At 72.6% G+C, this 57,671-nt stretch carries 44 protein-coding genes and 2 tRNA genes (1 of these 46 running past the window's edge); 21 read left to right on the top strand and 25 right to left on the bottom strand.

Features of this window, described 5'->3' with window-relative positions; translation table 11 throughout:
* From ACYU96_RS06870 to ACYU96_RS06855, 4 genes are all read right to left on the bottom strand, one after another.
* Positions 1-394, bottom strand: the 5' portion of a protein-coding gene (locus tag ACYU96_RS06870) for a hypothetical protein (RefSeq protein ID WP_460750726.1). The gene continues 368 nt to the left of window position 1, outside the view; 394 of the gene's 762 nt are visible here — the first part of the coding sequence; the start codon lies at positions 392-394; its stop codon lies off the left edge, out of view.
* Positions 395-635: 241 nt separating this feature from the next.
* Complete coding sequence (locus ACYU96_RS06865; protein ID WP_460750724.1) at positions 636-980, bottom strand: helix-turn-helix domain-containing protein; 345 nt, start codon at positions 978-980, stop codon at positions 636-638.
* A 255-nt stretch (positions 981-1,235) separates the two neighbouring features.
* Complete coding sequence (locus ACYU96_RS06860) at positions 1,236-2,168, bottom strand: aldo/keto reductase (protein ID WP_460750721.1); 933 nt, start codon at positions 2,166-2,168, stop codon at positions 1,236-1,238.
* A gap of 17 nt (positions 2,169-2,185) precedes the next feature.
* Entirely contained in the window at positions 2,186-3,058 is an 873-nt protein-coding gene (locus ACYU96_RS06855) for an aldo/keto reductase (RefSeq protein WP_460750719.1), read from the bottom strand.
* A gap of 154 nt (positions 3,059-3,212) precedes the next feature.
* Here ACYU96_RS06855 and ACYU96_RS06850 point away from each other — a divergent pair, with 154 nt between their 5' ends.
* Positions 3,213-4,130, top strand: a complete 918-nt coding sequence (locus ACYU96_RS06850) for a LysR family transcriptional regulator (protein WP_460750716.1) — start codon at positions 3,213-3,215, stop codon at positions 4,128-4,130.
* 60 nt (positions 4,131-4,190) lie between these two features.
* Here the strand turns inward: ACYU96_RS06850 and ACYU96_RS06845 are convergent, their stop codons facing one another.
* On the bottom strand, positions 4,191-4,733 hold the full coding sequence (locus ACYU96_RS06845) for a GNAT family N-acetyltransferase (RefSeq protein ID WP_460750712.1): 543 nt from the start codon (positions 4,731-4,733) through the stop codon (positions 4,191-4,193).
* A gap of 163 nt (positions 4,734-4,896) precedes the next feature.
* Between ACYU96_RS06845 and ACYU96_RS06840 the strand changes: the two genes are divergently transcribed.
* Positions 4,897-8,217 (top strand): LamG-like jellyroll fold domain-containing protein, encoded by a 3,321-nt coding sequence (locus tag ACYU96_RS06840; protein ID WP_460750709.1) that lies wholly within the window; start codon positions 4,897-4,899, stop codon positions 8,215-8,217.
* A 90-nt stretch (positions 8,218-8,307) separates the two neighbouring features.
* Here ACYU96_RS06840 and ACYU96_RS06835 read toward each other — a convergent pair whose 3' ends face one another.
* Positions 8,308-9,009 carry a hypothetical protein gene (locus ACYU96_RS06835; RefSeq protein WP_460750706.1) on the bottom strand — a complete coding sequence of 234 codons (702 nt, stop codon included), beginning with the start codon at positions 9,007-9,009 and terminating at the stop codon, positions 8,308-8,310.
* Between the two features lie 125 nt (positions 9,010-9,134).
* Between ACYU96_RS06835 and ACYU96_RS06830 the strand changes: the two genes are divergently transcribed.
* From ACYU96_RS06830 to ACYU96_RS06810, 5 genes are all read left to right on the top strand, one after another.
* Complete coding sequence (locus ACYU96_RS06830) at positions 9,135-10,355, top strand: PucR family transcriptional regulator (RefSeq protein WP_460750703.1); 1,221 nt, start codon at positions 9,135-9,137, stop codon at positions 10,353-10,355.
* 130 nt (positions 10,356-10,485) lie between these two features.
* On the top strand, positions 10,486-11,490 hold the full coding sequence (locus ACYU96_RS06825; RefSeq protein WP_460750700.1) for an ACP S-malonyltransferase: 1,005 nt from the start codon (positions 10,486-10,488) through the stop codon (positions 11,488-11,490).
* Complete coding sequence (locus ACYU96_RS06820) at positions 11,487-12,488, top strand: beta-ketoacyl-ACP synthase III (RefSeq protein ID WP_460750697.1); 1,002 nt, start codon at positions 11,487-11,489, stop codon at positions 12,486-12,488. The genes ACYU96_RS06825 and ACYU96_RS06820 overlap by 4 nt, the downstream gene beginning before the upstream one ends.
* 100 nt (positions 12,489-12,588) lie before the next feature.
* Positions 12,589-12,837 (top strand): acyl carrier protein, encoded by a 249-nt coding sequence (locus tag ACYU96_RS06815; RefSeq protein ID WP_460750695.1) that lies wholly within the window; start codon positions 12,589-12,591, stop codon positions 12,835-12,837.
* A 209-nt stretch (positions 12,838-13,046) separates the two neighbouring features.
* Entirely contained in the window at positions 13,047-14,288 is a 1,242-nt protein-coding gene (locus ACYU96_RS06810) for a beta-ketoacyl-[acyl-carrier-protein] synthase family protein (RefSeq protein ID WP_460750692.1), read from the top strand.
* Between the two features lie 124 nt (positions 14,289-14,412).
* Here ACYU96_RS06810 and ACYU96_RS06805 read toward each other — a convergent pair whose 3' ends face one another.
* A complete protein-coding gene (locus ACYU96_RS06805) occupies positions 14,413-14,910 on the bottom strand; it encodes a DUF3145 domain-containing protein (protein ID WP_460750690.1) in 498 nt (165 codons plus the stop codon).
* A gap of 273 nt (positions 14,911-15,183) precedes the next feature.
* Positions 15,184-15,669: a peptide deformylase gene (def, locus tag ACYU96_RS06800; protein ID WP_460750687.1), complete on the bottom strand. Its 486-nt coding sequence runs from the start codon at positions 15,667-15,669 to the stop codon at positions 15,184-15,186.
* Positions 15,670-15,900: 231 nt separating this feature from the next.
* On the opposite strand from def, the gene ACYU96_RS06795 reads away from it, so the two are divergent.
* A tRNA-Ile gene (locus ACYU96_RS06795) sits at positions 15,901-15,974 on the top strand.
* 74 nt (positions 15,975-16,048) lie between these two features.
* Here ACYU96_RS06795 and ACYU96_RS06790 read toward each other — a convergent pair.
* The 7 genes from ACYU96_RS06790 to ACYU96_RS06760 form a co-directional block, all read right to left on the bottom strand.
* A tRNA-Asn gene (locus ACYU96_RS06790) sits at positions 16,049-16,121 on the bottom strand.
* 101 nt (positions 16,122-16,222) lie between these two features.
* Positions 16,223-16,729: a hypothetical protein gene (locus ACYU96_RS06785; protein ID WP_460750684.1), complete on the bottom strand. Its 507-nt coding sequence runs from the start codon at positions 16,727-16,729 to the stop codon at positions 16,223-16,225.
* A gap of 10 nt (positions 16,730-16,739) precedes the next feature.
* Complete coding sequence (locus ACYU96_RS06780) at positions 16,740-17,978, bottom strand: AI-2E family transporter (protein ID WP_460750682.1); 1,239 nt, start codon at positions 17,976-17,978, stop codon at positions 16,740-16,742.
* A 199-nt stretch (positions 17,979-18,177) separates the two neighbouring features.
* The gene (locus ACYU96_RS06775; RefSeq protein ID WP_460750679.1) at positions 18,178-19,470 is read right to left on the bottom strand and encodes a deoxyguanosinetriphosphate triphosphohydrolase; all 1,293 of its coding nucleotides are present in this window, start codon (positions 19,468-19,470) and stop codon (positions 18,178-18,180) included.
* A 140-nt stretch (positions 19,471-19,610) separates the two neighbouring features.
* Entirely contained in the window at positions 19,611-21,992 is a 2,382-nt protein-coding gene (locus ACYU96_RS06770; protein WP_460750676.1) for a metallophosphoesterase, read from the bottom strand.
* A gap of 157 nt (positions 21,993-22,149) precedes the next feature.
* Positions 22,150-23,586, bottom strand: coding sequence for an MDR family MFS transporter (locus ACYU96_RS06765; protein ID WP_460750673.1), 1,437 nt, complete (start codon positions 23,584-23,586; stop codon positions 22,150-22,152).
* Between the two features lie 117 nt (positions 23,587-23,703).
* Positions 23,704-25,050 (bottom strand): FAD-binding oxidoreductase, encoded by a 1,347-nt coding sequence (locus ACYU96_RS06760; protein WP_460750670.1) that lies wholly within the window; start codon positions 25,048-25,050, stop codon positions 23,704-23,706.
* An 86-nt stretch (positions 25,051-25,136) separates the two neighbouring features.
* On the opposite strand from ACYU96_RS06760, the gene ACYU96_RS06755 reads away from it, so the two are divergent.
* The 4 genes from ACYU96_RS06755 (at position 25,137) to ACYU96_RS06740 (ending at position 28,775) form a co-directional block, all read left to right on the top strand.
* Positions 25,137-25,655, top strand: a complete 519-nt coding sequence (locus ACYU96_RS06755) for a MarR family winged helix-turn-helix transcriptional regulator (RefSeq protein WP_460750667.1) — start codon at positions 25,137-25,139, stop codon at positions 25,653-25,655.
* A 78-nt stretch (positions 25,656-25,733) separates the two neighbouring features.
* The gene (locus ACYU96_RS06750) at positions 25,734-26,819 is read left to right on the top strand and encodes a lytic polysaccharide monooxygenase (protein ID WP_460750665.1); all 1,086 of its coding nucleotides are present in this window, start codon (positions 25,734-25,736) and stop codon (positions 26,817-26,819) included.
* A 154-nt stretch (positions 26,820-26,973) separates the two neighbouring features.
* Entirely contained in the window at positions 26,974-27,612 is a 639-nt protein-coding gene (locus ACYU96_RS06745) for a TetR/AcrR family transcriptional regulator (protein WP_460750662.1), read from the top strand.
* A complete protein-coding gene (locus ACYU96_RS06740) occupies positions 27,609-28,775 on the top strand; it encodes an FAD-dependent monooxygenase (RefSeq protein WP_460750659.1) in 1,167 nt (388 codons plus the stop codon). The genes ACYU96_RS06745 and ACYU96_RS06740 overlap by 4 nt, the downstream gene beginning before the upstream one ends.
* Before the next feature lie 49 nt (positions 28,776-28,824).
* Here ACYU96_RS06740 and ACYU96_RS06735 read toward each other — a convergent pair whose 3' ends face one another.
* Positions 28,825-29,016, bottom strand: a complete 192-nt coding sequence (locus ACYU96_RS06735) for a DUF4236 domain-containing protein (protein ID WP_460750656.1) — start codon at positions 29,014-29,016, stop codon at positions 28,825-28,827.
* A 199-nt stretch (positions 29,017-29,215) separates the two neighbouring features.
* On the opposite strand from ACYU96_RS06735, the gene dnaG reads away from it, so the two are divergent.
* On the top strand, positions 29,216-31,180 hold the full coding sequence (gene dnaG, locus ACYU96_RS06730; RefSeq protein WP_460750653.1) for a DNA primase: 1,965 nt from the start codon (positions 29,216-29,218) through the stop codon (positions 31,178-31,180).
* Between the two features lie 93 nt (positions 31,181-31,273).
* Here the strand turns inward: dnaG and ACYU96_RS06725 are convergent, their stop codons facing one another.
* The 3 genes from ACYU96_RS06725 to ACYU96_RS06715 all read right to left on the bottom strand — a co-directional run bounded on the left by ACYU96_RS06725 (position 31,274) and on the right by ACYU96_RS06715 (position 35,090).
* The gene (locus tag ACYU96_RS06725) at positions 31,274-32,182 is read right to left on the bottom strand and encodes a sugar ABC transporter permease (protein ID WP_460750650.1); all 909 of its coding nucleotides are present in this window, start codon (positions 32,180-32,182) and stop codon (positions 31,274-31,276) included.
* Between the two features lie 5 nt (positions 32,183-32,187).
* Complete coding sequence (locus tag ACYU96_RS06720) at positions 32,188-33,774, bottom strand: ABC transporter permease subunit (protein ID WP_460750648.1); 1,587 nt, start codon at positions 33,772-33,774, stop codon at positions 32,188-32,190.
* Positions 33,775-33,863: 89 nt separating this feature from the next.
* A complete protein-coding gene (locus ACYU96_RS06715) occupies positions 33,864-35,090 on the bottom strand; it encodes a sugar ABC transporter substrate-binding protein (protein ID WP_460750645.1) in 1,227 nt (408 codons plus the stop codon).
* Between the two features lie 179 nt (positions 35,091-35,269).
* Here ACYU96_RS06715 and ACYU96_RS06710 point away from each other — a divergent pair, with 179 nt between their 5' ends.
* The 5 genes from ACYU96_RS06710 to ACYU96_RS06690 all read left to right on the top strand — a co-directional run bounded on the left by ACYU96_RS06710 (position 35,270) and on the right by ACYU96_RS06690 (position 41,043).
* Complete coding sequence (locus tag ACYU96_RS06710) at positions 35,270-36,316, top strand: LacI family DNA-binding transcriptional regulator (RefSeq protein WP_460750743.1); 1,047 nt, start codon at positions 35,270-35,272, stop codon at positions 36,314-36,316.
* A 214-nt stretch (positions 36,317-36,530) separates the two neighbouring features.
* Positions 36,531-38,342 carry a glycoside hydrolase family 13 protein gene (locus ACYU96_RS06705; RefSeq protein ID WP_460750642.1) on the top strand — a complete coding sequence of 604 codons (1,812 nt, stop codon included), beginning with the start codon at positions 36,531-36,533 and terminating at the stop codon, positions 38,340-38,342.
* Between the two features lie 162 nt (positions 38,343-38,504).
* Positions 38,505-39,140 (top strand): hypothetical protein, encoded by a 636-nt coding sequence (locus ACYU96_RS06700; protein ID WP_460750639.1) that lies wholly within the window; start codon positions 38,505-38,507, stop codon positions 39,138-39,140.
* Complete coding sequence (locus tag ACYU96_RS06695; RefSeq protein WP_460750636.1) at positions 39,137-40,615, top strand: alpha/beta hydrolase family protein; 1,479 nt, start codon at positions 39,137-39,139, stop codon at positions 40,613-40,615. Before ACYU96_RS06700 ends, ACYU96_RS06695 begins: the two co-directional genes overlap by 4 nt.
* Positions 40,616-40,617: 2 nt before the next feature.
* Positions 40,618-41,043, top strand: coding sequence for a hypothetical protein (locus tag ACYU96_RS06690; RefSeq protein ID WP_460750633.1), 426 nt, complete (start codon positions 40,618-40,620; stop codon positions 41,041-41,043).
* Between the two features lie 71 nt (positions 41,044-41,114).
* Here the strand turns inward: ACYU96_RS06690 and ACYU96_RS06685 are convergent, their stop codons facing one another.
* The gene (locus ACYU96_RS06685) at positions 41,115-42,842 is read right to left on the bottom strand and encodes a carbohydrate-binding module family 20 domain-containing protein (RefSeq protein ID WP_460750630.1); all 1,728 of its coding nucleotides are present in this window, start codon (positions 42,840-42,842) and stop codon (positions 41,115-41,117) included.
* A gap of 212 nt (positions 42,843-43,054) precedes the next feature.
* Between ACYU96_RS06685 and dusB the strand changes: the two genes are divergently transcribed.
* Positions 43,055-44,272, top strand: coding sequence for a tRNA dihydrouridine synthase DusB (dusB, locus tag ACYU96_RS06680; protein WP_460750628.1), 1,218 nt, complete (start codon positions 43,055-43,057; stop codon positions 44,270-44,272).
* 123 nt (positions 44,273-44,395) lie between these two features.
* The gene (locus ACYU96_RS06675; protein ID WP_460750740.1) at positions 44,396-47,782 is read left to right on the top strand and encodes a family 78 glycoside hydrolase catalytic domain; all 3,387 of its coding nucleotides are present in this window, start codon (positions 44,396-44,398) and stop codon (positions 47,780-47,782) included.
* A gap of 72 nt (positions 47,783-47,854) precedes the next feature.
* Here the strand turns inward: ACYU96_RS06675 and amaB are convergent, their stop codons facing one another.
* From amaB to ACYU96_RS06650, 5 genes are all read right to left on the bottom strand, one after another.
* The gene (gene amaB, locus ACYU96_RS06670; protein ID WP_460750625.1) at positions 47,855-49,468 is read right to left on the bottom strand and encodes an L-piperidine-6-carboxylate dehydrogenase; all 1,614 of its coding nucleotides are present in this window, start codon (positions 49,466-49,468) and stop codon (positions 47,855-47,857) included.
* Entirely contained in the window at positions 49,465-50,862 is a 1,398-nt protein-coding gene (gene hglS / locus ACYU96_RS06665; RefSeq protein ID WP_460750623.1) for a 2-oxoadipate dioxygenase/decarboxylase, read from the bottom strand. Before hglS ends, amaB begins: the two co-directional genes overlap by 4 nt.
* A gap of 40 nt (positions 50,863-50,902) precedes the next feature.
* Entirely contained in the window at positions 50,903-52,174 is a 1,272-nt protein-coding gene (locus ACYU96_RS06660; RefSeq protein WP_460750620.1) for an NAD(P)/FAD-dependent oxidoreductase, read from the bottom strand.
* A 134-nt stretch (positions 52,175-52,308) separates the two neighbouring features.
* Positions 52,309-53,952 carry a glycoside hydrolase family 53 protein gene (locus ACYU96_RS06655; RefSeq protein ID WP_460750618.1) on the bottom strand — a complete coding sequence of 548 codons (1,644 nt, stop codon included), beginning with the start codon at positions 53,950-53,952 and terminating at the stop codon, positions 52,309-52,311.
* A 77-nt stretch (positions 53,953-54,029) separates the two neighbouring features.
* On the bottom strand, positions 54,030-56,090 hold the full coding sequence (locus ACYU96_RS06650) for a beta-galactosidase (RefSeq protein WP_460750615.1): 2,061 nt from the start codon (positions 56,088-56,090) through the stop codon (positions 54,030-54,032).
* A gap of 180 nt (positions 56,091-56,270) precedes the next feature.
* On the opposite strand from ACYU96_RS06650, the gene ACYU96_RS06645 reads away from it, so the two are divergent.
* Complete coding sequence (locus ACYU96_RS06645) at positions 56,271-57,584, top strand: ABC transporter substrate-binding protein (protein WP_460750613.1); 1,314 nt, start codon at positions 56,271-56,273, stop codon at positions 57,582-57,584.
* The last annotated feature ends 87 nt before the right edge of the window (positions 57,585-57,671 follow it).

Raw genomic sequence — 57,671 nt, 5'->3', positions numbered from 1 at the left:
CCGTGCCATCTGGCCTGCGAAAGCTCTGTTCCCGACCGGGCGCCATGAGGCCGAGCTCTATCCTCGTCTCGCGTGTTTGCCCGACAGTGCCGACGCGTACTCCGCTGATCGCCAGATCGGAGTCATTGCGGACCGTCAGGATGGGCACGCCCCTGGGGCTTCGTTGACGCGTGAGGGTCACACGCTCTGCCTGGGCGCGGTTCCGCTCCTCCTGAAGCTCGCGCTGTTCCCGGACCGCGCGCAAGCCGAGCCAGAGAGCGATCACCGACGCCACGAAGGTGCCGATCGCGCCGAACCACGTGCCTGCCACGTCCCAGATGTAGTACCAGGACGGCTCGCTGGCCTGACCAGCGACGGCGACGGCTGACGGCGACGGGGAAGCGACGGTGGCCATGACCGCGTTGGCATGATCGGACCCGCTGCAGACGGGACCGAGCTCACTCAGGCCACACGGTTCGATCGACCTCACTGGGCCGACGCGCCGAGAGCGGAGCCCAGCTCGGCCTGGCCCTGACATGTCGCCCTGTGGTCGTCGAGAGACTTCATGTCCTTCATGGCCGTCAACAATAGCTGCGAATACCGACATCCCAGTGCTCGGGGTGCTCATCGCCTGCCACGTCCAACCCAGCGGGTCGCTACGACCTCGCTCGAGAACGGCGCCCCCGCGGACGAATCTTCCCGCCCTCGTCCAGCACTGCCTGACGCACGGCCTCGTCACCGATACCCATACAGCGAGCGACCTGCGTCAGCGTCATCCCGCCCTCGTACAGGGCCGCCGCACGAGCACGCCCCTCGGCGTCCAGGCCGATCACTCGAACGGCAATCCCCTCCCGCCGAGCAAGAACCGGAATCGTGCTCCGGTGCACGCCGTACTTCGCACAGATCGCCCGAACCGGCAACCCCGCCTCATAATCCGCGACCAGCTCGGCCCGCTCCGCCGCCCGCAACCGTGTTTGAGACTGCACCCGATTCTTCGCCATCGGACCGCGCGCATCACGCCGATCCGGCTCCCCCGAGCGCGTACCCCTCCCCTCTCTCCCCCGAAGACCACGGCGAACAAGCGTTGCCACCGCCGGCCGGATGTTTGAGAATCGCCCAGCAAGGTCCACCTGTGACGACGCGGGACATCCATGAACGATGTCCCGCGTCATCAGGATCCGACCGGTGACGCGCGGGAGCCGTCGGCGGCGATCACGCGACGCACCACCTGGCCGCACGCGGCCCCGCCGGCCCCGTCACGGCACGACGTGACCCGCCGCGCGGAACAGCTCGTACCACTCGGCGCGGGTGAGCGGCACGTCCGACCCCTGCGCCGCACCCGCCACCCGCTCCGGCGTCGTCGTCCCGAGCACCACCTGCATCGTGGCCGGGTGGCGTGTGATCCATGCCGTCGCGATCGCGATCGACGGCACGTCGTACCGCTCGGCGAGACGGTCGATGACGGCGTTGAGCTCGGAGTACTCCGGAGACCCGAGGAACGTCCCGGTGAAGAACCCCGCCTGGAAGGGCGACCACGCCTGGACCGTGATGCCGTTCAGCCGGCAGTAGTCGAGCACCCCGACGTCCCGGCTCGTCGACTGGTCGAGGCCCACCATGTTGGCGGCCACGCCCTGCGCGACGAGCGCCGCGTGCGGCAGCGACAGCTGTAGCTGGTTGGCCACGATGGGCTGGGTCACGTGGCGGCGCAGCAGCTCGATCTGACCGGGCGTGTGGTTGGAGACACCGAAGGCGCGCACCTTGCCGGCCGCCGAGAGGTCGTCGAACGCCCGCGCGACCTCCTCGGGCTCCAGCAGCGCGTCGGGCCGGTGCAGCAGGAGGATGTCCAGGTAGTCGGTGTCGAGCGCCGTCAGGGATCCCTCGACCGAGTCCACGATGTGCTCGTAGGAGAAGTCGAAGTACGGCCCCTCACGCACGATGCCGCACTTGGTCTGGATCACCAGCCGCTCGCGCTCCGACGGTGTCAGCCGCATCGCCTCGGCGAAGCGGCGCTCGCAGCCGTGCATCCCGGAGCCGTAGACGTCCGCGTGGTCGACGAACGTGATGCCGGCGTCGAGGGCGGTGCTCACGAGGGTACGGACCTCCTCGTCGGACTTCTCCTGGATTCGCATGAGGCCGAGCACGACGTTCGGCGCGACGATGTCCGTGCCGGGAAGGGTGAAGGTCTTCATTCGCTGCTCCTTTCTTCTCAGGCGCCGGCCGCGCCGAGGCGCGCGATCTCGCCGTCGGACAGGACGAGGTCCGCGGCCCGCACGGAGTCGGCGACGGACTCGGGCCGGGAGGCGCCGGGGATCGGCACGACGACCGGCGCGAGGGCCAGCTCCCACGCGAGCGCTACCTGGAACGGGCTCACCTCGCGCTCCCGGGCGACGTCGAGGAAGGCCGCGAAGTCCGCGCCCAGCTCGCCCGAGCGAGCCAGGGCGATGCCGCCCAGCGGGCTCCACGGGAGGAAGGCGATGCCGAGCTCCGCGCACAGCTCCAGCTCCGGCAGGGAGGAGCGGAAGCGCGGCGAGAACTGGTTCTGCACCGAGACCAGGCGGCCGCCGAGGATCTCGTTCGCCTCGCGGATCTGGTCCGGGTTGGCGTTCGAGATGCCGGCCATCTGGATGACACCCTCGTCGAGCAGGTCCGCGATCGCGCCGACCGAGTCGGCGTACGGGACGGCCGGGTCGGGCCGGTGGAACTGGTACAGGCCGATGGCCTCCACGCCGAGCCGCCGGGCCGAGTCCTTGGCTGCCCTCTTGAGGTAGGAGGGGTCGCCGTTCCGCGTCCAGGAACCGTCACCGGGGCGCAGGTGACCGCCCTTGGTGGCCACGAGGACGTCGTCGGCCGACGAACCGGCCGAGCGCAGCGCGGCGGCGATGAGCTCCTCGTTGTGGCCCACCTCGTCCGCGCCGACGTGGTAGGCGTCGGCGGTGTCGATGAGCGTGACGCCGGCGTCGAGCGCGGCGTGGATGGTGGTGATCGACCGGGCGGTGTCCGGGCGGCCCTCGATCGACATCGGCATACCGCCGAGGCCGATCGGGCCCACCTGCCGGCCGCCGATGCTGCGGGTCTGCATCGTGGTACGTCTCCTTCGTGGTGCGGGAGGTTCGGATCAAGCGTGGGCGGCGCCCGCGGTAGGAGCGGTGCGCGTGTCCCGGTTCGACAGTAGAGAGCGGTAACCTAGAAGTCCAACAACTTCAACTCATGACTCCCAGAAGAAAGGCTGATTAATGGAGCTGCGACAGCTCGAGTACCTCGTCGCACTGGCCGAGGAACGCCAGTTCACCCGGGCCGCCGACCTCACCGGCGTGTCGCAGTCGGGACTCTCCGCCGCCATCCGCAGCCTGGAGGACGAGCTGGGCACCAAGCTGTTCCACCGCACCACCCGCAAGGTGGAGCCCACGGAGGCCGGCTCGGCGCTCCTGCCCTTCGCCCGGTCCATGCTGGGCCAGGCCGCCGCGGCGCGCGACGCCGTCGTCCACCTCTCCCACGAGCTGTCGGGGCAGCTGCGCGTCGGCGCGGAGCAGTGCCTCGGCCTCGTGGACGTGCCCACGATGCTCGAACGGTTCCACCGGCGCCACCCTGGCGTGGAGGTCGAGTTCACCCAGGCCGGCTCGGAGGACCTGCTCACGGGGATCCGCGAGCGCCGGATCGACGTGGCGTTCGTCGCCGGGACGGACCACCTCGGCTCGCTGTCCAGCACACGCATCGGGCACGAGCCGCTGGTCGCGGTGCTGCCGCCGGGGCATCCGCTCGGGTCCCGCGCGTCCGTCGAGCACGGCGAGCTCGCTGCGGAGAGCTTCATCGACTTCCACTCGTCCTGGGGCGTCCGGCAGCTCAACGACGTCGCGTTCGAGACGCGGCGGGTCCACCGGCGGGTGCGGTTCGCGGTCAACGACGTCCACACGCTGCTCGATCTCGTCGCCCGTGGCCTCGGGGTGGCCGTCGTTCCCCGGCACGTGGCGGCGAAGCCGCAGGCGGCCGAGCTGACGACGGTGCCGCTGCGGGGCGACGTGGGCCCGGACTGGGTGGTCTCCCTCGTGACCGCGCCGTCGGCGGCAGACTCCCCCGCGCCGCATCTGGTCGAGCTCGTCCGCGACCTGCCGGCCTACCGCGAGGCCGACGCCGAGCCTGTCGGTGTCCGGTAGGGAGCGCCGCGAAACGGCGTGACGGCCGGGTAACGGCGTGACGCCGGCCCCGACCGACCGTCACTCGCGCAGGATCTGCTGGTACAGCACGTGGTCACGCCACTGGCCGCCGACGTGCAGGTAGCGGGGGGCGTAGCCGAAGCGTTCGAACCCCGCACGGGTCAGGACCGCCTGCGAGGCCTTGTTGTGCGGGAGAGTGCCCGCCTGGAGGCGGTGCAGACCCAGCTCGTCGCGGGCATGGTCGACGAGCACGGTCACCGCGCAGGTCATGAGGCCGCGGCCGGCGAGGCCCGTATCGATCCAGTAGCCGAGGTGCCCGTTCTGGAAGGCGCCGCGCACGATGTCGGCGAGGTTGAGCCGGCCCATGATCTCGTCGCCGGACACCAGCGCGAGGAACAGTCCGCGCCCCGCTGCGGCCTCCCCGAGCTGGTGGTCCAGGACGCGCTCCTGCGCGGTCTCGGTGAAGAAGTCGTCCGGCCGGACAGGCTCCCACGGCTCCAGGTGCGCACGGTTCCGCGTGTAGGCGGCGGCGAGCGCCGCGGCGTCGTCGATGGTCACGTCGCGGAGCACGACGTCGTCGGACAGAGACACGGCGAGCGGCATGCGCTCGATCCTAGGGAACGCCGGTGACAAAACTCATCACCACTTCACCCCCTACTTCACCCGATCCTGGCTTCTGTCAACATATGCCCGACCGTAATCTCGACAGAAGCAGACACGGGCACGACGAGCCCGGTCACGACCCTTTGAAGACGGCGGCCGAACCATGCGTTTCACCAGCAGCGACGTCCCTAGTTCCCGGCCGGGACGCTACCCGGCAGCCGCGGTGGTCGGCGTCATCACCACCGCGTTCCTCGTGGCGGGCCTGGCAACCGCCCCGGCCTCGGCCGCTCCGGCGACCACTCTCGGCGCCGCGTCCGCGGTGTCCGCACGGCCGGCCGCGGTCGTCACCCCCGCCGCGACGTCCACGGACCCCCCAGCGACCGTGAGCAGCGACCCGCTCCCCACGGTCCAGATCAACGGGGTCGCCTGGACCCAGGTGGTCGCCGGCGACACCGTGTACGTGGGCGGGAGCTTCAGCTCCGCACGCCCGGCCGGGGCCTCGCCGGGCACGAACGAGGTGCCGCGCGGCAACCTCCTCGCCTACGACCTGGCCACCGGAGAGCTCGACACCACGTGGTCCCCGACGGTGAACGGGGAGGTGAAGGGACTCACGCTGTCCCCGGACGGGAGCGTGCTGTACGCCGTCGGCTCGTTCACGTCGGTCGACGGCACCACCCGCTACCGGTCCGCCGCGTTCGACACGGCCACCGGAGCGCTGACCTCGTTCCGCCCCTCGGTCAACGGCCCGGTCTACGCCGTGGCGGTCTCCGGTGACGACGTCTTCCTCGGTGGCGCCTTCTCCAGCGTGAACAACACCGCGCGCTCCCGGGTCGCCGCCGTGGACGCGGCCACGGGCGCGACGACGCGCCCCTTCGCCGCGACGGTCGGCAACCGGTCGGTCCAGGCGATCACCGCCGCGCCCGACGGCAGCTCGGTGGTGATCAGCGGCAACTTCACCACGGTGAACGGATCCTCCGCCCCGGGCTACGGGCTGGCGCGGCTGGACGGCACCACGGGTGACCTCCTCCCGCTCCCCGTCAACGACGAGGTGCGCAACGCGGGCGACAAGGCGGCGATCCTCTCCCTGGCCGCGGACGACGACTACTTCTACGGCACCGGCTACCACTATGGCGGCAACGGCAACGTCGAGGGCTCGTTCGCGGCGTCCTGGGACACGGGCGAGCTGGTCTGGCTCGAGGACTGCCACGGCGACACCTACTCCATCGCCCCGTTCAAGGGAGTCGCCTACCAGGCCAGCCACAAGCACTACTGCGGGAACAGCGGCGGCTTCCCGGAGACGAGCCCCCGCTCGTACCAGCACGGGACCGCGGTCACCCTCACGGTCGAGGGCACGAACACGGCTGACATCTTCGGCTATCCCGACCACCCCGGCACGCCGCGCCCCGAGTTCCTCAACTGGTACCCGGACTTCACGGTCGGCACGTACACGGGGCTGGACCAGGGTCCGTGGCACGTGACCGCGGCCGACGACTACGTGCTGTACGGCGGCGAGTTCCTCCGCGTGAACAACGAGCCCCAGCAGGGACTCGTCCGGTTCGCGGTGCGGGAGGTGGCGCCAAACGCCGACGGCCCGCGCCTCGGCGGCAGTGCGTTCTCGCTGAACGCTGTGTCGCCGGCGGCCGGCGTCGTCCGGCTGACCTGGCCGGGGAACCACGACCGGGACGACAAGACCCTGACCTACACCGTCTACCGCGACACGTCCTCCGCGCCCCCGGTGGCCGAGCTGGACGTCACCGCGAGCTTCTGGGAGACCCAGCCCCTCGCGACCCTCGACGTGGAGGCCGTGCCGGGCTCGACACACCGCTACGCGGTCGTCGCACGTGACTCGTCGGGCAACTCGGCCTGGTCCGACTGGGTGGACGTCACCGTGGCCGAGGGCGAGCCCCTCGGCACCTACGCGCGGGACGTGCTGCAGGACGGCGCCACCCACTACTGGCGCATGGGCGGGACCTCGGACCCGGTGGTCGACCTCGCCGGCACCGACGACCTGACCTCCGGGACCCGGGTCACGTTCGGCGCGGCCGGGGCACTCGCCGACGACACCGACACGGCGGTCACCACCGACGGCACGATCGACTCCCGCTCCTGGACCAGCGGCACGGCACGGCCCGGGCCGCAGGAGCTCAGCATCGAGACGTGGTTCCGCACCACCACGGCGGGCGGCAAGCTCGTCGGCTTCGGCAACCGCGGGAGCCGGTCGACGTCGACCACCGCCGACCGGCACCTCTACGTCGACTCCACCGGCCGGCTCGTCCTCGGCGTCCGCCCCGGCGCGACCCGGACCGTCACCTCGCCGACCCCCGTGACCGACGGCGCATGGCACCACGCCGCCGGCACGCTCGGCCCCGACGGGCTGCGCCTCTACCTCGACGGGGAGCTCGTCGCCGTCGACACGGACGTCACGGGCGCGCAGTCGTACAACGGCTACTGGCGTGTCGGCGGGGACAACCTCGACGGCTGGTCACCCACGTCCCCGAACCGCAACTTCACCGGGGACATCGACGAGGTCGCCGTCTACGAGCACGTGCTCACGCCCGAGCAGGTCTCGCTGCACCACGTCGTCGGGCTGACGGGCGAGGGCCCGAACCAGCCGCCGGTCGCCGAGGCCGAGCTCACCATGGAGGACCTCACCCTCGCCGCCGACGCGAGCGCGAGCACCGACCCGGACGGCGAGATCGCGTCCTACGCCTGGGACCTCGGGGACGGCAGCACCGACACCGGAGCCACCATCGAGCACACGTACGCCGCGGCGGGGACCTACGAGGTCACCGTCACGGTCACCGACGACGACGGCGCCACCGACACCTTCACGCAGGAGGTCGCCGCGACCGAGCCGCCGCCGCCCGACACGGCGCTCGCGCGCGACGCCTTCGCCCGAACCGTCGCGGACGGCTGGGGAACGGCCGACACCGGCGGCGTCTGGGCCCTGGGGGGCTCCGCCTCCCGCTTCTCGGTCGACGGCACCGCGGGCACGCTCTCGATGGCCGGCGGGCTGACGCTGTCGGCCGAGCTCGACGACGTGTCCGCCACCGCCACCGACCTCACCCTGCGCACGTGGGCCGACGAGGCGCCGTCGGGCAACACCTACCTGACCGTGCAGGGGCGCCGCGTCGGGGGCGACCACCTGGGCGGCCGGCTCAAGATCTTCCCGGACGGCCGCGTCGACCTGCACACGGTCCGGAACGGCACGCCGCTGGCGGGCGGGACCGTCGACGGGCTGGCGTTCGCGGCCGGTGACCCGCTGCTCGTGCGGGTCGAGGTGTCGGGCACGTCGCCGACCACGGTCCGGGCGCGGGTGTGGGCCGAGGGCAGCCCGGAGCCGACGACGTGGCAGGTGACCTCCAGCGACACCACCGCGGCGCTGCAGGCCGCGGGGTCGGTGGGCGTCAACATCTACACGGGCGGCGCGACCGCGTCGTCCTGGGCGTTCGACGACCTGCTCGTCATGGAACCGGAGGACTGACGGGGCCTGCGCGACACGGCGCGCGCCGCCGGGCGAAGGCCCGGCGGCGCGCGCAAGCGCTCCCACGGCCGCCCGGCGCGCCGGGTCCCGTCAGGTGCCCGCCGCGTGCTGCTCGCTCGCCGCGATCTCCTTCTCGAGCTCGCCACGCAGCGCGGCCACAGCCTTCTTGTCGGGGTGCAGGTCCAGCGCCCGCAGGTGCTGCTTCGCCTCGAAGGGCCGGCCCGCCTCGAGCGCAGCGCGCACCAGGTGCGGCCCCACCTCGAGCGTGTGGTCCCGGACCCGCCAGTGCCCGACGCCGAGGCCCAGCGCCTCCACCGGCATCCCGGCCTCGCGCAGGACGGCGAGCCCCTCGGCGAGCGCCCGGCCCTCGGGGTCCCGCTCGGCGGCCGTGGTGAAGCGCCGCACGGCGGCCTCCGGGTCCTCCGCGAGCGACAGCCGCCCGAGCTCCACCAGGGCGTACCAGCCCCGCGGGTTCCCGGCGATCTCCTCCGCGAGCGCCCAGACGGCCAGGTCGGCGTCCTGGCGGCGGTGCTCGGCGGCGGTGGGCTCGTCCTCGGTGTCGCGCAGCGGGTCGAGCTCGCCGTGCCCGTCGCCTCCACGGCGTCGCACGATCTCCGCGAGCGCTCCGAACGCCTCGGCGTTGTTGGGGTCATCGGCGAGCTGTGCTCGCAACGCGTCCTCGTGGATGGCATCTCCTCGTCGTGGGGCCGACGGCGACCGGCGACGGGAACCGACGGTGGAGGCAGAGGTAGGCCGACGGATGAGCTGGCGGAGCCGTTGCATCAGGGCCATGCCTTTGACCCTACAGGGGACGGCAACGGCCGGCCGCTGAAGGTCGTGGCATGGTATCTCGTCCACGGCGGCGAGCAATTAGTCCGTTTGTGGACTCCGTACAACTGGCGCCGTATTCTCGCTCCGTGCCTGCTTCGCCCAAGACCTCACCGTCGAGCGCCGCCGCGGCCCGCCGCAAGGCCGGCCGTGAGGCGGCCAACGGCGAGAACCTGCAACGGGTCCGCGACGCGAGCGGCAAGCTGACCTCCGCGACGCTGAAGCGTCTCGACGAGAGCTTGTCCTGGTACCGCAACCTGCCCGCGGAGGACCGTTCGTACGTGGGCCTGGTCGCGCAGGCCGGTGTCAACGCGTTCATCACGTGGTTCGCCGACCCGGCCCACCCGCCGCACGGCGTGGACAAGATGTTCTCGGCCGCTCCCCCGGAGCTGACGCGCACGATCTCGCTGCAGCAGACGTTGCAGCTGGTGCGCTGCGGCGTCGACGTCGTGGAGGAGATGTCGGACCAGATCGCCGCACCGGGGGGCGAGCGGGAGCTTCGCGAGGCGGTGCTGCGCTACTCGCGCGAGGTCGCGTTCTCGGCCGCGGAGATCTATGCGCGCGCCGCGGAGGTGCGCGGGGCCTGGGACGCCCGCCTGGAGGCGCTGGTCGTGGACGCCCTGGTGCGCGGGGACGGGAACGACGCGCTGCGCAGCCGCATGTCGGCGCTGGGGTGGAGCGGGAAGGGCGGCACGCTCGTCGTCGTCGGCTCCACGAATCCCGGCCTGGACGAGGTGCGCGCCGCCGAGCTGCGGCGCGCGGCGCGGCGCAGCGCGGGTGACGCCTTGGTGGGGATCCACGGCGACCGCCTGGTCCTGGTGCTCGGCGGCGAGGGTGATCTCGTCGAGGCGGCGACCAACCTGCTGGGCCGGTTCGGGCCGGGTCCGGTGGTGATCGGGGCCGGTGTGTCGGGCCTGGACGACGCCGCGCGCTCGGCGCGCTCCGCGCTGGCCGGCATGGCCGCCGCGCCGGCGTGGCCCCAGGCCCCGCGCCCCGTCATGGCGGACGACCTGCTCCCGGAGCGGGTCCTGACGGGCGACGAGTCGGCCCGCCGCACGCTCGTGACCCAGGCGTACGCGCCGCTGGCGCAGGCTGGCGGGTCGGTCCTGGAGACCCTGTCGGCGTACCTGGGGACGGGACGGTCCCTGGAGGCCGCTGCCCGCCGCCTGTACGTGCACCCCAACACGGTGCGCTACCGGCTGCGCAAGGTCTCCGAGATCACCGGCTGGGACCCGCTCGACGCGCGCGAGTCGTTCGTGCTGCAGGTCGCGCTGGCGCTGGGGCAGCTGGGAGAGCCGGGCGAGCAGTGACCGTCGCCCGCGGACGCGAAAACTCCCGCCCGCGAGCGGTCCTGCCTTGTAGACATCCCACAAACGCCTTCCGGAAGGTTGGTACGCGTCGCGACGTCCCGGTTTGACTTCGCGTTGGCAGAGTGGACGAGTGCTCGCCGTCGTCTGCCCTGGACAGGGCTCTCAGACCCCCGGGATGCTCAGCCCTTGGCTGGAGCTGCCCGGCGTTCCCGACCTGCTCTCCGCCGCCTCCGAGGCCGCGGAGACGGACCTCGTGGCCCACGGCACGACGTCGGACGCGGACACGATCCGCGACACGGCGGTCGCCCAGCCCCTGATCGTCGCGTCCTCGCTCCTCGCGCTGCGCGTGATCCTGGAGGGCCGGGACGCGGCGGACGTCGTGGACGTCACGGCGGGGCACTCGGTCGGTGAGCTCGCCGCGGCGGGCGTGGCCGGCGTGGTGTCCGACGCCGGGGCGGCCGGGCTGGTCTCGGTGCGTGCCCGCGCGATGGCGAAGGCCGCCGCGGCGGCGCCGTCGGGCATGAGCGCCGTGGTGGGCGGCACCCCGCAGGACGTGCTCGCCGCGATCGAGGCCGCCGGGCTCTGGCCGGCGAACGTCAACGGGGGCGCCCAGGTCGTCGCCGCGGGCGGGACGGACGGCCTCGCCCGGCTCTCCGAGAACCCGCCCGAGCGCGCCCGCGTGATCCCGCTGCAGGTCGCCGGCGCGTTCCACACGCCGTTCATGGACGCCGCCCGCGCCGAGTTCGAGCCGGTCGCGACCGGCTTCCCCGGCACCGCGGACCCCGTCCTGCCGTTCCTCGCCGACCTCGACGGCGCGGCCTACGCCGGGGGCGGGCACGGGCACGGCACGGCCGCCGCCGTGCTGTCGAACCTCGCCCGGCAGGTGACCGCTCCGGTCCGCTGGGACCTGGTCATGGAGACCCTCTCGGCGCGCGGCGTGACCGGGATGCTGGAGCTCGCGCCGGGCGGCGTCCTGACCGGACTCGCCAAGCGCGGCCTCAAGGGCGTAGAAACTGTGGCAGTGAAGTCGCCCGACGACGTAGCCGCCGCCCGTGACCTCATCGCCCGCCACAGCGCCGCCGGCGGCGTGGGTGGCACCACGCCCGCCGGCACGACATCCGGAGCAGCACAGTGACACTCCTGCAGCAGTCCCAGACCACCCGGTACTCCCGCGTCCTCGCCATCGGCGCGGAGCGCGGCGAGAACGTCGTCACCAACGACGACATCGCCGGCCCCATCGACTCGTCCGACGAGTGGATCCAGCAGCGCACCGGCATCATCACCCGGCGCCGCGCGGGCGCCGACCGCGACGTGCTCGACATGTCCGAGGCCGCGTCCCGCAAGGCGCTCGACGCCGCGGGGCTCACCGGCGCCGACATCGACGCCGTGATCGTCTCCACCATCACCCACATGCACATGACGCCGTCGGCGGCCTCGATCCTGGCCGACCGGATCGGCGCCACCCCGGCGGCCGCCTTCGACATCTCGGCCGCGTGCGCCGGGTACACGTACGGCATCGGCCAGGCAGACGGCCTCGTGCGCTCCGGCCTCGCCCGGAACGTCCTCGTGATCGGCGCCGAGAAGCTCTCGGAGATCGTCGACCCGACCGACCGCTCCATCTCGTTCCTGCTGGGCGACGGCGCGGGGGCCGCGATCGTCGGCCCCTCGGACACCCCCGGGATCGGCCCGACGGTGTGGGGCTCGGACGGCTCCAAGCACACCGCCATCCGGCAGACGCACTCGTGGCAGGAGTGGCGCGAGGACTCCTCGCTCGGCTGGCCCACGCTCCGCCAGGACGGTCCCACCGTGTTCAAGTGGGCGTCCTTCCAGATGGCCCCCGTCGCCGCCAAGGCCATGGCCGACGCGGGCGTCACGCCCGAGGACGTCCAGGTGTTCGTGCCGCACCAGGCGAACATGCGCATCATCGACCAGCTCATCAAGCAGCTGAAGCTGCCCGAGTCGGTCGTCGTCGCACGCGACATCGCTGACACCGGCAACACGTCGGCCGCCTCCATCCCGCTCGCGACGGCGCGCCTCCTGGAGGAAGGCACCGCCAGGTCGGGCGACATCGCCCTGCAGATCGGCTTCGGGGCGGGCCTCGTGTACGCCGCACAAGTAATCGTCCTGCCGTAACCTTCGCTTCGGGCTTCTCGCCTCCGGAGCCACCGGGACGCGAGAGCCAGAGCTAGTCCCCCGGGGAGCCCAGCTCCCACCGAGAAGAAAAGGAAGTCCCATGGCCAACACCGAGCAGGAGATCCTCACGGGCCTCGCCGAGATCGTCGCCGAGGAGACCGGCCTCGAGGTCGGTGACGTCGAGCTGGAGAAGTCCTTCACCGACGACCTCGACATCGACTCCCTGTCGATGATGACCATCGTCACGCACGCCGAGGACAAGTTCGGTGTCCGTATCCCCGACGAAGAGGTCAAGAACCTCGCGACCGTCGGCGACGCCGTGAGCTACATCAAGGGCGCCCAGGACTGAGCCCGTGGTTCCGCGCAGGGCGGAGGCCGAGGAACGGCACCCGCCCGCGGCGGAACCGGCAGGCGCGGTCCTCGAAGGGTTCGGACCGAGGTAGTCGCTCGCCTTCTTTCGTCCGACGACGGTCTGGCCGCCTTCCGCTCGGAAGGTGCGCCGGGACCGTCGTCGGACCTCAACTCAGCACAGCACCACCTACCCAGGAGAGAGACCTCATGACCTCCGCACGCGACGTCGTCGTCACCGGCCTCGGCGCCACCACCCCGCTCGGCGGGGACGTGCCGTCCACCTGGGAGGCCGCGCTCGCCGGGGAGTCGGGCGCACATACCCTGGACAACGACTGGGCCGAACGCTACGAGATCCCCGTGTCCTTCGCGGCCACCGTCAAGGTGAAGCCGGACACGGTGCTCAAGCGGCCCGAGATCAAGCGCATGGACCCGTCGGCGCAGTACGCGATCATCGCCGCACGCGAGGCGTGGAAGGACGCCGGCGAGCCCGAGGTCGACGGCGAGCGGCTGGGTTCCGTCGTGTCGTCCGGGATCGGTGGCGTCTGGACGCTGCTCGACGGCTGGGACACGCTGCGGGAGCGCGGCGCCCGCCGCATGCTGCCCATGACGGTGCCGATGCTCATGCCGAACTCCCCCACCGCCTACGTGTCGCTCGAGCTGGGTGCCAAGGCCGGCGCGCACGCGCTGGTGTCGGCCTGCGCGTCGGGCGCCGAGGCCATCGGCTACGGCGCGGAGATGATCCGCACGGGCCGGGCCGACGTCGTCGTCGCCGGCGGCACCGAGGCCACCATCCACCCGATGCCGATCGCGGCGTTCGCCGCCTCGCGCACGCTGTCGCTGCGCAACGACGACCCCGAGGGCGCCTCGCGCCCGTACGACATCGACCGGGACGGCTTCGTCGTCGGTGAGGGCTCGGCCGTGGTCGTGCTGGAGAGCGCCGAGCACGCGGCCGCACGCGGCGCGCGGGTGTACGCGAAGGTCGCCGGCGTCGGGCTGTCGTCCGACGCCTACCACATCACCTCGCCCGACCCGGACGGCACGGGGCAGGTCACGGCGATGCGCGCGGCGCTGGAGGACGGCGGCGTGACCGCGGCCGACCTCGTGCACATCAACGCGCACGCCACCTCGACCAAGGTGGGCGACCTGACCGAGACCGCCTCGATCCGGCACCTGTTCGGAGCCGACGCCGACCACGTGCAGCTCTCCGCGACGAAGTCGATGACCGGGCACCTGCTCGGCGGCGCCGGGGCGCTCGAGACCGTGTTCACGGTGAAGGCCGTGGCGGAGCGCCTCGCGCCGCCGACCATCAACGTGGCGAACCCGGACCCGGACCTCCAGGTGCCGCTCGTGCGCGACGACCCGATGAAGCTGCCGGGCGGCGACATCGCGGCGATCAACAACTCGTTCGGCTTCGGTGGTCACAACGTGGCGTTGCTGATCACCAACTGAGGTGCTGAACTCCGGCCGAGGTCAGCAGACCTCGGCCGGAGTCAGCCGAGCAGCGGGTGAGGTCGGCCGGACAGTGGCTGAGGTCGGCCGACGTGGTGGAGAGCCGGCCGGCCGGCGGCCGGGCTCAGCCGACCTGGTGGAGCCACCGGACCGGGGCGCCCGCCCCGGCGTGACGGAAGGGCTCGAGCTCGTCGTCCCAGGCCGCACCGAGGGCCAGGCCCAGGGCTTCCCGGACCGCGTGGGGCTCGGCGTTCTCGAGGGCGGCGCGAATGCGGTCCTCGGGGATGACGACGTTGCCGTGGACATCCGTCATCGCATAGAAGATGCCCAGGTCCGGGGTGTGCGACCACCGGGCGCCGTCGACGCCCTGGCTCGGTTCCTCGGTCACCTCGTACCGCAGGTGGTCCCATCCGCGCAGGGCGGACGCCAGCTTGGCGCCCGTCCCTTGCGGCCCCTGCCATGAGTATTCGGTTCGGTACAGCCCGCGCCCTGCGGGTTGCGGTGTCCAGTCCATCGCGACGCGCAGATCCAGGACCCCGCCTGCCTGCCACTCGATGTGCGGACAGAGGGCACGGGGCGCAGAATGCACGAACAGCACGCCACGAACAATTCCGCCGGCCATGTCTTCCTCCCTGGTCGAGGCACGTCTTCCCCTACGTCCCTCACCGGGTGGTGACTCTGTGGCCGAGCGTCATGCGTGGCGTCCGCGAGCACTTCTCCGTCCGCAGCCCATCCTGCACGACTCCCCGGCCACGCGCACGCGAAGTAGCGTGCTGGCGGCGAGAAATTTCAGTAATCCGACAACTTTCGGCTCCACATTACCGCTTTAACGGACTTACTGGACAAGTGTCCAAGTAGATTGCAGGGTATCCACCACACCCCCCCCTTCTCCGCGTCAGAGCTGCGCGCGGAGCTCGCGCATGGCTTCCTTGCGGGCCTCGCGCTCGAGCCGGTCCAGGTAGAGCTTGCCGTCGAGGTGGTCACACTCGTGCTGGAGGCAGCGGGCCATCAGACCCTCGCCGGAGACCTCGACCTCGTTGCCGTCCAGGTCGGTGCCGACCACGCGCGCATAGTTCGCGCGGACGGTCGGGTACCAGAGGTTCGGCACGGACAGGCAGCCCTCGCCGCCGTCCTGCGTCTCCTCCCCCAGCTCCACGACGGTCGGGTTGAGCACGTACCCGATCTCGCCCTCGATGTTCCACGAGAACGCCCGCAGGCTGACCCCGATCTGGTTCGCGGCCAGCCCGGCACGGCCCTCGGTGTCGACGGTCTCCACGAGATCGGCCACGAGCCCGCGCACGCGGTCGTCGATCCTCGTGATCCGGTCGCAGGGGGTCCGCAGGACGGGGTCGGGCATCACCCGGATCTCACGCATAGCCATAACGGCAGATTCTCCCACGCCCCACCGATCCCGCGAAAAATCCCCTCCCCCGGCACCGCTCCGGACCTGGGGTCGGCCACGCCGTCGTGCAGGGTGGCAGCGTGACCGGCCTGAGCCGCGTGACGCACCGTCGGGTTCCGAAGCTCCTGCGCACCACGGATTTACCGGGTCCGCACGGTAGGATCCTGCTGCGGCACGTGCCGGCCCGCAGGGCCTGATGGGGTGCCGCACGCCCCGTTAGCTCAGTCGGTCAGAGCAGCGAACTCATAATTCGTCGGTCCTGGGTTCAAGTCCCAGACGGGGCACCTGTGGCCCGGAGTCCGGAACACGACAACGCAAAAGCCCAGATCGGGAATGGTTCTCCGACCTGGGCTCTGGGCTCCCCCGACTGGACTTGAACCAGTGACCTGCCGATTAACAGTCGGACGCTCTGCCAGCTGAGCTACGGGGGATCGTGCGCCTGTGCGGTGTCCCGCCCGGCGACGTGCAAAAGAGTAACAGGTCCGGCGCGGTGGCTTCGAATCGAATGCGCACCCCCGGACGGCGACGTCGCTCACACCGGCAGGCCGACCGCCGCGCGGGCGCGAGACTCCGCCGCGTCGACCGCCCCGGCGACCTCGGGATCGCGCAGGTCGAGGTCCCCGCCCCCCACCACCTGGGAGAACATCTCCCCGTCCGCCCTGCGCCGCACGGCGACCCGTGCGGACCGTCCGTCCGGCAGGTCCACCGGCGCGGCGTGCACCACGGACCACTGCACCCGTTCGCGCAGCGTCTGCGGGAACGTGCTGCGCCTGCCGGGCGCGAGCCTCAGCACGAGCGGCGCGCCGCCGTCGACCCACTCGACAGTGATGGTGCCGCTCTCGGGGTCGGCGGCCGCACGGTCGACGTCGCACCACTCGCGGTCCACGACGACGTCGCCGCCGGCCGTCACGACCAGGGCGGCACGGGACGCGACCGCCCAGCCACCGCCGTCGAGCTCGGTGCCGGCCAGCGGCCGGTCCGCGCCGTGCGTGCGCAGAGCGGTGCGGACGGCATCGGGCAGGCGCAGGAACATTCCCATGGGCGACACGCTACTGCGCGGTGGCCGGTGCGTCGTCGTCGGCCGCGCCGTCGCCGGCCCCACCTGCCGCGGCATCGCCGCCGCCCGGTCCGGGACGACGCCGCAGGCGGCTGAACACCGCCCACGAGACCGCCGTCAGCGGCACCGCGATCACCGCGCCCAGCAGCCCGGCCAGCACCGTCCCGCAGGTGATCGCGAGGGCCATCGCCACCGGGTGCAGGTTCACCTGCTTGCCGGTGATGAGGGGCTGGAGCACGTTGGCGTCGATCTGCGCGATGACGGTCATCCCGACGGCGACGATCACGGCCGTGGTCGGCCCGACGGTGGCGAGGGTGACGACCGCGCTGATGATGATGGCCGCCACCGGGCCGACCATCGGCACGAACACCGCGAGGAACACCACCACCGTCAGGGGCAGCGCGAGCGGGGAGCCGACGACCGTCAGGAAGATCCCGGCCATGACCGCGTCGGCGAGCGCCACGAACGCGATGCCGCGCGTGTAGCCGGAGAAGGTGCGCCAGCCGACCTTGCCGGCGGTCTCCCAGCGGCCCTGCACGTGGGTGGGGAGCTGTGCGACGAACCAGTGCCACATGGCGCCGCCGCCGGTCAGGAAGAAGATCGTGACGAACATGGCCAGGACGACGACGGTGGTCCCGGTGGCGGCGGCGTTCGCGCCCTGGAGGGCCTGGTCGATGAGTGCCCCGCTGTTCTCCTCGAACCAGGTGCCCCCGTCGCTGAGCCAGTCCGCGCTGGTGCCGACGTCGAGGGGGAGCGACGCGGCCAACGAGTCGAGGCCGGTGGTGAGCCGGTCGAGCAGTTCCTCGGAGCGTCCCGCGACGGACAGCACGACGTAGGTGGTCAGGCCGCCCATGACGGCGAGCAGCGTGAGCAGGGACGCGATCATCGCGAGACCGCGCGGGAGGGCACGGTCGTAGAGGTTGCCGAGCGGGAGCAGGACGGCGGTGAGCACGAGCGCCAGGTAGACCGCGACGAACGCGATCTGCACGAGGCTGACCAGGTAGACCACCAGAGCGATCGCGACGGCGATCCCGACGAGCCGCCAGGCGGCGTCGCCGGCGCTGCGCAGCCAGGAGCGGTCCGGCCCGGCGGCAGCGGACTCCGCGGCAGCAACCCCGGGCTCAGCAACCCCGGGCTCAGCGGCCCCGGGTGCGACGGCGGTCGTGGCGGGGTCGGCAGCCGTGCTCGGCTCGTCCGGGCCGGCGTTCCGTACCGGCGCGTGGGTGGTCATGACCGTTCCTGTCCTCGTCGTGTTCTCGGGGCTGCCGGGCCGCGCGGACGGGCCGCGGGCGCAACGGAGGAAATGTATCGGTTTGCCGGTCTTCGAGACAGCGCAGCCCGCGGTGCGGCGCCGAGCGCGCCGCACGGTCCGTCGCAGCGTCGGCGACGGGGCGCCGCCGCACGGGCAGGCCGGGTGAGGACCGGCCCCGTCAGGCGCCGGCCGCGGTCAGCCGCCCGTGCAGCGCGAGCGCGGACAGGTCCGTCAGCGAGGCCACCTGGTCGACGACCACGCGCAGCCGCCCGGCGTCGTCGGCCGCGTCCTTCCAGTCCGCCGCGAACGCCGGCTCCAGCTCGTCCGGCGCGCGGTCGGCGAGCACGTGCACCAGGTCGGTGAGGATCTCGCGCTCGTGCTCGTACCGCGGCTCCATCCCGCGAGGAGCCATCACGTAGGCGACGGCGATCCCCTTGAGCGCGAGGATCTCGAGCTCGGTCTCCTCCGGCACCATGAGCCGCGCCGCGTACCGCCGCAGCGGACCGTCGCCGAACTCGGCGCGCGTCGCCGCCACCGCCGCGCCCGCGAACCGGCCGATCAGCTGGCTCGTCATGTCCTTGAGCGACGCCAGCGCCCGCCGCGACCCGTCGTAGGCGCGCAGCAGGTAGCCCTCGCCGCGCAGGTAGTCCTGCAGGCGCCAGATCGCGGCGTCGACGGCGTCGGTCGAGTACCACTCGCCGTACCAGTCGCGCACGTACCCGGCCACGCGCGCCCGCTCCTCGGCGTGCGCCATGAGGTCGAGGTCGATGCGGCCGGCGACCACACCGTCCTCGACGTCGTGCACCGAGTAGGCGACGTCGTCGGCCAGGTCCATGACCTGCGCTTCCAGGCACTTGACCCCCACGGACGCACGCTCGCGGAGCCAGGTGAACACCGGCACGTCGTCGGCGTAGACGCCGAACTTGCGGCTCGGCCGGCCGTCGGGCCGCTCGGGCCCGGACCCGTACGTCCACGGGTACTTCACGCTCGCGTCGAGGGTCGCCCGCGTCAGGTTCAGCCCGACGGGACGCCCGTCCTGGGTGAAGACCTTCGGCTCGAGCCGGGTCAGCAGCCGCAGCGTCTGGGCGTTCCCCTCGAACCCGCCGATCTGCCCGGCCAGCTCCGCGAGCGCCGTCTCGCCGTTGTGCCCGAAGGGCGGGTGGCCGAGGTCGTGCGTGAGGCAGGCCGTGTCGACGACGTCGGGGTCGCAGCCGAGGCTGCGGCCGGTCTCCCGGCCGACCTGCGCGACCTCGAGCGAGTGGGTGAGGCGGGTGCGCACGAAGTCGTCGTGCCCGGCGCCGAGCACCTGGGTCTTGGCGCCGAGGCGGCGCAGGGCGGAGGAGTGCACGACGCGGGCGCGGTCGCGTTCGAAGGGGGTGCGCGTGACGGACTTGGGCGGCTCCGTGACCCACCGCTCGGCGTCGTGGTCGGTGTACGACGCCGGAGCGGTGGGCACGGGTGTCTCGTTCACGTCCACCAGGCTAGTCCTCGTGACGAACGTTCCCGGCCAGGGGGTGGGACGAGCGGCCCGGCCGTCGCGCGGTCCCTGCCACGGCGGACGGGACGGGCGGTGTCCGGTGGCGGGCGGGCGTGGCTCGCCGGTGCGGCGTGTCAGCCACGATGACCTCGGCCACGCCCCACCTGGAACGCCAGTTCGACGGTGGCCGACTCGCGCTCACCGAGCGCCTGCGTGGCGCGCAGCGTGTAGTCGCCCGTACGGAGCCGGGGGTGCAGGCTGGCGGTCCAGGTGCCGTCGCCGTCCACGACCGCGCTGACCTGGCGGTCGTCGTGGGGCCGGGGCCGCTGGTGGTGCCGGTTGCGGCCGGGGTGTTCGCGGTCGGTGCGTTCGATCGTGACGTCCACGGTGGCGCCCGGGGTGCCGGTGCCCGTGACCGCGCGCAGGTGCCGGACGCGGTCGCCGTCGGACAGGTCGGGGGCGAGGTCGTCGAGGTCGGCGCGGCCCGTGAGCCATTCCTCGGGGCCGGTCGGGTGGTCGATGACGCGGGTCTCGCCGACGCAGCCGTGCCAGCCGTTGGTGGCGTGGTCGTCGACCCAGTCGGTGCCGATGAGCCACGGCATGTCCTGCTCGATGCTGTGCCCGAGGGTGTCACCGGCGTTGCGCAGGACGGGGGCGCCGTCGACGTACATCGTGGTGGTGCTGTCGGCCGGGTCGTTGACGAGCGCGACGTGGACCCACCGGTCCAGGATGATCTCGCCGGACCAGGCGGTGCGGTCGCCCTTGGTGGTCTCGACGGGGACCTCGGTCCACTGGAACTCCTTGAGGTTGGAGAGTCCGAGTGCGACGGGTGAGGCGGTGTAGTCCCACCGCGACCAGGGCATGCCGGGCAGGCGGGAGCGGTTGCCGGACCGGACCAGGGCCTTCATCCAGGCGTTGGTGTCCTCGGTGAAGCCGCCGTCGATCTTGAGGAACGTCTCGATCGTGTAGCCGTTCGCGAGGTCGACGTCGTTCACGGGGGCGTCGGCGTCCGTGGCGAGGTAGCTGAGGCGCTGCGCGGTCTTGTCGGAGCCGGCGAAGCAGACGGCCGCGCCGTCCGAGGAGAGCGGGTGGACCCCGTCGTGGGTGACGGTGACGTCCTCGACCTGCGCCGTCGGCGATCCGGACTCGCTGATCGGCACGCGGTGCATGTCGTTGTCGCCGGCGACGTCGGGGACGACGGCGTGCTCGGGCAGGACACCGTCCAGGCCGCCGAAGCGCCAGTGGGCGAGGGTGCCGTCCACGCGCGGGTAGTCGCCGGTGGAGGCGGGCGGCTGGGTCGTCACCGGGTCGGGGCCGTCGAACCCGTCGAGGAGCAGGTCACGAGCGCGCTGCGTGAGGGACGGCTCGTCGGGCGTGCCGGGGCCGAACTCCGGGGCGAAGCCGCCGAACCGGTCGGCGAAGTCGATGTCGATCGTGAACTGCTGGTTCGGGCCCTCGAGGAACGGCTGGTCGTAGGCGGTCAGGGAGGCCTGCGGCTTCCAGGTGACCCACGGGGAGGCGGTCTGCATCGAGATGCGGTCGTTGGTCAGGTCGAACTCGAGCAGTCCGAGGTAGCCGTTCCCGCCGTCGTACGCCATCTGGTAGTCGACGAGGATCTGTGTGACCTCGTGGCCGGCGTCGTTCAGGCGGGTCTGGCGGGCGGCACCGTGGAAGTGGCCGTTGAACGTGAGGAAGATCTGGTCGTTCGGGGCGATCAGCTCGTCCCACAGCTTGAGGCCGTACTCGGTGTCCTTGGCCGTGGTGCCGTCGGTGTCGACGTCGATCAGGGAGTGGGTGGTGAGGATGACGGGCAGCGCGGGGTGGCTGTCGATCACCTCGTTCGCCCAGGCGATGGTGGTGTCCGACGCACGCCACGTCATGGCGAGCACGAGGAACTCCTGCCCCTCGGCCTCGAACACGTGGTACTCGCTGAGCCCGGTCGGGTCGCTGCCGCCGTAGGTCTCGTTGCGCACGGCACGCTCCGGGCCGAACCAGTCGAGGTACGGCTCGGCGTCGAGGTCGTAGTCCTCGTCGGTGAGACGGTCGTCGGAGTTGCGCACGTCGTGGTTGCCGGGCAGGACCGAGTACGGCAGGGACGCGTCCTCGAGGGTGCGCATCGCCGTGTCGGCGACCCGCCACTCGTTCTCCACGCCCACGCGGTCGACGACGTCGCCCAGGTGCGTGGTGAAGGGGATGCGGAGCTCGTCCTGCACGTCGGCGAGCCACTGCGTCTGCACCTGGTACGGGTCCGAGCCGTAGCGCGGTACGAACTGGTCCCCCGAGTAGCGCGAGTAGAACTGCGTGTCCGGGAGGACGGCGAGGGTGAAGCGGGAGGCGTCGTCGGCCGCCACGCTGACAGCGGTGTCGGCGACCGCGGGGGCGACGTCCGCCGCCGCAGGGCCGGCCTGCGCCGCCACGAAGGGCGGGGCGAGGAGGCCGGCCAGGGCCAGGGCGGTCCCCGCGACGCGGCGAGCAGTCCGGCTCGAGCGCGCGGGCGGGGTGGGGGTGGGGTGCACGGGTGGTCCAATCTCGGGGGGTGGGCAGGCGTGTCCCAGACTGGGCCGACACGCTGAACCTGCCTCTGCCGGACGATGAACTCCCGGAGAACGCCTGACGGCACCGTCGCCGGGCCCCTTCCCCCGGCTCGGGACCGGCTCCAGCGGGCCGGCGGACCTACCGCGTGGCCGGGGCCGGCCGGTCCTTCGGCATGAGCGCCACCGTGACGATCATGAGCGCCGCGCAGGCCGCCGTCGCGATGAACACGAAGTGCATCGCGTGCGAGAGGCCCGGACCCGTGGGCGTGCCGTCCGCCCCCACCGTGGCGTACGCGTTGACGATGGCCCCGAAGACCGCCACGCCCACGGCGGAGCCCATCGACCGGGAGAACATGTTGATCCCGGTGACCGCGCCCCGCTCGTGCCACGGCGCGCTGGTCTGGGCCGCGATGAGGGTCGGCACCGCGGTCAGTCCCATGCCCGCACCGATGAGGAACGTCGTCGCGGCGACCTGCCAGACCGCTGAGTCCTCACCGAGGACCAGCACCGCGAGCAGTGACCCGAGGAGCACCAGCGTCGAGCCGATCAGGCCCGTGGCCCGGAAGCCGATCCGCAGGTAGAAGCTGCCGGACCAGGTCGCCGTCAGGGGCCAGCCCAGCATCATCGCGGCGAGGGCGAACCCGGCGACCAGCGGGCCGACGCCGAGCACACCCTGCGCGTAGATGGGGATGTAGGTGGACAGCCCGAGCACGATGACCCCCACCATCAGGGCGGCTCCCGTGGACGAGCCGATCACGCGGCGGCTCAGCACCCGCAGGTCGAACACCGGGTGCGCGGTCCGCAGCGCCCACCAGGCGAAGCCGCCCAGCAGCACCGCGGCCAGCACGAAGAGCCCGGCGGTCAGCGCCACGGGCAGCGACGCACCCTCCAGCAGGCCGAGCAGCAGGGCGGTGCTGCCCGCGGTGAGCAGGGCGGCGCCGACGTAGTCGATCGGCTCGCGCGCGCCGTCGCGCTCGGACTCGTGGAAGCTGCGCGACAGCATCCAGGCGGCGAGCAGGCACAGGGGGACGTTGATCCAGAAGATCCACCGCCACGAGGCGAACTGCGAGAACACGCCGCCCAGTGTGGGACCCACCACGGAGGACATCGCCCAGACGCTCGCCAGGTAGCCCTGCGTCTTCGCGCGCTCGGCGAGCGTGTAGACGTCGGACACGATGGTCATCGACATCGGCATGACGGCGCCCGCGCCGAGGCCCTGCACCACGCGGCCGACGATGAGCCACGTCATCGAGACCGCGACCCCGCACAGCACCGAGCCCAGCAGGAACAGCCCGATCCCGGCGAGCATCACGCGCTTGCGGCCGAGCACGTCGGCCAGCCGCCCGTACACGGGCACGCTGACCGCCTGGGCCAGCATGTACACGGAGAAGACCCAGGGCAGCCGCTCGAAGTCCCCGAGCTCGCCGGCGATCGTCTGGGCGGCGGTCGCCAGGATCGTGGCGTCCAGGGCGACGAGCGCGGCGGCAAGCATCAGGGAGCCGAGAATCGGCCCGCGCTCGGAGCGCAGGCCGACGCTGCGGCGGGTGATGGGCTCCACGGGAGCGGGGGCGGTCACGCGGCAGCCACGCCGCGGGAGATCAGTGTGCGCACTCTCCTGACAAGTTGCCCAGAGCACACGGTATTCCCGCCCGGCCGCCCCGCGCGGTCCTCGCGCCTCCGGTCCTCGAGACGGTCAGGCCTGAGGAGCGAGGGTGCCGTACCTGGTCCGGACCGCACGCAGGCGGTCCCCCGTGGCGCCGGGGTGCGCGCGGGCGAGGTCCTCGGGCCCCGTGCCGCCCAGAAAGTTCACGTAGGCCGGGCCGCTGTCCACGGCGAGCCGGGCGGCAGCGCCCGACACCCAGGACCTGATGCCCTCCTCCCGCACCGGATCGGGAGTCATCGCGGCGACGGTCGCCATCACCGCGCGCTCCCGGTGGGCGAACGCGGTCTCGCCGGCGCCGACACGGGCGACCGCGCCACCCATGAGCCGCAGGTTGACCACGGCCGCCGGTCCCGCGGCGGCACGGACGACGTCGATCATGGCCGCGGCAGCGGCCTCGTCCGGGACGTCCGTGAACCCGGTGGCGACCACGGCGCGCATGCCCGCCGTCTCGGGGCCGCCCTCGAACATGGCGGGGTAGGGCTTGGCCTCGACCTGGTCGAGGACCGGGGCGTGCGCCCGCAGGGGCGCGAGGGCGTCGTCGGCCGCCTCGAGCGCGCCCGACCAGCAGACCAGCGCCAGCACGACAGGCTTGCCGTGCAGCTCGGCGGGCACGAACGGCGCCGGCGGCGCGAGCATGACGTTGACCATGCCGGACAGCCCGTCGGGGGCGGCGGCGAACGCGGCGACGACGTCGGACAGCACGCGCGGTTCGGGCTGCCAGGCGAGGATCCCGCCGACGACGTCCGTGGTCTCCGTCAGCCGCAGGTCCAGCCGGGTCACGACGCCGATCCCGGCGCCTCCGCCACGGAGCGCCCAGAACAGGTCCGGCTCGGAGTCCGGGCCGGCCTGCACGACCCGGCCGTCGGCCAGGACCACCTCGGCGCCGAGCAGGTTGTCGAGCGTGAGCCCGTCGCGACGGCTGAGGAACCCGATCCCGCCGCCCAGCGCGAGGCCCGCGACCCCCACCGTGCCGGTGTCGCCGAACCCGGTGGCCAGGCCCTGCTCACCGGCGGCGGCGGTATAGGCCCCGGCGGTGGCGCCGCCCTCGGCGTGCCCGACCCGGGCCTCCCGGTCGATGCGTACGCCGTCCATGAGGCGCAGGTCGAGCACGAGGCCGCCGTCGAGCAGCGAGCCGCGGGTGTACGAGTGGCCGCCGGAGCGGACGGTGAGCGGCAGGCCCGCCTCGCGGGCCGCGCGGACGACGGTGGACACCTCGGCCGTGGTGCGGGGCCGCGCGAGGGCCGCCGGGACACGGGGCTCGCCGTCGAACACGGTGGCCGCGAGAGCGGCGAGATCGGGTGACGCCGTGGTGTGCAGGCGGTCGCCGAGCAGCTCGGCGAGCGCGGTGACGGACGGGTGGAGGGGGGTGGACGGCACGATGACCTCCGGGTAGGTGTGGTCCTGACAGAAGGTTAGATCCCTAATGATTAGATGACAAGGGTTTTTTCGCTACCCTCGCCTGCATGAGCAGCACTCCCGAGCACGGCGGCCGCCGGCCCGTCACCGTCGTCCTGTGGAAGACGGTCCAGCCGCTGATCCGCGGGTTCGACGCGATGCTGCTGGAGCACGGCGCCTCCTGGCAGGTGTGGCACATCCTGCTCGCACTGAGCACGAGCGAGCCGCGCACCCAGCGGGAGCTGGCCCACGCGGTCGGGATCCGCGAGGCGACGCTCACCCACCACCTTCGCGGCATGGAGAACGACGGGCTCGTCGCCCGCACGCGCCGACCCGGCGACCGGCGCACACAGCAGGTCGAGGTCACCGACGCCGGTGCCCGCCTCTTCAGCGGGCTGCGCGACGCGGCCGTCGCCTTCGACCGGCGGATCCGCACGGCGATCGGCTCCGACGACGACGTGTCCGCGTTCCTCGCGACGCTCGGGCGCCTCGCGGCCGCCGCGCCCGAGGGCGTGCGCGACATCAGCCCGGAGGACTGGCCGCAGCAGCCGGGCGCACCGGCCGGCGCACGGCCGGACGCTCCCTAAGCGTTTCACCGCCTACCCCACCCACGACCGCCGTCGCACGCTGGCCCAAAGCTTGTACCGACGAAGGAGTGGAGACAAGTGACTGCGATCGCGAAGAAAGCCACGCGGACGCGTGCGGTGGTCATGGCCGCCGCGCTCGCGCTGTTCGGAGCGCTGCTCGTCGTGGTGGCCGACCCGGCCCCGCCCTCGGCGGACGCGCACGGCACCCCGCTGTTCCCCGAGTCCCGGACCTACGCCTGCTACCGCGACGGCGTCGACAACGGCGAGGGCGGCGGCCTGAACCCGCAGAACCCGAAGTGCGCCGCGGCCCTGGAGCAGTACGGCAACTATGCGTTCTACAACTGGTTCGGCAACCTCATCTCGAACGCCGGCGACCAGCACCGCGAGATCATCCCGGACGGCAACCTCTGCGGCCCCGGCGGCGACTTCGCGGGGATGCGCCCGGGAGGGACGGACTGGCCGTCGACCGGGGTGAGCGCCGGGCAGGACGTCACGTTCCGCTATTCGGCCTGGGCGGACCACCCCGGCAAGTTCATGCAGTACGTCACCCGGGACGGCTGGGACCCGAGCCAGCCGCTGAAGTGGTCTGACCTGGAGGCGGAGCCGTTCGACGTCGCGACCGACCCGCCGAAGCAGGACGGGCCGGAGGGCGCCGAGTACTACTGGGACGCGACGCTGCCGAACAAGCAGGGACGCCACATCATCTACTCGATCTGGGAGCGCTCGGACAGCCCGGAGGCGTTCTACAGCTGTTCCGACGTGGTGTTCGGCGACGGCGAGCCCGACCCGGACCCCGAGCCGACCGACCCGGAGCCGGAGCCGACCGACCCGGAGCCGACCGACCCTCCGGAGCCGGGCGCCTGCGAGGTCACGGTCACCTCGGTGAACGCCTGGGGCAGCGGCTACCAGGGCGCCGTCGAGCTGACCACGGAAGCGGCCGTGGACACCTGGGACGTGGAGATCGCCTTCACCGGCGGTGACCAGATCACCCAGTCGTGGAGCAGCGTGTACTCGCAGGCGGGTGACACGGTGACGTTCTCGAACGCGAGCTGGAACGGCTCGATCCCCGCCGGCGGCAGCGCGACCTTCGGGTATGTCGCGAACGGCGGGACGGCCGCGGCCTCGGCCGCGACGCTCAACGGGGAGTCCTGCTCGCTCGGCTGACGGAGCGCGCGCAGGGCCGCGGACGGGACCGCGGACCCCACGGGCCGGGGTGGTGAGTGCTGCGGCACTCGCCACCCCGGCCCGTCCTTGCTGTCCGGCGGCGATCCGGGCTACTGTTTGGGCAGTCGCCCAAGTCGATCGCCCAGGAGGGTACGTGACCACACGGACGAGCGCCGAACGAGGGCGGGCCGCGCGGGCCCGGCTGCTCGCGGCCGGACGCGAGCTGATCGGCGAGATCGGCTGGAACGCGGTCAGCACGCGGAACCTCGCCGAGCGGGCCGGCGTGCACGCGGGCCTGGTGCACTACCACTTCGAGTCCCTGCAGGCGCTGCTGCGCCAGGCCACCATCGAGGGGATGCACGCCACGCTCGACGCGTCCGCCGAGTCACTGACCGGCGCCGCCGGGCCGGGCGAGGCGATCGAGGCGGTCCTGTCGGACCTCGACCGGTACGCGGCGGACGACCCCGAGTCGCTCCTCTTCGTCGAGGCCTACCTCGCCGCGACCCGAGACCCCCTGCTGCGCGAGCAGATGACCGATCTCATGCTCGGGTTCCGCGGCGACGTCGCCGCGGCGCTGGAGCACGCGGGCCACCCCGCGGCGGAGGCGACGGCCGTCGTCATCCTCGCCTCGCTCGACGGCTTCATGCTGCACAAGGGCCTGGACCCTGATCTCACGGCGGCGACGATCGCGCCCGTCCTGCGGCAGCTCGCCGGGACCGGCGTCGTCCCCGAGACCCCCGCGCCGGCGGCTGCCGGCCCGGGTCCCCACGCACCGGAGGGAGCACACGGATGAGGGCAATAGTCTGCGGAGCCGGAATCGCCGGCCTGGCCGCGGCCGGACGGCTGCAGCACCACGGATGGGAGGTGCTCGTCGTCGACGCGGCGCCCGGGCCGCGCGAGCAGGGCTACATGATCGACTTCTTCGGACCGGGCTTCCAGGCCGTCACGGCCATGGGGCTGGCGCCGCGGCTGCGGGAGGCGGCCAGCCCGGTCGACGTGTTCCGGTACATCGACGCGCGGGACCGCACCACGGTCGGCGTCGGCTACTCCCGGTTCACCAAGGCGCTCGACGGCGAGATCGTCAGCATCATGCGCCCCGCGCTCGAGCACCTGCTGCGCGAGGCGCTGCCCGGCGCTGTCGAGCTGCGCTACGGCACCACGATCACACGGATCGACGACGACGACGTCGAGCTGTCGGACGGCACGAGCACGGCCGCGGACCTCGTGGTCGGGGCCGACGGCATCCACTCACGCGTCCGGTCGCTCGTGTTCGGGCCCGAGAGCGAGCGCCTCCGCCCGCTCGGGATGCACACCGGGGCCTACGTCTTCACCGACCCCGAGATGTACCAGGAGGTGCGCCGGCAGTTCGTGCTCACCGAGTCGCTGAACCGGCAGATGGGCTTCTACGGGATCGGCGACGACCGGGTCGCCGTCTTCGCCGTGCACCGCACGCCGGACCCGGAGCTGCCCGCCGACCCGCGCGAGGCGCTGCGCCGCGAGCACGCGGGGCTGGGCGACCTGGCCGACCGCGCCCTCGCCCGCTGCCCGCCGCCGGGCGAGATCTACTACGACCTGGTGGCGCAGATCGACACGCCCCGGTGGCACGCGGGCCGCGTGGTGCTGATCGGCGATGCCGCCCACGCGGTGTCCCTGGTCGCCGGGCAGGGCGCCTCGCTCGGTGTGGCGGGCGCTTACGTCCTGGCGGAGCGGCTGCACCGGACAGGTTCGGTGGCCGAGGGGCTGGCCGACTACGAGCGGCTCTGGCGCCCGGTGGCCGGCGGGGTCCAGGCGAACGCGCGGGACCGTGCCGCGGACTGGTTCGTCCCGGCGACGACGGCGAAGCTCCTGCTGCGCCGCTGGGGATTCCGCGCGATGCGGCTGCCGGGCCTCGACAAGATCCTGGTGGGCCCGCTGTTCCCGAAGGACCACCGGACGGTCGCGGACCTGGTGGCCTGACCACCCCGGAGCGGTCGCGCGGGCGGACGCCACCCGCGCGACCCGGGGTTCACTTCGAGTTGCTGTACCAGCTCAGGCCGCCCGGCAGGTTGAGCGAGTGCTTCTTGGTACGGGAGTTCCACGTCCAGAAACCGAGCTTGACGCTCATCGACGACAGCCCTTTCTGGGTGATGTTGAACTTCAGCGGCCCGAACGACAGGCGCTTGCGGTACCGGAGGTTACCTCCGCCGAGCTTGACCATTCTCTCCCTCTCCAGCACAAGGGCCGCGGGATCAGGACCCCCGCGACCGAACTCTGGGCAAAGAGTATCGAACACGTGTAGTCCGACAAATCCAAGTTTCGAGAGCGGCAAGACGATCCGACGGCGCGAGGTGCCGGCGCGGCGGCGGCCTGTGGATGACCGGCCCGGTCCGTCGTCGTCCGGACATAGACTCGCCTGCGTGGCGGGGATCATCAGGCGCGAGGACGTGGACGAGGTGCGCGAGCGCGCGCGCATCGACGAGGTGGTCTCCGCCCACGTCACGCTCAAGCCGGCGGGCGTCGGCTCGCTCAAGGGCCTGTGCCCGTTCCACGACGAGCGCTCCCCCAGCTTCAACGTCCGCCCGAGCGTCGGGCGGTACCACTGCTTCGGCTGCGGCGAGGGTGGCGACGTCTTCACCTTCCTCATGAAGATGGACGGGATGGGCTTCGCCGAGGCGGTGGAGCACCTCGCCGGCAAGGTCGGCGTCCAGCTCCGGTACGAGGACGGCGGCCCGGCCCGGCCGCGCGAGGAGCCCGGCAAGCGGCAGCGGCTGCTCGACGCGCACCGCGTCGCCCAGGAGTTCTACGCCGAGCAGCTCATGACGCCCGACGCCGCGCCCGCCCGCCGGCTCCTGGCCGAGCGCAGCTTCGAGCGCGCGGACGCGGAGCGGTTCGGTGTCGGCTTCGCGCCCCAGGGCTGGGAGAACCTGGCACGCCACCTGCAGGGCCGCGGCTTCACGCGGGACGAGCTGCTCGCCGCCGGCCTGGTCACGCAGGGACAGCGCGGCGTGTACGACCGCTTCCGCGGCCGGGTGATCTGGCCCATCCGCGACGTCACCGGCGCGACGATCGGGTTCGGCGCCCGCAAGCTGTTCGACGACGACAACGGCCCCAAGTACCTCAACACCCCCGAGACCGCGCTCTACAAGAAGTCGCAGGTGCTGTACGGGATCGACCTCGCCAAGCGGGAGATCGCGCAACGGAAGCAGGTGGTCATCGTCGAGGGGTACACCGACGTCATGGCGGCCCACCTCTCCGGGGTGACGACGGCGGTCGCGACGTGCGGCACGGCGTTCGGCGCGGAGCACGCGAAGGTCGTGCGGCGCCTCATGGGCGACACCGCCGTCGGCGGCGGGATGCAGCTCAGGTCCGGCGAGTCGCTCGGCGGCAAGGTGATCTTCACGTTCGACGGCGACGAGGCCGGCCAGAAGGCGGCGATGCGCGCCTTCGGCGAGGACCAGCGCTTCTACGCGCAGACGTTCGTCGCCGTCGCCGACGAGGGCATGGACCCCTGCGACCTGCGCGTCTCGCGAGGCCCGGAGGCGGTCGTCGCGCTGGTGCAGAAGCGCAAGCCGCTGTTCCAGTTCGTCATCGAGACCGACCTCAAGGACTTCGACCTGGACACCGCCGAGGGCCGGGTCGGCGCGCTCCGCAAGGCGGCACCGCGTGTCGCCGGGATGCGCGACCAGGCGCTGCGGCCCGAGTACGCGCGCATGCTGGCCGGCTGGCTCGGCATGGACGAGCGCGCCGTCGCCCGCGAGGTGCAGCGCGCGGCGAGCAGGCCGGCGCAGCGCGGCGCGCAGGACGGCCGCACCCCCGACGGCGGGCGGGGTTCCGCCGGCCGCGACGGCGCGGCGGGCGCGCCGGGTGGCGAGCGGAGCGCGGCGGCACCGTCGGGCATCCCCGCGCCGGACCCGCGCGACCCCGTCGCGCGCGACGAGCACCTCGTGCTCGTCTCCGTGCTGCAGTACCCGCAGCACGTGCCGGACGCGTTCGACCAGCTGGGCCTCGACGCCTTCCTGACCCCGGCGTGGCGGGCGGTCCACGAGTCGATCGTCGCGGCGGGCGGCGCGGTCACCGGCCGGGCGATCGGCGGTGCCGCCTGGGTGGAGGCCGTCGTCGAGCAGGCACCGGAGACGGTCACGCCGATCATCGCGCAACTGGCGGTGGCGGAACTTCCCGAGGACCGCGAGGCCGCCGTGCCGGGATTCGTGGCGGGTGTGGTGCGCCGCCTGATCGACCTGGGCCTGAACCGGCGCATCGCGAACGCCCGCGGCCGCCTGCAGCGGCTGGACCCGGGGGCCGACTTCGAGGCGTACCAGGCGGCCTTCGCGGAGCTCACCAAGATCGAGGAACAACGACGGGCGCTGCGAGAAGCCGTCTAGCGGCCGCCGCACCACGACGCGGCTCCTCCTCCCGGGACGGACCGGGCCGGCCCGTCGCGCACGGCTGGACGCGACGCCGGCCGGTCCCGCCGCTCAGCCCTTGACCGCGCCCGAGGTCAGGCCACCGACGATGTACTTCTGCAGGAACAGGAACAGGACGACCACCGGGATCGCCGCCAGCACCGCGCCGGCGGAGAACAGGCCCCAGGGGGCGTTGCGCTCGTCGGCCGCCCACTGGTAGAGGCCCACCGCCAGCGTGAGGCGGTCCGGGGACTGCAGCACCGTCTTGGCGATGATGAACTCGCCGAACGTCGCGATGAAGCTGAGCAGCCCCACCACGGCAAGGATCGGCGACACGAGCCGCAGGATGATCGTCCAGAAGATCTGGGCATGGCCCGCCCCGTCGATCTTCGCGGCCTCGTCGATCTCGCGCGGCACGGTGTTGAAGAACCCGTACATGAGAAACGTGTTCACCCCGAGCGCGCCGCCCAGGTACACCGCGATGAGCGCGAGCGTCGAGTTCGTCCCCAGGATCGGGAGCACGTCCCCGATGGTGAGCAGCACGAGGAACACCGCCACGACGGCCAGCATCTGCGGGAACATCTGCACCAGCAGCAGCGTGGTCAGGGCGGTGCGCCGCCCCGAGAACCGGAACCGGCTGAACGCGTAGGCCGCGGCACCGCCCATCAGCACGGTCCCGATCGCGGACGTGACGGCGACGACGAACGAGTTGACGAACCACTGCCAGTAGCGCGACTCGAACAGCCCGGCGTAGTTGTTCAGACCCACCTCGCTGAACAGGCGGTTCGACCCGGTGAACGTCCCCGACGGGTTGAGCGACGCCGAGATCACGTACAGCAGCGGAACCACGCAGACCACGACCATCACGATCCCGACCACGTGCCGCCACCCCACCTCGGTCCACCAGCGCAGGCCGCGTGGGCCGACGTCGTGCCGGACCGTGTACCGGTCGCGGTCGGTGCGGCGCTCCGTCTTGGTCACGGTGGTCACAGTTCCTCCAGGGTCCGGGTGCGGCGGAAGCCGAGCCACGAGACGAGGCCGACGATCACGAAGATCAGCAGCGACACCGCGCTGGCGAGGCCGTACTGCTTGACGCCCGAGTCGAACGCCACGGAGTACACCATCGAGATGAGGATGTCCGTGTGCCCCACGAGCACCGGGGCGCCCTCGAAGTGCGGCCCGCCGCCGGTCAGCATGTAGATCAGCGCGAAGTTGTTGAAGTTGAAGGCGAACGCGGAGATCAGCAGCGGCGCGGTGGACACCATGAGCAGGGGCAGCACGATCGACCGGATCGTCCGCCACCGGCTCGCGCCGTCGACCCGCGCCGACTCGAGCACGTCGCCCGGGAGCGCCTGCAGCGCGCCCGTCGTCACCAGGAACATGTAGGGGAAGCCCAGCCAGAGGTTCACGGCCAGCACCGACACCTTGGCGAGCCACGGATCGGTGAGCCACGGGATCTCCGCGCCGCCGAGCAGCACCTCGTTGATCCAGCCGAACTTCTCGTTGAGCATCCCGCGCCACACGAGCGTCGCGAGGAACGCCGGGAACGCGTACGGGAGGATCAGCAGGGACCGGTAGATCTTGCGCCCCTTGACCCGCGGGTCGTTGAACACCATCGCCAGGAACAGGCCGAGCGCGAACGTGGAGAGCACCGAGACGCCGGCGAACACGAACGTCCACACGAGCACCTGGAAGAACGGCCCCGCCAGCCGGTCCTGCGTGAAGATGGCGGTGAAGTTCTCGAACCCGACGCCGACCCGCCAGCCCGGCGTGAGCGCCTCGCCGTCCTCGGACACGAAGGTCCCGTGGTCGTCCGGTGCGTAGGTCGCGCCGGTGCTCGTGCTCGTAAAGGTGTCGGAGGCGTCGTCGTACACGAGGACGGGCGCGGCGACGAAGCCGAGCGACCCGTCCTGGGTGCGCAGGCCGCCGTCGGACGGGTCGTCGGAGAACGGCACGCGCAGCTCGGTGAGCTCGGCGGAGCGCGAGACCAGCTCGCCGAACTCGAGCGCGGTCCAGCCGTCGACGGCGGTCACGCGGGCGCCGTCGTCGGCACCGGACGCAGGTGCCAGCGGGGTGTCGGCGTCGCCCACCACGATCTCCCCGTCGCGCAGGATCGCGAACCCGAGCTCGCCGTCCTGCTCGACCACCGTGAGGGGGAAGGTCTGCGAGCCCTCCACGCGACGCTCGTTCTGCGCGGAGATCGCGGCGACCGCGTCCGCCTTGGTGGAGTTGTGGCCGTCCCCGTAGTTGGTGAACGCCACGTACGCCGTGTACAGCATGACGAACAGCTGGAACGCCAGCAGGAACAGCAGGCCGGGGTACAGGTACTTCGCCGGGAGCATCCTGCGGGAGAAGTACACCCGGTCCGCGGCGGCCACGGCCACCGCCAGGAACACCGCCACTCCCCACGAGCCCACCAGGACGGCGGTCCAGACCCCGTACAGGCCCAGCGCGTTCACCGCCGCCATCAGCACGATCTTCACGTACCAGCCGGGCCCCGTGCGGCGGGCGTGGGAGTCGCTCCCCCGCCCGCGGCGCGTGCCGGCCGGGCCTCCGAGCGAAACCTCGGTCATCGTCGCCTCTCCGTCAGTCGCGTGGTCCCGCCGGGCCCGGCCACCTGCGGCCGGGCCCGGCGGGACCGCTCACGTCGTGTGTGCCGGGATCAGCCGTCGATGGCGCCCTGGATGTTGTCGACCATGGTGTTCCAGGCCTGGGACGGGTCCTGGGACGTGCCCTCGATGAGCTCGACCTCGGTCACGCCCCAGAACTGCCACACCGACCCCATCTCGGGGATGGACGGCATCGGCGCGGTGCCGGCGGCGTCGGAGAACTGCCGCATGAGCTCGTCGTCGACCTGCTCGGCCGCCTCGATCGAGGCGGGGGCACGGCCGCCGGCCTCGGCGAGACGCAGCTGCACGTCGGTGGAGCCCAGGTAGTTGACGACGAAGTCGTTGGCGACCAGCGCGTTCTCGGTCTTGGCGCTGATGAACGCGCCCTGCACGCCCACGAACGGCTCGGCGGCCTCGCCGCCGGCGCTCGGCACGGGGAGCACCGAGACGTTCATGTCCGCGGCGGCGAACTCGGCCGCGTACCAGGGACCGGTGACCATGTACGGGGTCTTGCCGTCGAGGAAGAGCTGCTTGGCCTTCTCGCCGTCGATGGCCGGGTCGAGGACCTTCTCCTCGCCGAGCCGGCCGAGGTACGCGGCGAACTCGTCGCCGGCGTCGCCGCCGAGCGCGAGCTCGGGGTCGTAGGAGCCGTCCTCGTTCTGCTCGAAGACGGGGGCACCGAAGGAGGTCTGCAGCGGGTACAGGTGGTACGCGTCGCCCTCCTCGCCCTGCTGGATGACCACGGGGTAGTCGGCGCCGGTGTCGTCGTTCTGCGCGACGAGCTCGTCGAACGTCTCCGGGGTCTCGGAGACCAGGTCGTCGTTGCGGACCAGCGCGATGTTCTCCACCGCGTACGGCACACCGTAGACGGCGCCGTCGTAGGTGAGGGCGGCGACCGACACCTCGGAGAAGCTCGCGGCGCTGTCGCCCAGCTCGACGGGCTGGACCACGCCGTTGGTGACGAAACCGCCGGTGCCGTCGTGGGCGGTGACGACGACGTCGGGGCCCTCGCCGGTCGGCACCTGCTGGATGAACTCGTCGCCGATGTCGCCCGACGCCTTCTGCACGACCTCGATCTCCACGCCGCGGTCGGCCGAGTACTCCTCGGCGAGCTCGGTGAAGATGTCGATCCGGGTCTCGTCGACCCACACCGTCAGGCTGCCCTCGAGCGCGGGCGCCGCCGACGCGTCGTCGGCCGCGGGCTCCTCGCCACCCGAGCACGCGGTCAGCGCCAGCGTTGCCGCGACGGCGGTGGCCGCCGTCAGGATGCTCCGTCGCATCGGTACTCCCAGTCGGTTCACGGCCGCGGCCCGGTGGCCGCGGTCCTGGTTCCTCGTTCGGGGGTGACGGTACGGGCGTTGCAAAGCGTTGCGCAAGTTCTTGCGATAAAGTTTCAGCATCGAACGTTCAGCGGAACCCGACGGTGAGAGGCGGCACGATGAGTACGACGACCCGCGCGATGTCACCTAGGCTGCCTCTCGTGCGCACCCGACTCTCCGACCTCGCGGCCCAGGCGGGCGTGTCCACCGCGACCGTCTCCCGCGTGCTGAACGGCAAGCCGGGCGTCGCCGGAGAGACCCGCCAGGCCGTCCTGACCGCCCTCGACGTCCTCGGGTACGAGCGCCCGGCGGCCCTGCGCGCCCGTCCGGCCGGCCTGGTCGGCCTCGTGGTCCCCGAGCTGTCGAACCCGGTGTTCCCCGCGTTCGCACAGGCGATCGAGTCGCAGCTGTCCGAGCAGGGCTACACGCCGCTGCTGTGCACCCAGTCCCCCGGCGGCACCACCGAGGACGAGTACGTCGAGACGCTGCTCGAGCACGCGGTGGACGGGATCGTGTTCGCCTCCGGCAAGCACGCCGACATGCGCGCGTCACGGGACCGCTACCAGCGGCTCCGCGGCCGCGGGATGCCGATCGTGCTGGTCAACGGCTACGCCGAGGGGATCGACGCCCCGTTCGTCTCCCCCGACGACGCCGTCAGCGTCGAGCTGTCGGTGCGCCACCTCTCCTCGCTCGGGCACCGCCGCATCGGGCTCGCGATCGGGCCGGACCGGTTCGTCCCCGCCAAGCGCAAGATCGACGCGTTCTGCGCCGAGCTGGTCGCCCACGGCCTGGCCGACAGCATCACGGAGGCCCGGGAGAAGCACGTGGTCGGCACCCTGTACACGCTGGAGGGCGGTCAGGCGGCCACGAGCGAGCTGCTGGCCGGCGGGCACACGGGGATCGTGACCGGCTCGGACCTCATGGCGCTCGGCGCGATCCGCGCCGCGCGCCAGCGCGGGCTGTCCGTGCCCGACGACGTGTCCGTGGTCGGGTACGACGACTCGCCGCTCGTCGCGTTCACCGACCCGCCGCTGACGACGGTGCGCCAGCCCGTGGCCGACATGGCTCGTGCCGCGGTGTCCGCGCTGCTCACCGAGATCCAGGGGGAGCGCGCACCGCGGACGGAACTGCTCTTCACCCCGGAGCTCGTGGTGCGCGGGTCGACGGGGGCGGCACCCGCCTCGTAGGCCGCGGCGCCCTCTGGCGAGCCGGGCACCCGATCGCCGGCCGATGCCCGGAGCGTAGGCTGCTACCGCCCTGGCCGTCGCGCACCGCACTGCCGCGACCCGGAAATCGGTTGTACGCTCTCTGCAAGTGGTTGCAACATTCTTGCACCTGACGTCGTCCGCAGACCGACGAACAACCCGACGAACAACCCCGACTTCCGAGGACGATTCACTGATGACTCGCACCGAACCCGCCGTCGTGCCACTGAGCGACGGCACGCAGGTCCACGCTCCCGCCGGAGGCACCGAATGGTGGCGCGACGCCGTCATCTACCAGGTGTACCCGCGCTCGTTCGCCGACGGGAACGGCGACGGGATGGGTGACCTGCCCGGCATCACGGCCCGGCTCGACCACCTGGCGAGGCTCGGCGTCGACGCGGTCTGGCTCAGCCCGTTCTACCGGTCCCCGCAGAACGACGCCGGGTACGACGTCGCCGACTACCGCCAGATCGACCCGCTCTTCGGCACGCTCGACGACTTCGGCGCCCTGCGCGCCCGCGCGCGCGAGCTCGGCCTGCGCGTCATCGTCGACCTCGTCCCGAACCATACCTCCGACCAGCACGTCTGGTTCCAGGAGGCCCTCGCCGCGGCGCCCGGCTCCCCCGCGCGCGAGCGCTACATGTTCCGCGACGGACAGGGCGTCGACGGCGCCGGGCCGCCGAACAACTGGCAGTCGATCTTCGGTGGCCCGGCGTGGACCCGGCTCGAGCCCGGGCCCGGCGACGGCCCGGCGGGCCCGCAGTGGTACCTGCACCTGTTCGACAGCTCCCAGCCGGACCTGAACTGGGAGAACCCCGAGGTCCGCAGCGAGTTCGAGAACGTCCTGCGGTTCTGGCTCGACCGCGGCGTGGACGGCTTCCGCGTCGACGTCGCGCACGGCATGGTGAAGCGGGCCGGCCTGCCCGACTGGGCCGGCAAGGTCGCCATGGTCGAGGGATCCGACGCGAGCATCGCCGTGCCGCCGTCGGACGGCACCGCGCCGTCGGACACGACGACCACCGGCGCCGGGGGCGACGGCCCGAGCCTGGGCGACGCCTCCCACGAAGGCCCGATGTTCGACCAGGACGGCGTCCACGACATCTACCGCGCCTGGCACAAGGTGCTCTCCGAGTACGACGGCGACCGCTGCCTCGTCGCCGAGGCCTGGGTGAGCCCCATGTCCCGCCTCGCGCGGTACGTGCGCGACGACGAGATGCACCAGGCGTTCAACTTCGCGTTCCTCGTCACGAAGTGGGACGCGGCCGGGCTCCGCGACGTGGTGACCGAGTCCCTGGAGACCATGGACACGGTCGGTGCGCCCACCACCTGGGTGCTGTCGAACCACGACGTCGTGCGGCACGCGTCGCGCCTCGGGCTGGAGGAGACCGCCGACGGCCCGATGAACGGGATCGGCCCGGACGACCCGCAGCCCGACGCCGAGCTGGGTCTGCGCCGCGCCCGTGCGGCGACGCTGCTCATGCTGAGCCTGCCCGGCTCGGCCTACGTGTACCAGGGCGAGGAGCTCGGGCTCCCCGACCACACCACGCTGCCCGACGACGTCCGGCAGGACCCGGCGTTCTTCCGCACCGGGGGTGCCGAGTCGGGCCGCGACGGCTGCCGCATCCCGCTGCCGTGGGAGGCCGACGCACCCGGCCTGGGCTTCGGCTCGCCGGACACCTGGCTGCCCCAGCCCGACACGTACCGCGCCCTGGCCGCCGACCAGCAGTACGGAGTGGACGGCTCGACGTTCGAGATGTACCGGGCCGCCCTCGAGACGCGCCGGGCCGAAGGGCTCGGCCGCGGCGGGCTGACGTGGATCGCCGGGTACGAGGACGCGAAGGACGTGGTCGCGCTCCGCGTGGCCGACGTCGTCGCCGTCACGAACCTCGGCACGACGCCGGTCGCGCTGCCGGCGGACGCGGACGTCCTGATCTCCTCGGGCCCGCTGGCGGAGTCGCCGGAGGGCACCGTCCTCCCGACGGACACGACGGCCTGGCTCCGCGCCTGACCCACGACCGCCGGGCCACGCGCCGTCGGGGCGGCTCGTGGCCCGGCGGAACAAGGTGTCCACCTCGCGCAATGGGGAGGTCTACCCCTCGACTTCCGTGGCGTTCTGCCTGGTTACTGGGTACGTTTCGCGAGAAGCGCGACGACCGAGGAGAGGTCTCAGATGCCCGGTTCCAGGACCCTGCGGGTGGAGCCCGAGGAATGGCAGGAGCTGCAGCGGAACGTCCGTGACGGCGTGACCGAGGGGGTCTCCGGGATCCTCGTGGACCATCTGTCGGCGCCGGTCAAGGCGCTCTTGGTCACCACGGCCGGCGACCGGGGCGTGCGTGCCCGCCTGACCATGGTCGGTGGACAGGCCGTCGTGGTGGCGCAGCGGATCGCGTCCGTCGAGGGTGAGACCCGGGTCGAGCCCGGCGCCCAGATCACGTTCACCGGCCCGGACGAGCTGTGGGAGTCGCTCACGCGGGCCCTGCCGGACGACGAGCTGCTCCGGGCGCCGGCCGCGGCCGTCGACGGCCCGGACCGGACCCTGGACCTGTCGGCCGAGGCGGCGCAGCAGCTCCTGACCCGCGAGGAGTGCAACCTGCGCGTCCAGGTCGAGGCCTGGCGCGGCGGCGAGGCGCCGGTGGTGGTGTGGGGCCGCTTGTGGGCCGTCGTCGACGACCGGCTGATCGACGTACGCACGGACGACGGCGAGCTGAAGCTCGTCGACCGGCCCGCGGGATCCGTCGCCAAGGAGCTGCGCTGGGCGCTGACCGGCGCCGTCGACGCCACCGCGGGCGCGGAGGCGGACGAGTGAGCGAGCGGCTGTGGGGTCAGGACGTCGAGCAGGTCCGGGAGCTGGCCCGGAAGTTCGGGACGTCGGCCCAGGACCTGGACTCCGTACGGCAGCTGGTGGACCACGCCGTGCTCGGCTTCGACGGGTGGGGCCCGAACGTCGATCACCTGCGCGACCTGTGGTCCGGCGACCTCGCGCCGTCCCTGACGCAGGCCGCGGACGCCCTGCGCGAGGCGGGCGACAAGGCCGCCCAGAACGCCGACGACCAGCAGGGCACGACCGAGTCGTACGACGGCGGCAGCCCGTTCGCGGGCGCGACCGCCACCGGCACGACCGGGGCCGGCAACCCCTTCGCCGGTGCGACCGGCACCGCCACCGGCACGGTCGAGCCCGACGACGGCGGCGTGCTCGACTGGTTCGGGGACCGCCTCGACGACGCCGGGGGCTGGGTCTCCGACAGCGCCGCCGACCTCGGGGACTGGTTCTCGGACACCACGTCCGGCGTCGGCGGCCGGCTCTCGGAGACCGGCTCGACGATCGGCGACAGCTTCGGCAACCTGTGGGACACGGGCGGCCAGCTCTGGGACGCCACGGGCGGCTCGGTCCTGGACGGCCGCTGGCCGCGTACCACCGAGGTGGTCGCCTCCGGGCTGCTGTTCGCGGGGTCGGCGGCCGACACCCTCCTGACCACCGGCACCGCCGGCCAGGTGGACCTGGACCTGTTCGACGACGGCGATCCGTACGCTGGCCCTCCCCGGCCCGTGAACCCCGACAGCACGACGATCCCCGCCGACATCGAGGACCTGAGCGCGAGCGTCACCGACGCCTACGGCGCGGGCGACTCGCAGGTGCGTGTCACCACCGTCGACACCCCCGAGGGGCCGCGCGTCATCGTCAGCGTCCCGGGCACGGAGCAGTGGAGCCCGGCCACCGGTGACAACCCGATGGACCTCACGGGAAACCTGGTCACGGCGGGCGGCGGCACCTCGACGATGACGGAGGCGGTCGAGCTCGCCCTGCAGAACGCGGACCTCCCGCCCGGTGCGGAGGTGATGCTCGTCGGCCACTCGCAGGGCGGCATGACGGTCGCCGACCTGGCCTCGGACCCCGGGTTCGTGTCCGAGCACCACGTGACCCACGCGATGACCTTCGGCTCGCCGGTCGACAGCGACCGCATCGATCCCGGCGTCGACGTGCTGGAGGTGCAGCACGGGAACGACCCGGTGCCGCGCCTGGACCTGGACGACTCCCTCGTTCCCGGGCTGCCCAGCGGCCACGAGCAGGCGGGCCCGCACCATACGGAGGTCACGCTCGACAGCCCCGGCGGCCTGGCCGACGCGGCGGACAACCACTCGCACCAGAACTACAGCGACTCGCTCGCGTCGAGCACGGACGCCGGACTTCTCGCCTACGAGCAGCAGCTCCGCGAGAGCGGCTTCCTGGGCGGGACCGAGTCGAACACGAGCGCCGTGGACATCCACGTCGGGAGGAGCTGATGGTGACCGGATCACAGGGCAGGCGCAGGGCGGTACGGGCGGGGATCGTCTCGGCCGCGGTCGCCCTCGCCGCGGCGCTCACCGGGTGCGGCTCCGACGGGAAGGAGTGCACCGAGCTGTACACCACCGTCGTCGGCGGCGTCGACGGCGTCGCGTCCGTCGACGCCGACTGCCGCGAGCAGCTCGGCGGCGGCTGGCAGCGCGTCGACGTCCACCTGGCGACCGACAGCGCCGACGAGGCGCGCACGATCGGCGAGGCGGTCCTGGAGGCGGTCGCCGCGGAACCGGGCATGGACCCGCAGTGGTCGACCCCGCAGCGCTACTACCTCCAGGACGGCACCGAGGCCACGATCGGGCTGCGCGACCTCGGCTTCAACGGCGTCCCCACCGTGAGCGAGGCGCGCGACCACTACGGCGTCACGCCGTAGGGAGCACGCCGCCGGACCCGGCTGCCGGGCTGCGGCGGCCGGGCCCGGCGACGGCGTGCTCCGGGGGCTGGCTAGCGCCAGGTGTCGGTCAGGGCGAGCGCGCCGGTCGCGCCCACCGTGGCGGTGCGGTTCGCGCCGCTCTCCCAGGTCACGTTCCCGCTGCCGTCGAGCTTCACGTACTTGTACTCGAACGTGGTGCCCGCCGGGAGGTCGAGGGCCCCCGTCCAGGTCGGGTACGAGTCGGCCGACAGCGCGACGCCGTCCGACGGGGTCCAGGACCCGAGCTCGGGCCGGTCGCCCACCAGGTAGACGTTCTGGCCCCACGAGGTCTCGGCGTCCACCGCGACGGAGACCTCGCCGACCTCCGCCGTCGGCTGCGGCGCGGCGTCCCCGGTCGCGCCGACGTGCACGGCCAGCGCGCCGTACGCCGGCAGCGTCGCGTCCAGCCGCCCGGAGCCGTCCACCTCCCAGGTGACCGAGCAGTCGGACGCGGCGACGACGTCGCAGTACTCACCCGCGGGGAGCGAGGTCTGGTAGGTCCGGTTCACGGACGAGCCGGTGTTGTTGATGGCCACGTAGCCGCTCTGGCCACGGCCGTAGCCGATGTTGTTGGCGCCGTCGTCCCACCAGTTCGTCACGCCGGTGCCCGACACCTCGTTGTGGAAGCCGACCATGCCGCGGATCTCGGTCCAGCGCTGGGTGCAGGTGAACACGCCGCCGCAGTCCGCGTCGGGTACGGAGGTGTTCGTGGAGCCCGGCACGCCGGCGTCGTGGTCGGAGAACTCGTACCCGGAGTAGACGGACGGCGACCCGTACGGCCAGGACAGCATGAACGTGTTGGCCAGGACGTACTTGGCGCCCCACTGGTAGTTCATCGTCTCGCCGTTGCGCTCGGTGTCGTGGTTGTCCACGAACACGCTCGCGACGCCGCTGGGCAGCTTGCCGTCGCCGATCTGGCGCAGGTTCTTGATCTGGCCGTCGAAGTCGCTCTTGAGCTGGCGGCCGTAGGCGAACTCGTGCACGTCGCCGGTACCGGTGTACTCGGACGGCTGGATCGGCTCGCCGGCGGCCCCGATGACCTCCTGCACCCAGAAGGCTCCGGAGGTCTGCGCCTTGATCGCGGCGAGGTCGTCCGCGGGCATGTGCTTGGCGGCGTCGATACGGAACCCCTCGACGCCGAGCGAGGTCAGGTCGTCGAGGTAGTCGGCGAGCCTGCCGCGCACGTAGCCGGAGCCGGTGCGCAGGTCCTGCAGGCTCACCAGGCGGCAGTTCTGCACCTCCCAGCGGTCGCCGTAGTTGCTGATGTCCCGCTTGCAGTCGTTGAAGTCCGGGGCGGAGTACGTTCCGGGGAACGAGTCCTGGCCGTAGGTGCTGCCCGCGACGCCGGACCCGGAGCCCGCGGCCATGTGGTTGACGACGGCGTCCGCGATGACCCCGACACCGGCGTCGTCGCAGGCGTCGACCATCGCCGCGAACTCGGCACGGGTGCCGAGCTTCGACTCGATCTGGTACGACACCGGCTGGTAGGAGGTCCACCACTGGGTGCCGGTGACGTGCTCGTTGGGCGGGGACACCTGCACGTAGCCGAAGCCGGCGGGTCCGATGGTGTCGGTGCACTCCGCGGCCACGGAGGTCCACGTCCACTGGAAGAGGTTGAGGATCACGTCCTTGTCGTCGCGCGGGGGCGTGCTGGCCGCGGCGTCCTTCGACGAGGCGGTCGCGAGCCCGAGCACGACCATGGTCGCGACGGCCGCGAGCAGTGCTGTGAACAGGGCGAACAGGGGTGTTCGGCGCGTCATTGCGTCTCCCGGGGGTAGTACTGACTGGGCGTGCAGCAACTTCACTGCAAAGTTTTCCGTAGGGTTCTGCAAGACGATACAGAGAGTTGAGTGGAAAGAAAAGGGCAGACCGGACACCGGCCCGGCGCCGCCGGCCGGCGCGCGGAGGCGGCCGGGGGGTGGCGTGGTGGCGTGACCGAGGTGACACCCGGGCGGGGCGAGGGTTTGGGACAATGGGGCGCGTGGCTTCCCTCCTCGACCGTGCCGTCACGTCCGCACCGTCCCCCGTCCTGCCCCCGTTGCGGATCGGGCCGATCACCGTGGCCACCCCGGTGGTGCTCGCACCCATGGCAGGTGTGACCAACCGGGCCTTCCGCACCCTGTGCCGCGAGGCCGGGCAGAGCACCGGCTTCGATCCGGGCCTGTACGTCGCGGAGATGGTGACCTCACGCGCCCTGGTGGAACGCAACGAGGCCGCGCTGCGCATCGTCACGTTCGGTGCCGACGAGTCGCCCCGGTCCGCCCAGGTGTACGGCGTCGACCCGGCCACCGTCGGCGCCGCGGTCCGGCTCATCGCCGCCGAGGACCGCGCCGACCACGTCGACCTCAACTTCGGCTGCCCCGTGCCCAAGGTGACCCGCAAGGGCGGCGGCGCCGCCCTGCCGTGGAAGCGGCGGCTGTTCACGGACATCGTGCGTGCCGCTGTCGGCGCCGCCGAGCCGTACGGGATCCCGGTGACGATCAAGATGCGCAAGGGCATCGACGACGACCACCTCACCTACCTCGAGGCGGGGCGCATCGCCGAGGGGCTCGGTGTCGCCGCCGTCGCGCTGCACGCCCGCACGGCCGCGCAGCACTACTCCGGCGTCGCGGACTGGGAGTCGATCGCCCGCCTCAAGGAGGCCGTCCGCACCGTGCCGGTGCTCGGCAACGGCGACATCTGGTGCGCGGAGGACGCCCTCGACATGGTGCGCCGCACGGGGGCCGACGGCGTGGTGGTGGGCCGCGGCTGCCAGGGCCGCCCCTGGCTGTTCGCCGACCTCGCCGCCGCCTTCAACGGGTCGGACGTCCGCGTGCGGCCAGGCCTGCGCGAGGTGGCCGACGTCGTGCACCGGCACGGCGAGCTGATGGTCGACTACTACGACGGCGACGAGCACCGTGGCGTCCGCGACCTGCGCAAGCACATGGCCTGGTACCTCAAGGGCTATGCCGCCGGGGGTGAGGCGAGGCACGCGCTCGCCCGTGTCTCCTCGCTGACCGAGCTCCGCGAGCTGCTCGACGGCCTGGACCTCACGGCCGGCTACCCGGGTGCCGACGCCGAGGGCCGGCGGGGCCGCGCCGGCACGCCGAAGACGCCGCACCTGCCCTACGGCTGGCTGGACTCCCGCGACCTGGACGCCGAGTTCGAGGCCAGGCTCCGGGAGGCGGAGCTGAGCGTCAGCGGCGGCTGACGCGACCCTCCTGGCAGCGCCCGTGGGCCCCGGGGCCCAAAGACCGAGCGCTCTCTTGCGAGTGCCCGGCTCGGCCACTATCGTTCGTTTGTAACGATTCAATCACTCAGGACGGTGACCGCAATGACGCTGCGCCGCAAGCTCCTTCGCCGCGCCGGACTACCGGCGCTCCTCGGCACCATCGCCCTCGGACTGGCCGCCGCACCGCCTCCGGCGGCCTCCGCCATGACCGACACCGCTGTCATCGACACTCCCCCACCAGCCCATGTCGTGCAGGAGGGCCCGAGGCGGGTCACGTTGCGCGACCTCGAAGTCGAACGCAAGACCGAGCCGGTGGGGATCGACGTCGAACGCCCCCGGTTCTCCTGGACGATCGACACGAGGCGGCGCGGCACGGTGCAGCAGGGCTACCTGCTGCGGGTCGCGACCTCGCCGGAGGCTCTCGACAGCGGTGACCTCGTCTGGAACAGCGGCATGGTCCCCTCCGACGCCTCCTGGGACGTCTCGTACGGCGGACCGGAGCTGGACCCGGCCACCGACTACTACTGGCGGGTGCTCGTGCGCACCAGCGCGGGCGTGGCCATGGCGGACTCGACCTTCCGCACGGGCCTCTACGACGACGGCGACTGGGCCGGCAGCACCTGGATCGGCAACGAGCGCTCCACCTCGGACCTGTCCCTCGACGACGCCCGGTGGATCTGGACACCCGAGAGCACCGCACCGCAGGCGCCACCGGACCCACGGGCGTTCCGCACCACCCGCACGACGCCGGACGGGCGGGAGGCGAGCACCGCCGAGATCCTGATCACCGGCGACGACTCGTTCCGGCTGTGGGTCAACGGCGATCTCGTCGGCGGCACGGAGGGTGCGGAGAACGAGTGGCAGACGGGCCACCGCTACGAGGTCGAGCTCGCCGGCGACCGCAACGTGTTTGCCGTCCGCACCACCAACACGCCCCACGCCGACGGCACCGACTCCCCTGCCGGGCTGCTCGCCGCGGTGCGCATCCACTACGACGACGGGTCCACCGACGACCTCGTCACCGACACCGGCTGGCTCGCGAGCCGCACCGTCCCCGACGGCTTCGAGGAGCCCGGGTTCGACGACAGCGCATGGCAGCCCGCCGTGGTGCAGGCACCCTACGGGTCGGGACCGTGGGGTCGCGGCGTGTCGGTGCAGCAGCCGGTCGCGCCGGCCCCGCTGCTCCGCAAGGAGTTCGACGTGAGGGGTGAGGTCGCCGACGCGACGCTCTTCGTCGCCGCCGGCGGTTACGCGAACGCGTCCCTCAACGGCGAGCCGGTCAGCGACGACGTCCTCTCCCCGGGCTTCACCGACTACGACGACACGGTGCAGTACGTCGCCGACGACGTGACGAGCCACCTGACCGACGGCACCAACGCGCTCGGCTTCGAGCTGGGACGCGGCTTCTACGGCATGACCGGCTCCAACGTCTGGAACTGGCACGACCCGCCGTGGCACGACGAGCCGGTCGTGCGCGCGGTGCTGCGGATCGAGTACGCCGACGGCGGCGTCGACACGGTCGTCACCGACGGCACGTGGACGGTCCACGACGGCCCGACTCTCTTCGACGACCTCTACGGGGGTGAGACGTACGACGCCGCGCTGGCCCAGGACGACTTCGACACGGCGGGCTTCGACGCGTCCGGCTGGGACGCGGCGACCGAGGCCGACGGGCCGCGCGGGGAGCTCGTCAACCAGCGGCAGCAGCCGGTCCGGGTGACCGAGTCACTGCCCGCGACCGAGATCACGGAGCCCGCCGAGCACACGTACGTCGTGAAGTTCCCTCGCGTCCTGGCCGGCTGGGTCGAGCTCACGGCCGCCGGCTCGGCGGGCACCGAGATCGAGGCCGTGTACGGAGAGAAGCTCCACGCCGACGGCACGGTCAGCCAGGCCGGCAACGCGGGCTTCGGGTCCGGCTTCCAGACCGACCGGTTCCTGCTGGCCGGCACCGGAGCGCCCGAGACCTGGGAGCCACGGTTCTCCTACAAGGGGTTCCAGTATGTGCAGATCTCCGGCTGGCCGGGCGAGGGCCCACCGCCGCCGGAAGCCTTCACGGCGAAGGCGGTCCACACCGACGCGGCCGAGACGGGCAGCTTCGACTCGTCCAGCCGGATCATGAACGCCACCCATCGTGCGGTCGTCGACACGCTCGCCAACAACATCCACTCCGTCCCCACCGACACCCCGATGTTCGAGAAGAACGGGTGGACCGGTGACGCCGTCCTCGGCGCGGACATGTTCCTGCTCAACCTCGACACGCACGAGCTGTTCGCGAAGTGGATCCGCGACGTGCACGAGTCCCGCGACGAGAACGGGGCACCGCTGGTGATCGCCCCGAGCTCGGCCGACTGGGGTCAGTGGGGGCCGGCCCAGCCGTGGCACTCCGCCTACGTCCTGATCCCCGACCGGCTCTACCGGTACGGCGGCGACCGTCAGGTGGTGCGGCAGTACTACGACGGCATGAAACGGTATGTCGACCTGGAGTTCGACCGGTCGGACGACGGCCTCGTGACCGACAACCGGCTGGGCGACTGGGTCAGCCCGGACGCCAGCCCCGGCGGCGGCAACGCGCCGGAGGACTCCCGGGTCTCCGGGACGGCCTTCCTCCACACGATGCTGACCACGATGAGCCGCACCGCCGACCTGCTGGACAAGCCGGGCGACGCCACCCGCTTCACCGCACGCGCGGAGATCGTCAGGAAGGCCTTCAACGACGCCTACCTCGACCGGGAGCAGGGCTTCTACCGTGGGCAGACCGACGAGAGCGGCTACCGGCAGACCCACAACGTGCTCGCGCTCGCGTTCGGGCTCGCACCGGACGCCCGGACGGCGCAGCGGGTGGCCGACAGCATCGCCGCCGACGTCACCGAGCGCGGCACCACGCTGAACACCGGTGTGCTCGGCACCAAGTTCCTGCTGCCTGTGCTGACCGAGCACGGGTACCCGGATCTGGCCTACGACCTGGCGGTGCAGACCGAGTACCCGAGCTGGGGATACATGGTCGAGAACGGCGCGACCTCGATGTGGGAGCACTGGTCGCCGGAGGCGCGGTCGCTGGGGCACTACTTCCTCGGCACGGTCGACGACTGGTTCTACCAGTACGTCGCGGGCATCCGCCCGTCGGCCGAGCACGGCTTCCGGCGCACCACCGTCGCTCCCGTCCTCGCCGAGGAGCTGGACCACGCCTCGGCGACGGCGCCCACCCCGTTCGGGCCGGTGCGCAGCGCGTGGGAGCGCTCAGGCACCCAGGTCCGGATGGACGTGTCCGTCCCGGTCGGCATGCGCGCCACGGTACGGCTGCCGACGGCCGTCCAGCAGCGGGCGACGGAGAGCGGATCGGCGCTCGAGACCGCCGCGGGGGTCGAGAGCGTGGAGGTGGCGAACGGCTCGGTCCACGTGGTGGTTGGTTCGGGCGACTACGTGTTCGACGTCGCGGGCGCGACCGTGTCCAGGACGCAGGCCGCGAGAGGTGGCACGACCTCGGGGTGACCCGGTCCGGGTTCACCGAGCGTGCGGTGCTGCCGGGGTCCGACGTGCGGACCCCGGCAGCACAGCACGCCTTCAGCCGAAGTTGACCCCCTGGGCCAGGGGCAGCTCCGTGGAGTAGTTGATCGTGTTCGTGGCGCGGCGCATGTACTGCTTCCACGCGTCGGAGCCGGACTCGCGCCCGCCGCCCGTGGACTTCTCGCCGCCGAACGCCCCGCCGATCTCCGCGCCGGACGTCCCGATGTTCACGTTCGCGATGCCGCAGTCCGAGCCGGCCTCCGAGAGGAACCGCTCCGCCTCCCGCGCGTCCAGCGTGAAGATGGCGCTCGACAGCCCCTGCGGCACGCCGTTGTGGAGGGCGATCGCCTCGTCGAGGTCGTCGTACGCCATCACGTACAGCACGGGCGCGAACGTCTCACGTCGCACGACGGCGGTCTGGGCGGGCATCCGCACGATCGCCGGGGTCACGTAGGTGGCCCCGGGGGCGTCGTCGAGAGTCACCCGCGCGCCGCCGACGAGGACCTCGCCGCCGTCCGCGCGCGCCTCGGCCAGCGCCGCGGCCATGCGCTCGGCCGAGCCCGGGTCGATCAGCGGCCCCACCAGGGTGCCCGCCGCGCGCGGGTCGCCGATCGGCAAGCCCTCGTAGGCGCGGACCAGCCGCGCGACGACGTCGTCCACGACTCCCGAGTGCACGATCAGGCGGCGTAGCGTCGTGCAGCGCTGGCCGGCCGTGCCGGCCGCCGAGAACACCACGCCGCGCGTGGTCAGCTCCAGGTCGGCCGACGGCGTCACGACGGCCGCGTTGTTCCCGCCGAGCTCCAGCAGGTACCGGCCCATACGACCCGCGACCACCGGTGCCACCTGGGCTCCCATCCGCTCGGACCCGGTCGCGGACAGCAGGGCGACCCGCTCGTCCGCGACCAGCGCCTCGCCGGCGTCGCGCTCGCCGAGCAGGAGCTGCGACACCTCGGACGAGTACCCCGCCTCGACGAGCGCCCGGTCGAGCAGGGCGTGCGCGCCGAGCGAGGACAGCAGCGTCTTCTCGCTCGGCTTCCACACCACGGTGTCGCCGCAGACCAGCGCGACGGCGGTGTTCCACGACCACACGGCGACCGGGAAGTTGAAGGCGCTGATCACGCCGACGACGCCGAGCGGGTGCCAGGTCTCCATCAGCCGGTGGCCCGGCCGCTCCGACGGCACGGTCCGCCCACCGACGGTCCGCGACAGCCCGAGCGCGTGGTCGCAGATGTCGATCATCTCCTGGACCTCGCCCAGGGCCTCGCTCGTGATCTTGCCTGCCTCGATGGTCACCAGCTCGGCGAGGTCGGCCTTGTGCTCGGCGAGGAGCTCGCCGAACCGCTTGACCACCTGTCCGCGCGCGGGAGCGGGCACGGACCGCCAGGTGGTGAAGGCGTCGGCGGCGCGCCCGACGGCGGCGCGGGCCTCGGCGGCACCGTCGCGCCGCACCTGCAGGATCGTCTCCCCGGACAGCGGCGACACGACGCCCAGGCCGGCCGGCCCCCGGGCCCCGCCGTCATCGCCCGGCGCCGCCGGTGCGGGCGCCGGCGGCTCGTCGGTCACGCGCTCGGCGAGGGCCGGGACGCCGAGGCGGGTGAGCGCGGACCGCGCCGCTGAGCGAAGGTCTGCGCCGAGCGGGGAGAGGGTCTGCGCCGGGGTGGTGGCGGTCATGGTTGTCCTCCGGGGGTGGTGGAAGGGGTCAGGGTCTCGGGGTCGACGCCGAGCGTCGCGGCGGCAGCCCGGCGGGACCGCTCGACCTGTCGAGCATAGAGCTCGAACGGGTCGTTCAGGTCGCGCCCCAGGGCGCCCGCCATCCAGTCCTCGTCGCGGTCGGCGCCGGCCTGACCGGCATCCTTGGCGCCCTCCTGCGTGAGGTTGGACTGGAAGATCCCGGCGGCGGAACGGGGCAGGAAGTCCTCGTAGACGACCGGGGCCCGCAGGACACGGGGAGCGCGCCCGCCGTCGTCGGCGGGCGCCAGCTCGTACGTGAAGTACCCGAGCCCCTGGTCCGCGAGCGCCGCCTCGGTGACGGGGAAGGTCCGCTGCCAGACCTCGCGGCCGATCGCCTGGCGCTCGGCCTCGCCGGCGTCTCCGGTGCGCTCGTCGACCTCGGCGACGGCGGTGTCGTACGCGGCACGCCCGGACCGGGTCAGGGCGATGCCCCGAGCCTCGACCTCGCCGAACCGCACGCGGAGCGCGTCCTCGACGACCTCGCCGGCGGGGGTGCGGAAGACGCGCGGCTCGGCGAGCGCGCGGAACGACGTCTGCCGCAGCAGCAGGTCGGGACCGTCCCAGCGGGGCGGGCCCTGGATCGCGGGGATCATCGTGATGCCGCGGGCGGTCATGCGGGCGTACAGGTCGTCGATGTCCAGCACGCGCGGGGTGAGGTGGTTGACGTGGGTGGAGGGGACGCCGCCGATGTCGGCGGCGACGGCGGACACGGTCTCCAGCTCGCGGTACCAGGCCTGGTCGACGGGCTCCCGGGAGAGCTCGAAGGCCTCGGTGGCCAGGCGCAGGAACTCGGCGGCGGTCTCGCGGGGCAGGCCACCGTCGGCCTCGGCGCGGTCGGCGAGCCGCAGGAGCTCGGGGCCGAAGAGGGTGCGGGTCCCGAGGAACTCGTCGAGGCGGCGTTCCTGGTCCGCGGTGAAGAAGCGTCGGTCGCCCGGCACCAGCATCGACGTGAAGACGCGGAACGGGTTGCGGGCCAGCTCGTCACGGTCGACCGGCCGGAACGCCGTGGAGATCACGGGGACGGACGACGAGGCGTCGCGCAGGTCGTAGAACCCGACCGGGCGCATCCCCATGGCACCGAAGATCCGCGCCACCTGGGAGATCTCGGCCGGTGTGCCGACGCGGACGGCACCGTGTCGTTCGGAAGTCACGCGGTCGATCGAGCCGAGCCGCTCGGCGTCGGCCCCGAGGGCGGCGACGACAGCGGCGTTGACCTCGTGGCTGACCTCCAGGAGCGTGGTGTAGGCGGGCACCTCCTTCCCGTACATGTCCGACAGAGAGCGGGCGAACGCCGCCCGTAGCTGCCATAGCTCAAGGAATTTCTCCTGAGTCATGCCCCATCCTTCCCTCAGCGCTTGTGGCGCACGGTGCTTGTCACCAGAATCTTTCCACGCCGAAGGGGGTCGCGTCGATGTCCGGCACGCTCTGCTCGAGAAGGTCCCGGACGACCTCGCCGACGGCGGGCGCCACCCGCGCGGCGGAACCGCCGAACCCGGTCGCGTACAGCAGGCCGGACCCGTTGGACCCGAGCAGCGGGATCCCGTCGGGGGTCTCGGTCCGTGTGCCCGACCAGCCCGGCGCGAGGGGCGCCTCGGACAGGGCCGGCGCGGAGTGCGCGGCCGCCTGCCGCAGCACCGGCAGGAGGCGTGACTCGTACCCGGGATCGAGGCGCCGGTCCGGGCGCTCGACGCCGAGCATCATGCGGTCGGGCTCGGCGTTCGCGAACCAGAACGTGGAGCCGACGTCCAGCGTGGTGGGCACCTGCCCGGGGCGGGGGGCGAGCGGCAGGGTGAAACCGAACGCCCGGCGGCGCGCCGTGAGCGGCAGCCCGGGCCCGGGCGGTCCGTCGGACCCCGCGCCCCCGGGGAGCGCCGCCTCCGCGAGCTGGGAGGTGTGCACCCCCGCGCACAGCACGACGGCGCCGGTGCGCACCGACCCGCGATCCGTCCAGACCGTCGAGACCGCACCGCCCTGCTGCTCGATCCGCTCCACCATGCAGTGCTCGCGCAGCTGCGCTCCCCGGTCGGCCGCCACGGCCAGCAGGTCCGCCGCGGCGGACCCGGACACGTGCCACCGTTCCGGGGCGACCAGCGCCGCCCCGGCGTACTGCCAGGAGGCGACGTACGGGTTGAGCACCGCCGCGTCCTCCGGGCGGATCATCATGCTGTCCAGGCCGCGCGCGGCCTGCTGCGCGACGGCGTCCGTGTAGGCGGCCAGGAGGACCTCGTCGGGCAGCAGGTGCAGGCTCGCCCGGCTCGCCGCGCGGTGCCCGGCGGCGGCCCAGGGCCGGGTCGGGAGGTCCGCGTACAGGTCCGCGCTACGCCGGGCGAGCGCCTCGAACGCCCGCTCGGCCGCCGCGGGGTCGGGTTCCTGGCGCCCGGACGTGCCGCGCAGGTCGGGGGTGGTCCTGGTCCGGGGGCGCCCCGCGAGGGGTACCGGTGAGACCACCTGGCGGGGCGCGCCCGAGAAGTGCGTCGGATCGGCCCCGTCGGGCAGGGTGAACGCCTCGACGAGGAGCACGCTCGCGCCGCCGTCGGCCAGCCAGCACGCGACAGAGGCGCCGATGGCGCCGCCACCTGCGACGACGACGTCGACCGTCCGCGGCAGGGCACCCTGCCTGCTCCTGTGGACGGAGGGGAACGACATGCGCACAGATTCTGCCATCGCAGCCCCCGTTCATCGACCGGTCCCCGCGGTCCGCAGAGCCGTGGGCCGGCCGCCGAGCCCGCGAGGCGGCCGGCCCCGCCCAGCACCTCACCGGCGCGGAAGCCCGGGAACCGTCAGCCTCCCGCGCCGGGGGAGAGCTCCGCGGCGATCTCCGGCAGGAGGCGGTCGTCGAAGCCGAACATCGCCTGGTTCTCCCACGCGTTGCCCGAACCCGGGTCCTCCGGGTCCCAGCCGTTGCCGTCCACCGCCGTCCACGCCGGCTCCCAGTAGACCGTGCCGAGGCCGCGGCCGCCCGGCGCCGCGGCGACCGTGTCCTGCACTGCCCGGAACCAGGCGGCCTGCCCCGCCGGCGTCGCCGGGTAGCCGGCCACCAGGTCGTCCTGGCTCGCGATGACGTTCTCCCAGCCGGGCTCGTCGTCGTCCAGCGTGAACGGGTACGACGTCTCGACCACCATCACGTCCCGGTCGTACCGCGCCGACAGGCCGGTCACCGCCTCTTGCAGGTCCGCGAACGAGCCGTGCCAGTAGCCGTAGTAGCTCAGCCCGATCAGGTCGAACGGCACACCGCGCGCCGTGACCTCGTCGAACCACCAGGTCAGGGAGTCGAGTCCGTTGTTGATGTTCGTCAGGTGCAGCATGGTCCGCGCACCCGGGAACACCTCCTTGGTGGCGTCGTGCCCGGCCGTGAGGAACGCGGCGAGGTTGTCCCACTGCGGCCCGGTGACACCGTCGTCCGGGTCGACGTCCCAGGTCTGGCCGTGCGGCCACATCATGCCCGGGTTGATCTCGTTGCCGAGCTGCACATGGTCGACGCTCACGCCGGCGTCGCGCACCGCGGTCAGGACCTCGCGCGTGTGGTCGCCGAGCAGCCCGGCCATCTCGGCAGGCGTCGCGTCCGCCCAGGCGGCCGGCGTGCCCTGGGCACCGGGATCGGTCCAGCGGTCCGAGTAGTGGAAGTCGATCATCACGTCCATGCCCGCGGCCTCGGCCCGCGCGGCCGTCGCCGCCACGTGCGTCGCGTCGTTGTAGCCGTCCGCCGGGTCCACCCAGACCTTGAGCCGCGCCAGGTTCATACCCTGCTCCGCGAGCAGCTCGACCGGGTCGGCCACCGTGCCGTCCGTGTCGCGGTAGACACCGCCGAAGTCCTCGTTCTTCGCGACGTTCGACAGGTCGCCGCCGCGCACGTCTGCCGTCGCACGCCCCCGGACCAGCTCGACGTCGTCGACGTTCGCCCACGCGCCCGCGCCGCCGTCCGTCGCCACGGACACCGTGCAGGCACCGCCCCGCGAGAACGCCGGCACCGAGATCCGCACCCAGGCGTCGTCCTGCCCGGTGAGCGGCGTCGTGGTCGAGCCCGTCCCGGTGCGGCCACCGCCGCACCGCAGAGACAGGTGCGTCGCGTCCAGCCCGCCGCCGGACCGGACCCGCGCGCTCGCGGTCCACCAGCCGGCGGGCACGCCGGTCACGCGCTGGCTGGTGGTCACGGAGAAGTCGTGGTCGGCCCAGTGCGTGAGCCGCGCGGCCGACGACGCTCCTCCCGCCTCCGTCTTGGCCGCCGTCCCGGCGGTGGGAGAGGTCACCGTCCAGCCCGTCAGGCCGTCCTCGAACCCGGGGTTGACCAGCGGGATCGTGTTCCGCGCGACGGTGTCGGCCCGTGGTGGCCGGTCGGTCGGCGCCGCCGCGGCGGTCGCCGCCAGCCCTGCGGGCACGGCCAGCGCCAGTGCCGCGAGCGGGATCAGAGCTCGTCTCGTGCGCATACGTCCTCCTTGACGTAGGTGGTGCTCGGTGAGGTGGTGCTCGGTGAGGTGGTGCTCCCGCCGTAGGCCGGCGGTGGTCAGGTCGCCCGGCGCAGCACTCGCACCCCGCCCGCCGGGACGACGGCGTCGCCGCCGCCCTCCTGCCCGGTCAGCAGGTCGGTGGCCGGGCCGTCGAGGGGCAGCTTCGCGTCCTCGTCGCCGTGGTTGATCGCGATCACGTACTCGGCGCCGGCGCCGTGACGCCGGACCACCTCCACGTCCTCGGGGACGTCCGAGGGTGTCAGGCCGGCGTCCGCGTACACGTCCGCCATCACCGTGGCCAGCGTCTCGACGTCGAAGCTCGTGGACACGTACCAGCCGGTCCCCGCGCCGTGACGGTGCCGGGTGACGGCGGCACCGCCCGGCTTCGGGCCGTCGGCGTAGGTCCCGACGACGTCGGCCCCGGCAACCACGACGTCGTCCGCCCAGACGGTACCCGTGAGGCCGGCCGGCTCCGCGCCGGAACCGGGGGCGCCGTCGTAGGCGACCGTCAGGCTCTCGCCGTCGCGTAGCGGCAGGAACTCCTCGACCGTCACGCCGAGCGCGTCGCGCAGCGGGGCCAGGAAGCCGTCCGCGTGGACCGCGTCGTGCTCGTCGACGATCCCGGAGAAGTACGAGACCAGCAGCGTGCCGCCGCCTGCCACGTAGCGCGTGAGGTTCGCGGCCGCGTCGGCCGTGAGCAGGTACGACGCCGGAGCGAGGACCAGCTTGTACCGGCTCAGGTCCTGCTCCGGCCGGGCAAGGTCCACCGTGCGCCCGTCCCGCCAGAGCCTGTCGTAGAAGGCGTCGACACGCTCGCGGTGGCTCACCGCGGCACTGGGACGCCACTCGAGGTCCTGCGCCCAGAACGAGTCGGTGTCCCACAGGAGCGCGACGTCGGCCCGCACCCGGGAGCCACGCAGCTCCCCGAGCCTGCCGAGGTCCGCCCCGAGCTCGACCACCTCACGCCACACCCGGCTGCCCGTGCCGGCGTGCGGCAGCATCGCCGAGTGGAACTTCTCCGCCCCGGAACGGGACGCGCGCCACTGGAAGAACATGATGGCGTCGGCACCGCGCCCCAGGTGGGAGAACGAGTTGCGGGCCAGCTCGCCGGGCCGCTTGGCGACGTTGCGCGGCTGCCAGTTCACCGCCGACGTCGAGTGCTCCAGCAGCAGCCACGGCTTGCCGCCCGCCACGGAGCGGGTGAGGTCGGCAGCGAGCGCCAGGCCCACCTCGCCGCGCGGGTCGGCGGCGGTCAGATAGTGGTCGTTCGAGACGACGTCGACCTCCCGCGCCCACCGGAACAGGTCGGTGGACGGGCACGACGCCGCCATGAAGTTCGTGGTCACGGGGACGTCCGAGTGCGCACGGACCGCGTCGCGCTCGGCGGTGAAGCAGGCCCGGAGCGCGGAGTCGGTGAAGCGGGCGAAGTCGAGGGCCTGGGCGGGGTTGACCGTCGTCGGCGCGGCCGCCGGGACCTGCACGTGCTCCCACTCGCCGTAGACCTGCCCCCAGAACGCGGTGCCCCACGCGGCGTTGAGCACGTCGAGGGCGCCGTACCGCTCGCGCAGCCACTCGCGCCAGGCGCGCTCGGCGTGGACCGAGTAGTCGTCGGAGACCGGCGCGCCGTACTCGTTGTGCACGTGCCACAGGGCGAGGGCGGGGTGCGTGCCGTAGCGCTGCGCGAGCTCCGTGGTGATCCGCACCGCGGCCCGGCGGTACTCCGGCGAGCTCGGTGAGACCATGCCGCGCGAGCCCGGGCCCATGACGGTGCCGTCCCGCGTGACCACGCGGGAATCCGGGTAGGTGGCGTAGAACCAGGCCGGGGGCGCGGCGGTGGGCGTGCCGAGGTCCACGCGGATCCCGTTCGAGTACAGCAGGTCGATCACGCGGTCCAGCCAGGCGAAGTCGAACTCGCCCTCGCGCGGTTCGAGGAGCGCCCAGCTGAAGATCCCCACGCTGACGAGGTTCACGCCGGCCTCTCGCATCAGGCGCACGTCCTCGGCCCAGACCTCCTCGGGCCACTGCTCCGGGTTGTAGTCGCCCCCGTAGCAGAGGGCGTCGACACCGGGCAGCCAGCCGTCGTAGGCGGGTCCGGGAGGCAGGGGGCTTGCGGACATGCGGTACTCCTCGTTGTGCACGGTCCCAGTGGTTCTCGACACAGTTCACACCAGCACCGGGCATAAAAGCAAGGCCGAGCGCCTGACCCTGATGTTTGCGTGACGACGATCTGGCTCGCTACTGTGACCGTGCACAGACGTTGTGCCATAGACCCTCACGGTCCTTGACGAGGAGGACACATGAGCCTGACACCAGGCATCAAGGCCGGTGCGGCGCTCGCCGCCACGGCGCTGCTCGCCGCCGGCTGCTCCGGCAGCCCGGACGACACCCCCGCGGAGCCCACAGGCCCGGTGGAGCTCACGTTCTGGACGTGGGCACCGAACATCGAGGAGGTCGTCGACCTCTGGAACTCCGAGAACCCCGACATCCAGGTCGTCGTGAACAAGCAGGACGGCGGCGACCCGGCCGTCACCAAGCTCCTCACCGCGATCGAGGCGGGCTCGGGCGCGCCGGACATCATGCAGGCCGAGTACCAGAAGATCCCCCAGCTCGTGTCCAGCGAAGCCGTCGCGGACCTCTCCGGCGAGCTCGGTGACGACACCGCCGGCCACTTCGCCGAGGGTGTCTGGAACGCCGTGACGCTGGGCACCGACGCCGTCTACGCGGTGCCGCAGGACTCCGGGCCGATGCAGTTCTACTACCGCGCCGACATCTTCGACGACCTGGGTCTCGAGGTGCCCACCACGTGGGAGGAGTACGCCGACGTCGCCACCGAGCTGCACGAGCAGGACCCCGACAAGTACCTCGGCACCTTCTCCGCCAACGACGCCGGCTGGTTCGCCGGTCTCACCCAGCAGGCCGGCGCCTCCTGGTACGGGATCGAGGGCGAGTCCTGGGCCGTGGACATCGACGGCCCGGAGGTCACCCAGGTGGCCGAGTACTGGGGCGGGCTCGTCGAGGACGGCGTCATCGACGACAAGCCGATGTACACCCCGGAGTGGAACCAGGGCCTGAACGACGGCTCCCAGGTGGGCTGGCTGTCGGCGATCTGGGCGCCCGGCGTGCTGGAGGGCAACGCCCCAGACACCGCCGGCAGGTGGGAGATGGCGCCGATGCCGCAGTGGGACGCCGACGCCCCGGCCACGGGCACGTGGGGCGGCTCCGCCACGGCAGTCACCAGCCAGTCGGAGTACCCGGCGCAGGCCACGGAGTTCGTCGAGTGGATGAACACCGACCCGGAGGCGGTGCAGGCCCTGGTCGACCTGTCGGGGCTGTACCCGGCCGACGTCCCGGGCTCCGAGGACGCGCTGACCGACCCGCCGGAGTTCTTCGCGAACCAGGACGACTTCTACGAGGTGGCCGCCGAGACCGCCGCGACCACGCAGCCGTTCACCTACGGCCCGAACATCAACGTGGCCTACAGCGCGTACAACGACGAGTTCGCCAAGGCCACCGAGGCCGGGACCGCGGACGCGTTCGTCGAGGCGGTGGACGCGATGCAGCGGATCACGGTCGATGACCTGGTCGGCGCCGGGTTCGACGTCGCGGAGTGACGGTGACCTCCTCCCCCCGGCCGGCGTCCGCCCCCGGCCCGGAACGCCCGCCCCGCACCCCGGCGCGACCAGCGCGACCGGGACGGG

It is taken from the genome of Myceligenerans cantabricum (assembly GCF_054777735.1).
Note: the sequence above shows the minus strand (reverse complement) of the source record. Positions and strands in the feature narration are given on the sequence as shown.

Bases quoted from the DNA above. Each gene is read 5' to 3' on its own strand.
- ACYU96_RS06805 (WP_460750690.1), bottom strand. From the start codon at position 14,910: ATGGCCGGCGGAATTGTTCGTGGCGTGCTGTTCGTGCATTCTGCGCCC.
- ACYU96_RS06720 (WP_460750648.1), bottom strand. From the start codon at position 33,774: ATGACCGAGGTTTCGCTCGGAGGCCCGGCCGGCACGCGCCGCGGGCGG.
- ACYU96_RS06685 (WP_460750630.1), bottom strand. From the start codon at position 42,842: ATGACGCGCCGAACACCCCTGTTCGCCCTGTTCACAGCACTGCTCGCG.
- ACYU96_RS06815 (WP_460750695.1), top strand. From the start codon at position 12,589: ATGGCCAACACCGAGCAGGAGATCCTCACGGGCCTCGCCGAGATCGTC.
- ACYU96_RS06655 (WP_460750618.1), bottom strand. From the start codon at position 53,952: ATGCGCACGAGACGAGCTCTGATCCCGCTCGCGGCACTGGCGCTGGCC.
- ACYU96_RS06700 (WP_460750639.1), top strand. From the start codon at position 38,505: ATGCCCGGTTCCAGGACCCTGCGGGTGGAGCCCGAGGAATGGCAGGAG.
- ACYU96_RS06675 (WP_460750740.1), top strand. From the start codon at position 44,396: ATGACGCTGCGCCGCAAGCTCCTTCGCCGCGCCGGACTACCGGCGCTC.
- def (WP_460750687.1), bottom strand. From the start codon at position 15,669: ATGGCTATGCGTGAGATCCGGGTGATGCCCGACCCCGTCCTGCGGACC.
- ACYU96_RS06855 (WP_460750719.1), bottom strand. From the start codon at position 3,058: ATGCAGACCCGCAGCATCGGCGGCCGGCAGGTGGGCCCGATCGGCCTC.
- ACYU96_RS06785 (WP_460750684.1), bottom strand. From the start codon at position 16,729: ATGGGAATGTTCCTGCGCCTGCCCGATGCCGTCCGCACCGCTCTGCGC.
- hglS (WP_460750623.1), bottom strand. From the start codon at position 50,862: ATGACTCAGGAGAAATTCCTTGAGCTATGGCAGCTACGGGCGGCGTTC.
- ACYU96_RS06850 (WP_460750716.1), top strand. From the start codon at position 3,213: ATGGAGCTGCGACAGCTCGAGTACCTCGTCGCACTGGCCGAGGAACGC.
- ACYU96_RS06835 (WP_460750706.1), bottom strand. From the start codon at position 9,009: ATGGCCCTGATGCAACGGCTCCGCCAGCTCATCCGTCGGCCTACCTCT.
- ACYU96_RS06865 (WP_460750724.1), bottom strand. From the start codon at position 980: ATGGCGAAGAATCGGGTGCAGTCTCAAACACGGTTGCGGGCGGCGGAG.
- ACYU96_RS06710 (WP_460750743.1), top strand. From the start codon at position 35,270: ATGTCACCTAGGCTGCCTCTCGTGCGCACCCGACTCTCCGACCTCGCG.
- ACYU96_RS06810 (WP_460750692.1), top strand. From the start codon at position 13,047: ATGACCTCCGCACGCGACGTCGTCGTCACCGGCCTCGGCGCCACCACC.
- ACYU96_RS06755 (WP_460750667.1), top strand. From the start codon at position 25,137: ATGAGCAGCACTCCCGAGCACGGCGGCCGCCGGCCCGTCACCGTCGTC.
- ACYU96_RS06735 (WP_460750656.1), bottom strand. From the start codon at position 29,016: ATGGTCAAGCTCGGCGGAGGTAACCTCCGGTACCGCAAGCGCCTGTCG.
- ACYU96_RS06780 (WP_460750682.1), bottom strand. From the start codon at position 17,978: ATGACCACCCACGCGCCGGTACGGAACGCCGGCCCGGACGAGCCGAGC.
- ACYU96_RS06645 (WP_460750613.1), top strand. From the start codon at position 56,271: ATGAGCCTGACACCAGGCATCAAGGCCGGTGCGGCGCTCGCCGCCACG.
- ACYU96_RS06660 (WP_460750620.1), bottom strand. From the start codon at position 52,174: ATGTCGTTCCCCTCCGTCCACAGGAGCAGGCAGGGTGCCCTGCCGCGG.
- ACYU96_RS06650 (WP_460750615.1), bottom strand. From the start codon at position 56,090: ATGTCCGCAAGCCCCCTGCCTCCCGGACCCGCCTACGACGGCTGGCTG.
- dusB (WP_460750628.1), top strand. From the start codon at position 43,055: ATGGGGCGCGTGGCTTCCCTCCTCGACCGTGCCGTCACGTCCGCACCG.
- ACYU96_RS06840 (WP_460750709.1), top strand. From the start codon at position 4,897: ATGCGTTTCACCAGCAGCGACGTCCCTAGTTCCCGGCCGGGACGCTAC.
- ACYU96_RS06845 (WP_460750712.1), bottom strand. From the start codon at position 4,733: ATGCCGCTCGCCGTGTCTCTGTCCGACGACGTCGTGCTCCGCGACGTG.
- ACYU96_RS06715 (WP_460750645.1), bottom strand. From the start codon at position 35,090: ATGCGACGGAGCATCCTGACGGCGGCCACCGCCGTCGCGGCAACGCTG.
- amaB (WP_460750625.1), bottom strand. From the start codon at position 49,468: ATGACCGCCACCACCCCGGCGCAGACCCTCTCCCCGCTCGGCGCAGAC.
- ACYU96_RS06705 (WP_460750642.1), top strand. From the start codon at position 36,531: ATGACTCGCACCGAACCCGCCGTCGTGCCACTGAGCGACGGCACGCAG.
- ACYU96_RS06740 (WP_460750659.1), top strand. From the start codon at position 27,609: ATGAGGGCAATAGTCTGCGGAGCCGGAATCGCCGGCCTGGCCGCGGCC.
- ACYU96_RS06860 (WP_460750721.1), bottom strand. From the start codon at position 2,168: ATGAAGACCTTCACCCTTCCCGGCACGGACATCGTCGCGCCGAACGTC.